Source organism: Flammeovirga sp. MY04 (assembly GCF_001682195.2).
Lineage (GTDB): Bacteria > Bacteroidota > Bacteroidia > Cytophagales > Flammeovirgaceae > Flammeovirga > Flammeovirga yaeyamensis.
The window spans coordinates 1,960,832-2,018,502 of the sequence record NZ_CP003560.2; the positions used below are offsets into that span (position 1 = coordinate 1,960,832).

A 57,671-nucleotide genomic window follows, 5' to 3' on the forward strand; every position below is an offset into this window, starting at 1 on the left:
CGACCAATAAAAAAAGTATCAGCCATTTGATAAATCACCATTACCATCATTCCTGCAGCTGCAGGTACTGACATTTTAAATAATAATTGTTTGATATTATCCTTTCCAAGATCGGTGGATGCTGCCATGGATTATAAATTAATTTTGGGATATAGTAGAACTTGAAGTTAGAAAAGTTTTTGTTGTAATCTTATTTTTATGTTTAAAATTATTTTGAAGGAATAGCCACTCTAAATGTTGATCCTTTATTTTCTTCAGATTCACAGACTATTACCCCTCCATGTATTTCAACAAATTCTTTTGCGATTACTAACCCTAATCCAGTACCAGGAATATGATTTGTATTGCTTGCTCTGAAAAACGACTCAAATAATTGTGAAAATTCATTTAATGGAATACCTAAACCTTTATCAATAACTTCGAATAAAAATGAGGACTCATCTACTTTTACATTCACTATTACCTCATCATTTGAATATTTAATAGCATTTGACATTAAGTTATCAAAAACGTGATGTATTAAATCGGTATCTAACCAGAAGGAATCACATTTAATATCAAAATTTAATTGGATTTCTCTAGTGGTATGTGTTTTATCAATGTACTCATTTAAATAATCGGTGATAAACTTTTCTATATGAATTAAATCAGGTGAATATGGGGTTCTGCCTGCTTCGATTTTACCCAATTGTAATACTTCATCCATTAAAATATTTAAACGGGTAGACTCGTTTTCCATTCTTTGAACATACTTTTGTATTCCAAACTGATCCAAAGAAACTCCTTGTTTTTCTAGTTTCAATTCGACCAATTCTAAATTTGCTAAAATTGTAGCTAATGGTGTTTTGAACTCATGCGAAGCCATTGATATAAACTTAGACCTCATTTCGTTCAATTCTTTCTCTCTTTCTAAATTTTTTCTTAATTCATCCTCAATCTTCTTTTGATTTAAAACATTCCTGACTACCACAAAATAAAAAACTGTTTCTGAAATAGGTAACGTGATAATACTAACCTCTGTGGGAATCTGATCTCCAGATTTACCTTTAAATTCCCACTCAAATCGAATCTCCCCTTGTCTTTGTACACTATTTACCATTGCCTTAAATAATTTTTTTGATTCACCTCCATAAGGTTGGGAATCGGGGGAGTTGCGGCTTATCCACTCATTGAATAGAACTTCTTTTAACTGCCCAAAAAAAGTAGTCACCTTATCGTTATACACATTAATTCTAAACTTACTATCTAGAATAAAATAGGCATCTGAGGATTTATCAAAAATGGATTTAAATTTTTCTTGCTTTAGCTGAAGAGTAAGCTGATTACTAAAAATGAAATCAGAAAATGACTTTACTATAGTTTTTACATTTCTGTTAGCGAAAACTATGTTTGAGGTGTTCTGTGACCAAAGGGTTTCTAAAAATATTAGGGTAAAAAACAGTAAGAGAATAAATAAATGAAACTCTCTATCTTCTGATTGAAAGATTAAAAAAGAAATTAAGACAATAGAAAATAAATGAGTAGGTTTTAGAGATTTAAATAGCCTTTTGATCATTACAGTGGGTATAGTTTACTGTAATTTAATCAATTACAACTATTTATTTTAATTTTGACTTATTAAAATCACCATAATTCTGTTCAAAATATTTTTTGGCTTGTGCATAATTTGTCATTTCCCTATCTGTAATTCTAATTGGTGTTGTTGCTTTAAAGTAGATCGTTAACACATTAAATGTAGATTTACCTATCAATTTCTGTGTTTCTTCCCATACTAATAATTGTTGTTTTAGGCTGACTTCATGTTTGCTCCCAATCCTAAGAGGGAATTTTTCGGTAATTTTTCCTTTATAAATAGTTACCTTCTTATACGCAAACATTACTCTAACTAACATCATTAAAGTAATTATTGAAAAAAGAATTAATGAAATAGCATTATACCAAGTAACCCCTGCAATTGATATCCACCTAACAGAACCTATTGTTAAAGTAGTAGTGATTATCACAAAAATACCTAACGCAAAAAAAGCAGGTGTTTTAGGGTAAACATTTATTGGTTTTATATCTTTTTTCTTCCCTTTCATTTTTTATCCAATCAAAATAATCAAAGCAGAAACAAATGCACCGCCTGTAACGAAAATGTTCCAATCTCTTTGTGTAAAAGAGGTGAATCCCATGATGATGGCATTAATAAACATTACAACAGTTACAATTGCTAATTGTCCTAATTCCAAGCCAACGTTAAAAGCTAATAATGGTTCCCAAATAGATTCCTCGCTTCCTAACAACGATTTAAGATAATTAGAAAAGCCCATTCCGTGGATTAATCCAAAGATAGTTGCTTCAAAAAAGTATCTTTTAAAAGGAACATTTCTTTGTAAATAATGAGGTTGATTTTTGGGATCTTTCGTATTAAAAAGGTTAGACAAACACACTATTAATATGGTAATAGGAATTAGCATTTCAATAAAATCCTCATTAATTGGAATGATATCTAAAGTAGATAAAGCCAATGTAATAGAGTGTCCTACTGTAAAACCAGTCACCAACCATACAATATACTTAAAGTCTTTTGTACTAAATGTCGCGATTAAGGCCAATATAAATAATATATGATCATGACCTTGAATATCTGTGATGTGTTCTAAACCTAATTGTAAGTAAAGCCAAAAATCTGACATTGAATATTATTAGTTTATAAAGTTTATACAAAGATATATCAGAATTTCACTACAAATTCTCAATATATTCTAACATGGTAATTTTATTGCTTGTAATTATAACAATAATCTTTCCTAATTGTATTATAATATCACAGAATTGAATATTTTTGATACTTAGAAACCTTACAAAGTTGATCACATGAAGTTCGCCTATAAACTTTTTCTAAGTTTTTGCCTTTTCTTTATTATTCAAGTTGCCTCTGCTCAAGATTCTTGGGACAAAATTAAAAGGGAGCACAAAGGAACAATCACCGTTTATTATATTCAGAATAAACCATTTATCTATTCACTTCCTAATGGAGGCATGAGTGGTATTGAGTATGAGATGTTCTCTAAAATGATAAAGGAGAAGAGAAAAGAGCTAAAGGCTGTAATTGATATCAAATGGCAAGCTGTAGAATCTTGGGATGACTTGTATGCTAAGATATCATCAAAAGGAGATGGTATTTTCGGAATGTCAGGAATTACTTTAACTGAAAGTCGTAAAGATCAAATCGATTTTCTTCCTCCTTACATGCCCGACATCGAAATTATTGTTTCTTCTGAAGATGTGAATATTTTTCAGAAAAAAGAGAATTTCAATACCGCTATGCAATCCTTACAGGCGGTGACTATCAAGAATTCTACTTTCGAAAGAAACCTTGTAAAATTAAAACACGAAAACCTTCATGCTTTAGAATATACCTATGTTAATAATGTAGAGCAATTAATTGACAAGATCGCGAATTCAAATGATCATTGGGGTTATACTAATTTGTCCAATTATGCCTATGCATTATCAAAAGGTCTACACTTACAAAGGCAATTATTTTATCAGACAGAAAATCAAGGATTGGCAGTGATTCTTCCTTTGAAATCATCTTGGAAAGAACCACTAACTTCATTTTATGAATCTCCTACCTTTAAACCTTATATCAACGACCTTATTAGAAAGTATTTAGGAGATAAAATTACAGACCTCATTTGGGACATATCGGCAAACAATAGTAGTCTGATAGATACTTTAAGAAATCAACAAAGAGAAATTGGTTTGTTAACTGTTGAATCTGAAATCCGATTACTGCGTCTAACACAAAAGGAATTAGAAATCTCCCAGCAGAACACCATCCGTAATATATTAGTCGCGTCTTTATCAGTTACTCTTTTGTTTTTAGTGATGCTTTTTCACTTTAACAACTTGGTAAAACGTTCCAATCAGAAATTAGAACATCAAAATCAAGAAATTGAAGAACAGGCAAAATCACTAAAAAATGCATATAAAGACTTGGAGGCTTTGAGTCAGATTGGGCGTGATGTTACTTCTAAATTATCAACAAAAGAGATTATTAAAACGGCATATACTCAGATTAATGAGTTAATCGGTACTCCTATTTTTGGGATCGGTTTATATGATAAGAAATCAAATAGCTTGAAATTTCCTTATGTTTTTGAGGGGGATCAAATTATAAAGAACAAAGCCTATGACCTCAAGGAAAAGATGAGGTTGGCTGTAATGTGTTTTGACCAAGGAAAAGAAATCTTCGTTCAGAAGTTCAGCACTGACCATAGAAATTATGTGAAAGAGGTATTAAAACCTATTGCAGGTAATAATGCTGAGTCGATTATCTATATCCCATTAATGGAGAAGAATAATCAACCTATTGGGGTAATCACGGTACAATCCTTCGAAGCCAATGCCTTCGATAGCTATAAGCTTAATCTAGTAAGAAACATTGCTATTTATATCCGTATTGCCCTTCAGAATGCTCGTTCTTTTAATAGTCAGGAAGAAAAGCAACATAAACTGATGGAAGCCAACATCCATATTATGGAGCAGAAGGAATTGATTGAGGAGAAAAACCATGAACTTCAAACGGCAAATGGAGAGAAAAACCACCTTTTAGGCATTGTGGCTCACGATCTCAGAAATCCACTTGCTAGTTCTATCACTCTTCTTTCTATGCTTAATGCCAATGAAGAAAAATTTGATGAGGATGAAAAAATGTGCATTGAAGGTTCACTAAAGGCAATGCACCGTATGAACAATATGATTGAAGAAATACTAGATGCTCGTGCTAACGCCAACAAAGAAGAACAAGCCAACAAAGAAGCATCAAAAGATATTATTTCTGCTACTGAAATTGTTCAATCTGTTATCAATGATTTTGAAACGATTGCCGAGAGAAAAGAAATTAGTCTATCTCTTGATATTCAATCGGATGGTTTGGTAGAAGTCAATGAGCAACACTGTATTCAAGTCGTCGAGAACTTGATATCGAACGCTATCAAATTCTCTCCAAAAGGGACCAATGTAAATACAGTCATAGAAAAAACGCCTGACTTCATACAGATTAATATTACCGATCAAGGTCCTGGTATATCAAAAGAAGATCAGAAAAAGCTCTTCAAGAAGTATCAGAAGCTTTCCGCAAAACCTACAGGTGGTGAAAAGTCGACTGGTTTAGGTCTTTCTATTGTGAAGAAATATATTGACGAAATGGGTGGCGAAGTAAAATGTACAAGTGAGGTTGGAGAAGGAACAACCTTTAGTTTGTTGTTGCCATATCTGTAATAACCACCGAAATTCTCATTTTTTTATGATAGCATTGTTCCACATATTCCTGTACCTACAATAGCATAAACTACTGCTATTGTAAAAAATATTTTTGCTTGCCAATCTTTACCCTTCATCCTTAGTATTAGTCCAATACCCATAAAAATGACGAATGGTGAAATAAATAAAATGATGAAAAATATAATAATGCCTTCGTGATTATTCATATTACTGTTGTTGAAGTTCCAATAATTTATCTTTCTTTTCATCCCTATACAATAGATTCATTGTTTCAAAAGGAATTATCTTATTGTCTTTATTGACGATATGTACACAAGACTTTTTGATGGCTCTCACATCAAAATTATGGGCATCCATAAAGTTCATGATAATTACTCTAAATAAATTATCATAACCCAATTGTGGGGCTTCTACAAAAGGCAAACAACAAAGTAATTGATGCATCTTTTGAGTAGCCTTATCAGTGGAAATTCCTGTACTAAATAGATCAATCATTTTATTCTGTAAAAACTCATCTTGTTCATAAACAATAGTGTTTTTACTATTATCAAGAAGATCGGTAGGATTTATATATCTAGTTAATGGAGTCACCTTTCCTCCTAGTTTTAAAGCATAACCCATTACTAAAGCATCTGGGTTACAAGGCACAGGAATCAAATCATCACTTTCAAAAACCGAAGATTGTTCTAAAATTTTTCGTCTCGTTTCTGTAAGAGTAATTCTATCTTTCGCATGATCGAAGTTTTCTAATCTCCCTGCCTCTTGAGTCGGCTGAAAAGTTACCCCACGAATACACTTTTGCTTCAAAGCATAATCAATAGTCTTACCCATTTCATGATCGTTCAATCCTTTTTGGAGCGTCACGACCAAAGTGGTTGATAGATTTAATTTATTGAGATGATGAATCGCTTTCTCTCTAGTTTTTGATAACTCCGCCCCTCTCATTGTTTTCAAGACTTCATTATCAAAAGAGTCAAATTGAAGATAGATTTCAAAATCTGGCATATAAGAGGCCAACCTTTTCGCATAATCAAAATCTTTTGCAATCTCTACTCCATTTGTATTCAACATCAAATGTTTGATGGGTAGCGATTTAGCATAATCTAGAATTTTAAATAACTCTGGATGAACAGTGGGTTCACCTCCACTTATCTGAACTACATCAGGTTCTTTTTCATTCCTTACCACTGCATCCAACATCTCTTTTACTTCCTCAAAAGTTCTATGTCGACCATAAGTAGGCGATGAACCCGCATAACATGTTGGACAAGTTAAGTTGCAACGGTCAGTAATTTCGACTACTGTTAAACACGAATGTTGTTCATGATCAGGACAAAGACCACAATCATAAGGACAGCCATAGTGAGTTTTTGTATTAAATGTATAAGGAAACTCTGGATTCTTATTATAATTTCTGATGTTTTTATAATACTCAATATCATCAGCTATTAGTACTTTTGAATTGCCATGTTCAGGACATCTTTTGAGCATAAAAACCTTTTCATCTTCAAAAATGATTTTTGCGTCTACTCGTTTCAGACATTCTGGACAAAGACTTAATGTGAAGTCGTAATAGTTGTATTTTCTTGTAGGCATTGTTTGCTAAGCTTAATAATAGATTTTGAGTAGTACAACCAACAGGTAATACAAAGCCATTGAATACTACTCAAGTGTAATATAAAAAATTCATTGGGCTTTATAAATTCGATCAAGAAGCGGAACCAAAAGTAAGAAAGCATGAACAGTTTAAAAAGTGTCCCATTTTCTAAAGTGATTCTCTGCTTTACCTGATAAAGTACAAATGCTAACCCAATTAAAAAAAGTATTTCATAAAGTGATGTAGGGTGTCTTAAAACTCCATCACCTAGATCCATTCCCATAAAAAAATTGGTTGGCTTCCCGTAGGTAAATTCATTTACCCCAGAAAGGAAACAACCAATTCTTCCAATCCCAATTCCTAAAATCAATGGGAATACAAATAAGTCTCCTGAAGACTTTTTCTCTTTTATAAATAGTTTTGTAATCTCCACCCCAAGAAGTCCACCAAATAACCCACCCATTATGGTTTTGTTATTATACAATTGAATTACATTCTCAATATTCAAAGTTGGATTTTCTAAAAAACCAATGATTCTTGAGCCCAAAAAAGCACCAATTGCCGCTCCTAAAATAATTGACTAACGATTGTTACTATCAATAGGATCAACTTGCCTTTTCTTGAGCATTCGATAAAACTGAAAGCCTACAAAAAAAGAAAGGTATTCGCTTATAAGGTGAACATTAATGGGAATATCAAATAATTGAGGTGTGAAAGGGATTTCCATATTAAAGCATTTCTTTCAGCTGCTTAATACGCTCATCAAAAGAAACTTCCGATATATCCACAGACTTATTTGATATCGTCTTTAAATAGTCTAATACTTCTGGTTGATGATCTGTACTTTTTCCTGATCTAGGGTCAATGTATTTCATCTTCGACCAAAGAACCGTTTTTAAAGATTTCTTAGCATCATCCAACATGTAATACTCAACAGTAATTGAGTTTTCATCTACGTGGATAATACTTGATTTAATACGCACCCACTCACCTACTGCGGCTGGTCTTAAATAAGAAATTTGATGATTATAAATTACCCATCCTGTTCCAAATTCTTTATAGATATCAGCAATATTGTATCCATACAATTGAGGAACTCTATCTTCTCTTGCATTAAAGAAATAATCGAAATATTTCGCATTGTTTAGATGACGAAATGGATCACAGTCCTGAAATCTGATAATAACTCTCGATTCAGTTTCCTGTGGATAGCTTTTTTGTTTATCGTGAAAGAATGGCATTTTTTTATTGGAATCTATCGTTTCTATCAATCCATGAGTTACGTCTCTCCCACTTCAAATCTTGCAACATAGCTGCTTTTACAGCGATTGTAATGTTATACGACTGACGTGGTCCAAATGGAATCCAGTTGGCTGTAAGTTGCCAACAGTGTAGGTCTCTGGTTAAATCCAGTGATGTATACGAGAATGAACCTAATTTGAAGTCATAACCAGATCTGAAAGCCACTTTCCATTTTGGTGTTAGAGAAACATCACCGCTAAATGTTAAGGTTTGAGTAACTGTCGGTTCAGCAAATCCTACTTGACTATAGTTCAAACTATAATTTAATGATAATGACCAAGGAATATCAAAGTCCATATAAAGATCAGGATTACGCCTCATCTCTTCGATCATCTGACGTTCCATTTCGTTCCTTGGCTCCATTTCATCCAATTTCTTTTCTTTCTTTTCTTTGGCTCCTTTGGGTTGTAATCTTGTACCTATTGCAACAGTTAAATTACTAAGGTTGGCAACTCCTCCGCCTGAGCCTGCTAATAGGTCTTTTGATTTATACTGACCTGTTACCACTTCTCTACCCGCACCTTCATCATATTCTGTTGAAGTAACTACATAACGGTAAGGATCCCATCTAGAATTAACACTTACATCTACTTTTTTAAGTAGTGTTGTTCTGAAACCTGCATTAATATCTGACCAATTCAAAGAATCTCGTTCGAAATCATAACCTGATGACATGCTCAAGTTATTTAAGATCATTGTCTTTTTCGATTTCCCATCTTCACCTTTTTGACCAGATTTATGTTCTAAGATGTTGTTGATGGAGAAACTTATGGCCTGACTTCTATTTCCACTAGGAGCTCCTACTAATCCGCCTTGAGATCTAAATACTTTTGTTCCATTTGTATTAGACTCACTTGTTTGTACATATTGATAATAATCAAAAGTAGGATCACCAAAATCTGGGTTAAAGTTATATGAAATAGAAGGCTGAATCGTATGTCTGAAGATTGAACCGCCTTTCATATTATAGAACATAAACATATTGGTGTTAAAACCTACTGAAGTTCTGTACTCACTATATCTTGTCAACGCATTGGTTGTATCTACTAAAACAGCATTTTCAGATTCAATATAAGTATAATCATAGCTTACAGGGTGCCAGTATTCTTTATAAGAAAAACTAGGTGATAACGTAAAGTGCTTTAAAACTTTCATCTGAGTGGAAACTGGAATATCATGTGTCACACCCCAACGGAACTGATCCGAATAATCGCCTAAGTTGGCTAATAAATCAGGATATTTACCATCTTCTCCAATGCCATCATCATCTGAGTTATCAGCACCAACCACATCAAAAGGAAGTTTACCTGCACCTAATTTATTGGTTACTTCACCTCTAGCACTCATATTATATGTAATACCAATCTCTGAAATTGGGTTAGACTTTTTAAATAAAGATTTAAAAGGTCTCGCTCTCGCCATGTTTAAACTGGCTTCTGGTGCTAATGTTGCCTCGCCTGTTTGAACATTTTGTTGATAACGACCTTGAGCCGTTGTGGAGAAATTGACATTACCCACTGAAAAACTATTACTGTAACTAATCGACGAGTTCATCGAAGATTGTAAGTAATCATTAGCGTTTTGTGAGTTGTTTCTGTTATAATCTGAATTGGCAATATTTACGTTTGCTGAGAAACGTGAATTCTTTTTACTTTCTTGAGAGTGTGTCCAACGTAATGAGTAATCGGTTTGGGTCGATACAGAACCATCATTTTCTTGGAATAAGTTATTGATGTAATCGAAACCAAAACTACCACTAAACGCATATCTTTTTCGGTATTGGGATTGTGTTCTTACACCCCATCCACCTAGTGTATAAGCAGAACCTAAAACTTGTAAGTTAAAGTAGTCTGTTAAAGCTAAGAATACACCACCATCTCTAAGGTAAAATCCTCTATCGGTCGACTCACCATAAGTAGGCATAATAAAACCGGAAGTATTATTCGTTGTTGCAGGGAAAATACCAAAGAAGAAGCCTAAAGGAAGAGGTGTTTCATTCAACTCTACTAAGAAAGGACCAGATACAATATTTTTTTCAGGAACTACCTTTAGTTTTTGCGTTTTAAAACCAAAGTGAGGGTGTTCTAAACGACAAGTGGTATACACGTTGTCTGCCATATACATTTCCTCTCCTGCTGTTTTTTTCACTAATTGAGATGTGATAATACCATCACTTTCTTCTGTTACAATACCTTTAATTAGACCTTTACCCGTTTCATAATTGTAAATCATTTGGTTGGCATTAAAGGTCGATTGTCCATCAACAAAAATGGGTTTTTCAACGATCTTACCGGTGGAATCAGCCATACCTTGTGCTTTTACAATGTGAGTCACAAAGTTCATTTCAATCTGACCCGCATTCAATTTCTGTTCACCAAACGTTACCTCTGCTTTTTCTTCGAGGTATAATGTTTGGGTTCTCATTACCATATTGGTTCGCTCTGCGGTATATTCTACTGGATTTTCAAATTGATCTTCTGCTTTCGCGATTGAATCAGCTCCCTCTCTTTTCAGTAAGTCTAATGTATTAAAGATCTCTTCTGGCGAAACATACTTATCTCCTCCTGAAAAATCGAGTATTATAGCATCGAGTTCATCAAATACGGTTTCATCTACATTGTCCCATTCGATATCATCATCAGAAACTAAGGCATTATTTAAATCGACTATTTGCTCTACGATGTCAGGATCAGACATATCTTTCCTGATTTGTTGTAACTCTCTATCCCCTCTAAATAACACTGAGTCTGAAAAAGCGTGTAGAGCAGCAGCATACTTCTCTAAAGTTTCATTTTTAGAAGTTGCATTTAACTGACGAATAGTTTTTGACAAAGTACGTACCGCCTGCCTACTTTTGGCAGTATCATTCTCTACTTTATAGAACGCGGTGATTTCTTCATCACTTATTTCTCCCGCTTGCGCTTGATTTCCTGATAGACAAATAAACAGAAAGATGCTCGCAAGTCCATACAATAAGTTTTGCAAAAAATTAAGTGTATTTAGATAATGACTAAAAAGCTTAAACATAAAGTCAGGGTATTGAATAACCGACTTCACACAAATTTAATGTAATATTTCGAGTCTTCAAGATCAAAATCCCAAAGAAATGTAGATAAAATAATATTCTTTGATAAATTTGAGAAGTCATATTACAGTTGCAAGCTACAATTGTAACTTATAAATACAAACCAAAATACTTAAACGTGGCCAAAATAAAAATCGAATTTTCTAACGAAGTAAAGGTAGCACTTTTCGCAACTATCTGTTTTATTGTGCTTTGGGTAGGATATAACTTCCTCAAAGGAATTGATGTTTTTTCTAACCAAAACCAATACTTCGTCGTTTACGATCAAACTCCAGATTTACAAGTCTCAAATATAGTCACAATTAACGGTGTTAAAGTTGGAAGAGTATCTTTTATGGAATTATTACAAGAAGAGAATAATAAAGTAAAAGTCACTTTAGATATAAATAAAGATTACACTATTTATAAAGGAGCTATTGCTGTTATTGCAGACAAAGGAATGTTAGGAGACAAGCAGGTAATTATTCGATTCCCAGTAAAAAAAGCCTTAGCTGAAGAAGGAAGTATTTTAGAAGGTGAAATTGAAGATGGAATGATAGCTGCGATTTCTAAGAAAGCAGATCCTATTTTAGCCTCTCTAGAATCTACTCTAGACACTGCTCGATTTGTGATGTCAACTTTCAAAACCACTAGTCAGAAAGTGGATGACCTACTAATAACAGCCAACTACAAAATGGCGAATATCGACACAAGATCTTTGAATGCGTCGATTCAAAACTTTGAAAAGATCTCCAATGATTTTGCTGACGCTTCATCGAACTTAGAACCTATGTTGGCTTCATTTAAGAACATTGCTGACTCTTTGGAGAATGCAGATTTAAAGAAAACTGTTGAAGAAGCACAACTATTGCTTGCTAACATGAACAAAACTTTAGATAATGTAAATAACCCAGAAGGATCTGTTGGTGCTTTACTTACCCAAAGAGAGCTTCATGACCAAATGGTAAAAACAATGGCTGATTTGGATTCTTTATTTATCGATTTCCAAGCACATCCTAAAAGATATGTACACTTCTCTGTTTTTGGTAAAAAAGACAAAGCACCAAAAGAAGAGAAGAAAAAATAATTTGATATTATATAATAAACACCTAATATGATCACAGGTAGCGAATTGATCACCCTAGTAAGGGACAATGATCTATACAACGCCATGACGGCATTGAAAAGAGATTTTCTAAAAGTGGACCCTGCTTTTATGGATCTAAGCGACGACGACTTCATTTCAATCACTTTAATTTCCCCATCTATTGGTATTGCATTAGCGAATGGAAGTGTGAGTCACTACGAAGAGATTACTTTGAGAAGAAAAGCTAGAAAACTTTCAAGAAGAAGTTTCTTCCAAAAGAACGACCCATTGGCTCCAGCTTTAAAATACCTTTCGTATAATTTTAAAGATTGGGAAGATCGTTTTTATGAATTGATCAAAATCACTATGCATTCATCTTTGAAAGCAAATAATGTGATTCTTGAAACGCTAAAAAACCCAAATGCCTTAACGGGTGATTTAAAAAGAGATATCTTAAATGCACCATTCATTTTTGTAAAGTTCCTTTCTTTCTTATTCATGGAAGAGGACGATGATCTTTTAAACGAAAGGTCTATTACAGAGGTTGAATTGCAAAAAATACAAGAGATTGGACAAAAATTGGAAATTGACAATGTGCCGATTTTTGAATCATTCTTAAACTCATTTGTCATTCGCCCATCAGGTGTGAATCAAGAATAATATTGATCTAATCTTTTATAGATTAGTGATTTATCAAATTTTGACGTTAAGTTTATTAAAGCGAGTAAGTAAAATTGCTCGCTTTCTTTTATTTTTGTGTTATGAGTAATGAAGCTATCGATATTTTAAATAATGCAGAACTAAGAAGAACTGCTAGTAGAGTAAGTATTCTAGATATATTTATGAATTCTAAAGTTGCACTATCAGAAAATATTCTCGAAAACCAATTGGAGGGAATATGTGATCGTGCCACGATATACCGTACGCTCAAAACTTTCATCAATAAAGGAATTTTACATCGTGTTATCGATGAAAACAACATTGTGAAATTTGCAATGTGTAATACAAATCATTGCTCAGAGCACGATCACTCACACGATCATGTTCATTTTAAATGCCAAGAATGTGGAGATACAGAATGTATGGATGACCTTCCTATACAATCGGTTACTCTTCCCAACGGATATAAAGCAAAAGAAACAAACTATTTAATTTTGGGTGTCTGTAAAGATTGTAATAAAGATTAATTACAAACTATTCATCACTCTAAAAAGTAAACTATAACTATTTTCAGAAATTTTCTAAAAATAAATTTCTCATCCTGCAACCTTTCAAACAAACCGAAGTCTTTAAGTTGAATCGAAAATAATCGAAATAATGACGGCAACGCTTGAAAGATGTAAAGAAGGTGATAGAAAAGCTCAGTATGAAATTTATCAGCAGTATTCTAAAGCAATGTATAACGTAGCAGTTAGAATTGTAAATAATCTAGAAGAGGCTGAAGATGTATTACAAGAAGCATTCTTGAACGCTTTCAGAAACATTCATCAATTTAGTGGTACTTCTACTTTCGGAGCATGGCTCAAAAGAATTGTAGTTAACCATTCTATCAATTATGTGAATAAAAGAAGAATTGATTTTGTAGATACGGAGACTCATCCGATCGACCAAATCAAAGAAGAAGACCCATTGGATAATGAGGCTATCTTCAATATAGATAAAATCAGAGAAGCTATTCAGTTACTTCCTGATGGGTATAGAGTGGTATTTTCCCTCTACCTCCTGGAAGGTTACGATCATAACGAAATTTCTGAAATACTTAATATAAGTGTTTCTGCTTCTAAGTCTCAGTATAGTAGAGCAAAGAAGAAATTGAGAGATATTTTAAACGCATCAATATAACCATGGAAAAATTAGAAAAATATATCCTAGAGCATAAATCGTCTTTGGATGTCTATTCTCCATCGGCAAAATGCAACGATCGTTTTAAGTCTTATTTATTTGATGAAGTTGAAAAGGTCATCATCAGTAACAAATCTAAATTAGATAGTGACCAACCTTCTGATAATGTTTGGGAAAATATCAAAAATGAACTCGAAGGAGACGAATCATTTGATATTAACCTAGATCAGCCTACTGGATCCATTGATAAATTTGAGGCTCCTACTGGTTTATGGGATAAGATTTCAACCGAACTTGATCAAGACGATCAGAAATTAGAAAGTAAAGATGAAACACCAAAGGTGAAAGAAGTTCACTTTTCTAAAAATTATAGATGGTGGAGTAGTATTGCTGCTGCAATTGTTATTGGTATTGGCATTGGCTTTATTTTCAAAACACAACAGCTACCATTAAAAGAAAATAATGCTACTGTAAAAGCTGATACCGAATGGAATCAAGCTGAACAATATTTTAAACAAGTAATAAACACCAAGCAAATACAGATTAAAAAATTAAACTATCAAGATGTCAGATTATTATCCGATTTCGATTCACAGTTGGGTACTCTAAAAGACAATTACAAGGATTTAAAAAGAGAATTGAAAACGTCTGAACAGCCAGAAATCATCAAGAAACAAATGATTATAGTTCTTGAACTTCAGGTAGAGCTACTTAATAAGCAAATGGAAATAATATTAGACCAAACCAAAGAAGATCACAAAGATGAAAAAGTTCAACAATATAATATTTAGTATTTTATTCTTATGTATTGCCACTGCTTTACAAGCTAAACAACATCCCAATACAGTAAGTAGAAAAGAAGTTAAAAAGTATACCTCTATTAATACCTCTTCTGTAATGAACATCAGCAATCGTTATGGAGATATTAATATTGAAACAGGTAAAGACATTAAAGATGTAGAAATAGAAATATTATTCGAAGCATGGAGTACTTCCGAGTCAAAAGCTCAAAGTATGTTAGAATCTATTTCAGTATCAGATAATTCTTCTGGAAATAATATTTCATTAAAAACAAATACGCCAAGTTCAGTATCCATTAACGATAGAAAAGGATTTAAAATCACCTATACTATTAAGGCGCCCGAAAGTATTAACCTAAGCCTTATTAATAAATATGGAGGCATCTTTTCCGATGATATTTCAGGTGAAGCATTCATTGAAGTGGGTTATGGCAACCTAACCATGAAGGAGTTGAAAAACGAGAGCAATGAGATTATCATCAAATATGGTAATGGAACAATTGATTATATCGAAAAAGGTGAATTCGAAACGAAGTATTTGGGTAAATTAAATATTGGACAAGCCAATGATATTATCTTGGATGATGCTTATGGCAACATTAATGTTGGAACAGCCATTAATGTCTCTGGTTCTTCGAAGTATTCGAACTTAAATATCAACAACCTTAAAGGACAGTTCAATTATCAAATTGGTTATGGTAATATTAATGTCGATCATGTTGATAAAAACTTCACAGGTATCAATGCTTCTAGTTCTTATGGATCAATCAAATTGAATTTAACTGAAAATGTAGATTTTGCTTATGAAGCTAATGTTCGCTACGGTTCGTTCAAATCGAATTTATCCACTTTAGAAAATTATTATCAAATAGAGAAAAATACTTCAGCTGAGTATAAAGGTTATAACTTGGATAAAAATTCTGACAAGAAATTGGTATTGAAATCCAGTTATGGCAGTATAAAAATCAATTAATTGGGTTATTTCAATAAAAAATTATTTTTAGAGACCTCCATTTCTTAAATTTGGGGGTCTTTTATTTTGGAACAAACCTGATGGTGTTTTATGCTATCCTCTTCAAAAAAGGTTATTCCATTATATTTGCATCTTTAATTTTTAAAAAAATGGACAAGCTAATTTAAGCGACAAAATTAATCCTCTAATTACTAAAGAGTTACCATCTTTTAACAGAGTTGAAATTTAAAACCTTTTTTTATACGTCGGCTTAAATCTAGATTTGCAGTTATGTTGAGTAAGAGAATTATTATTGCTTGTGCAATTTTAGGTACATTATCCTTTTCTTGTAGTAAGTTTTCGAAAATATCTAAGAGTAGAGACATCAACGAAAAATACGATGCCGCTCTAAATTATTACGATAATAAAGATTATTATAAAGCCTCTGTTCTATTCGAGGATATCATGGGTGCTTTTGTTGGTGCAGCTGAATATGAAAAAATCCAATTCTATTATGCTTATTCTCAATTTGAGCAAAAGCAGTATTTAATTGCAGCCCACCACTTCAAAAGCTTTTTTGAAACCTATAACCGTTCTCCTTTTGCTGAAGAAGCTTTATTTATGAATGGTTACTCTTTATATAAAGATACACCTGATTACAACCTTGATCAATCGGGTACTTCACAAGCAATTGAAGAACTTCAGAACTTCATTAACCGCTACCCTACTAGTCAGTACGCTCAACAGTGCGACGATTTGATTAATGAATTGAGAGCAAGATTGGAATTGAAGGCATTCGAGATTTCTAAACAATATTCTCACTTAAGATATTATAAAGCTGCCGCTATTGCTTATGAAAACTTCATGAAAGATTATCCTGACTCAGATTTTAAACCTGAGGCCATGTATAAAAAAATGGAGGCAGAATACGAATTGGCAAAAATGTCTGTATTCGATAAACAAGAAGAACGTTACGAATCTGCTATAGAAACTTATGGTAAATTTGGTCAGCGTTATTCAGACAGTAGTGCTTTTGCAGATGCAGGCAAACTTAAAAAAGATGTTGATAAGGATTTGAAGAAACACCTTAATAAGAAAGCAGCTTGGGAAAAAGAGCTAGCAAAAATTAAAGCTGCTCAAGAAGCTGGAAAGATTACAAAAGAACAAGCTGAGAAAGAAATTAATGATGGCCCTAAAGAAACGCGAAAACAAAAACGTAAGCGTTCGAAAAACTTGGAGCAAATCCAAGAAGCTGAAAGGGAATCGGAAGAACCTGTTGCAACTCCTACTGAGGAAGCAAAAGAATAAAATTTGTCAAAGAAAGGTCGGTAACGTTTAAGTTATCGACCTTTTTTTTGATTTTAATACTCGAATTAAACATATTGAAACTACATTCTAAGTACTTATCAATTTGGTACGGCACTTAGTCCATTCATTTAACTTTTTAGCTATTACTTAATAGCATCTTAATTTTTTGAACAAACATGCTCAATAAAACCAGCAAGGTATATACTTATTTGTTAATTATAGGTTGTGTAATCTCAGGTTGTACAATGCCTATGAAATCAGGTAGTACATCAATATCATCTACTTCGCCTGCACTTCTACATTTAGATCAGAAAGACGTTACTAAGGAGAACTTCGTTTACTTGTATGAAAAGAATTATCAAAAAGATTCAAGTTTTTATACTCAAGAAAGTATAGATGAATACCTAGATCTTTTTATCAATTTCAAATTAAAAGTAGCAGAAGCTGAAGCTTTAGGTTATGATACATTAGATGCTTTCAAGAACGAATACAAAATGTATATCGAACAACTTGAAGAGCCTTATTTAACCGAGTCTGTATTTAACGACAGTCTTGTAAAGCAAGCATATGAACGTCAAAAAGAAGAAGTTAGAGCATCTCATATTTTAATTAACTGTAAACCAGATGCTATTCCAGAAGATACTCTAAAAGCTTACAACAAAGCATTAGAGGTACTTGATAAATATAAAAATGGAGAGCAATTTCCTCAGTTAGCTTTTGAATTTTCTGAAGATCCATCTGCAAAGCAGAATAAAGGTGATTTAGGATATTTCACTTCTCTTCAAATGGTATATCCTTTTGAGGAAGCAGCATATAATACAAAAATTGGAGATGTCGCTGGCCCGATTAGAACTCAATTCGGTTACCATCTACTTTATATTAAAGATAAAAGAACTCGTTATGGTACTTTGCAGGCTCAACACATTATGATTAAGTCGAGTATCAGAAACTCTCCTGAAGATCAAAAAGCACACAAAACAAAGATTTTTGCTATTTATGATAGCCTACAGAATGGAGGTGATTGGGATCAGTTATGTAATACTTTTTCTGAAGATAAACGTACATCAACAAAAAAAGGAATTCTACCACCTGTTTCAGAGGTTCGCTTCCCTCCTGCATTCTTAAAAGGAATAGAATCTGTTAATAAAGTGGGCGATATAGCAAAGCCAATCCAAACAGATTTTGGATGGCATATCATTCGATTGTATAGAAAAGAACCTGTTAAGCCTTACGATGTGATGTATCCGTCTCTTGTCAAAAAAGTAAAAAGAGATAGTAGATCTTCGACAAGCAAAGAACAGTTTATTCAAAAACTGAAAAATGATAATCATTTTGTTCCTAATGATGAGAATAAGACGATTGCATTTTCTCAATTTGACTCTACTCTTTTAGAAGGGAAATGGTCGTTGAAAGAAAGTACTCCTACTAAAATCAAGAAAAAAACACTCTTTACTATAGATGGTAAAAAAGTGATGAATAATGACTTCTTCGTGTATGTAAGCGATGAACAAAAAAGAACATCAATTGATAGTTTGGAGGAAGTTTTAGAACAATATTATGAGCGTTTCGTGAATCAGACATTAATTGAGGTTGAAAGAGAAAAGTTACCGACAAAATATCCAGAGTTTGCTCACTTATCTCAAGAGTACAAAGACGGATTGTTATTGTTTAGAGTAATGGAAGATAGTGTTTGGAATAAAGCGACTTCAGATCCTGAATTATTAAAAGAATTCTACACTAAGAATATCGATCATTATCAATATGAGGATCGCGTGGAAGTGGATTTTTATAACACAGGCAATAAGGAATTAGAAAATGAGACTATCGTAATGCTTGATTCCGGATACTACAAAGTATTCCCTAGCGATATTTCTTCTCTATATTTCAAAAAAGGTAGCTCATACTTATACAAAACAACTGTTGGTGACTTAAACAACATCACTAATGTTTTAAATAAGGACGCTAATTTATTTGTGGAGTTTGATATTCAAATGCCAAAAAACAGTGGTACAGTATTGAAGAAGAACCGCATTAAAAAGATCTCTGCTTTTCTTGAAAAAGAAAAAATTGACCTATCTAAAATTAAATTTGTGGAAAGTGAAGGTTCTGAAGCTGTAAATGTACAATTTTACAGTACCTTAACTTCTAACTATATTCCTGTAAAGAATAGAATGAGTAACCTATCTGTGAATTTTGAAACAGGTGTTTACACAAAAGAAGATTTACCTCATGCAGATCAAATAAACTTTAAAGTGGGTAGATATATTTTCCAAGAAGGTAATCGATATATTATTGCCGATGTAAAAACATTTTTACCAAAAGGACCAAAACCATTTGATGTATCAAAAGGTGCTGTAATTGCAGACTACCAACAAGAAATTGAAAAACAATGGTTGTCTGATTTACATAAAAAGCATGAAGTAATTATTGATAGCACGATATTGCAATCTTTATATAATCACAAGAAAACAATGTAAATTGGTAACATTGGAAGTTTTATGTTAACTAAACATGAACATTTTAATAGTATTAAATTACAGTTACTAAAATTTCTTTGAAGAGTAATATCATATCAATAAATTAGAGGATAAACTTAGAAAAATTAAAAGATATCATTAAGGATGCCTACAGAAGTAGAACGTAAAATACTCGTTGTAGACGACGAGCCAGATATTGTAGAAATATTAAGTTATAATCTTCAAAAAGAAGGTTATAATGTAAAAACTGCAAACGACGGAAAACAGGCTGTTGAGACTGCTAAAATGTTTCATCCAGAGTTAATCATTTTAGATATCATGATGCCTGTGATGGATGGTGTTGAAGCTTGTCGTCAAATAAAGGAAAATCCAGATCTTTCTGATGCCCATATTATCTTCTTAACTGCAAGAGCTGAGGAATATTCCGAGGTTGCTGCTTTTGATGTGGGTGCTGATGACTATATCGTAAAACCAGTAAAGCCAAGAGCTTTAATGAAACGTATTGAGTCTATCTTTAAAAGAAAGCATAAGAGTAAAAAATCGAAAAAGGATATTATTAATATTGGGAAATTCTCTATTGATAAATCAAGTTATACCTTATATATCGATGGAGAGGCAAAGACGCTTCCTAAAAAGGAATTTGAGTTATTGTATTTCCTAGCAGAATCTCCAAATAAAGTATTCAATAGAGATGATCTCTTGAGAAACATTTGGGGTGCCGATGTTTATGTTTTAGCTAGAACTGTAGATGTACACATTAGACGTGTAAGAGAGAAAATTGGTGAAGGCTATATTAAAACTGTAAAAGGAGTGGGTTATAAGTTTGAAGCTTAAAACACATTTTACGATATTTGTGAACCTCATAGCGTTTAGTTATGAGGTTTTTTATTTAAAATAAAGAATTTATGTATTTCAACGCGAAATCAGTTTCCTTATTACTAGCACTTTGTGTTGGAGGTATAACTGCAGCTTTCCTATCTATCATACCAGATGTTTCTATAATGGGAGTTGTAGTGGGTTTAATTATTTCTTTCTCATCCTCCTTCCTGCTTACCTATTTTGTTTTAGAATTTATCTTTTTTAAAGAGATAAGTAATATTCATAGACAAATACACGAACTACGACAAAAACAATCCAATGGATTCTCGCCAGAACTTGGACAAAAACAAAAAAATCCAATTGTAGATATTAAATCTCAGATTAATCATTACGCAAAAATGAAAGAAGATGAGATTGCCCAATTAAAACAAATGGAACAATACAGAAAAGAATTTCTGGCCAACATTTCACACGAACTTAAAACTCCTATTTTTGCCACTCAAGGTTTTATTCTCACCCTTTTGGATGGTGCAGTAAATGATAAAAATGTAAGAGATCGTTTCTTGAAAAAAGCAGCAAAATCGCTTAATGCTTTAAATATTCTAGTAGAAGATTTACTGACTGTATCAAAAATTGAGGCAGGAGAAATTAACATGGAGTTTGAAGAATTTGATGTTCAGGTGATGTTGGTGGATGTTTTAGAACAAGTAGAACAAAAAGCTGAAAAGAAAAATATTACTGTTACATTAGAAGCACCTTCTGATGACCCTATTTACATTAATGCTGATTACAATCGTCTAAAGCAAGTTGTTTTAAATTTAGTTGTTAATGGTATTAAGTATAATAACAAAAATGGATGGGTTAAAGTAATTTTGGAAGTTAAAGAAGATACTGTTACCATTAATGTAAAAGATAATGGCTTCGGAATACCTGAAGAGGATCAAAATCGTATCTTTGAACGTTTTTACAGAGTAGAAAAAAGTAGAACTAAAAAACAAGGTGGATCAGGATTAGGTCTTGCTATATGTAAACACATTTTAGAGAGACACGATACTGGTATTTCTGTAACAAGTACTCCTGAAGAAGGTTCTAATTTTTCTTTTGATTTGAAATTAGTGAATGACACTGAAAATGAAGATACCGAACTTTAAAAAGTGGATCATTTTTGAAAATGATAATTATATATTAGTCAATAAACCTCCATATATCTCAAGTTTAGAAGATAGAGATAAAACGCTTCCAACTGTTTATCAGGAAGCAAAAAAATATGGTGGAGACACACAACTTTGTCACCGTCTCGACAAAGAAACTTCTGGTGTAATGGCCATTGCTAAAACACCCGAAGCCTACCGTCATTTGGCAATTCAGTTTGAAAAAAGAGAAGTGGAGAAAATTTACCATGCAGTTGTTGAGGGCGTAGAAAACTTTGACGGTGTGATGGTAGATAGAAACATCTTAGTTTCTGGCCGAGGTAATGTTCGTATCGATATCGAAGGGAAACCATCACAAACGTTGGTGAAAACACAAGATATTTATAAATTCCACTCTTTAGTTGCATGTAAACCTCTTACAGGTAGAATGCATCAAATTAGAATTCATATGGCTTACTTGGGTTCTCCTATTATTTCAGATGAAGTATACGGTGGTAAATCACCTTACCTTTCAGAAATCAAAGGACGTAAATTCAATCTAAAAGGAGGAACAGAAGAACAAGCATTGATGTCAAGAGTAGCTTTACATGCAAGATCACTTCGATTTAAAGATGTCGATGGTTCTGAAATCTTCATTGAAGCTGAATATCCTAAAGATATGAGAGCAGTAATTACTCAAATGAAAAAATATAAATAATGTCACCATACTTTCAAGATCATATGCCTGGCAATGTTTGTTTTGGTTGTGGAATGGACAATCAGGATGGATTGCATATAAAAAGTTATTGGGAGGGCGATTTGGCTATATGTGAATGGCTTCCTGAAGAAAAATACCATGGTTGGGCTAACCTACTTAGTGGTGGAATATTAGGGACAATTATTGACTGTCATTGTATGGGTACAGCAATGGCTGACGCCTATAAATCGGAAGGAAGAGCACTAGATTCTGCTCCATATTACAGGTATGCCACAGGTACGATGAACATTAAGTACCTTAAACCAACACCGATTAATCAGACCATACGTTTGGTGGCCGAAGTTACTGAAAGAAAAGGTAAAAAGATTGTCATGAAATGCACCTCTTGGTCGGGTGATGTTCAAACTGCTGAAGCTGAAGTAATCGCTATTCAAGTATTTAATAGTGATGCATCTAAAGATAAAAATCCATTTGTAAAATAAGTATATGCCGCATATTACACATCCACTAATTGATGAATACATTGAGAAAGTAGCCACTCCAGAAAATGAAACATTAAAAGCATTGGATAGAGCTACGCATCTCGAGGAGAATATGCCTCATATGGTTTCTGGACATCCTCAAGGACTTTTTCTAACCATGTTAGCCAAAGGAATGTCTGCAAAAAAAGTATTGGAAATTGGTACTTTTACAGGATATGCTGCTATCGCAATTGGGCAAGGTATGCAAAAGAACGGCGAATTACATACCATTGAAATTGACGATGAAAAGGAGAAAATAATTTCCGAATACATAAAAAAAGCTAAACTTTCTAATATCATTAAACTTCATATTGGAAAAGCCGTTGATATAATACCTGACTTAGGGGATCAATTTGATATTATTTTTATCGATGCTGATAAAATGAACAACGACACGTATTACGAAATGTGTCTTCCTCTTCTTCGAGAAGGAGGTTATCTATTGATAGACAATGTTTTGTGGAAAGGTAAAGTTGTTGATGAAAAAGCGAATGATAAAATGACTCAAGCTATTATGTCATTCAATAATAAAGTTACATCTGATAAAAGAGTACAAAGTTGCATATTACCCTTACGTGATGGTATTTTAATGGCTCAAAAATTGTAATTTAGCCACACAATAAGTAATTTAATATAGGTCGGTCGGTACTGGCTTAACCATGACTTCTCAAAAATAAGGTACACATAACCTATTATGAAAAAAATAAATACTTTAAGTTTACTAATTGGAGCAACTATCTTACTAAGCTCATTTAATAAACATACTGATATAATATCCCTAAAACGAGCAGAGTTAATAGTAAATTATCAACCTTATCAAGATGATAACCCCTATCCTATTATCACTAATGTTCAAACTAAGACTGTAAATGGGGAAGAAATTACATTGGTGGATGCCAATGCCATCCCTGCCTTTATTGCAGGTCCAAATCAAAACCTTATGCTAATAGCCAATGCTTTAGGTGTAGATGTAAAGAAAATTTACAAATACAACGATATGGATTCTTTTGATGATTTACAGGAAGGACATGTCTATTACCTTAAAGCAAAAAAAGGGAAAGCCATGGTACCTAATCATACGGTAAATACAGAAAAAAACCTATGGGAGGTATCTCAAAAATATGGTATCAAATTAAAAACATTGGCTAAGAAAAATAGAATGAAAGCCGATGAACCACTTGCACGTGGTCGTGTTTTATTCCTTCAAAAGAAAAGACCTAAATCAGTTCCTCCAAAAGTGGTAGACCTACCACCATTAGAAGAACCTGTTGTTGATGAAGAAATTCAAGAAAGCGAAACTCCTTTAGTAGAAACTGCTGCGGTAGTAACACTAGGTGTGGACAGCACAGCTTTAAACATAGATCCTAACAGTAAAACACACGTTGTTCAAGAAGGTGAATCCTTATTTACAATTTCTTCTATGTATGACGTAACCATGTTAGAACTAAAAGAATGGAATGACATTGGAGATAATCTTGCACTCGAAGAAGGTCAAGTTCTAGTAGTAGGCAAAGATGAAACAGTTGCAGAAGAAACCATAGTAATTCCAACAGATCAACCTGCTGTAGAAGAACAAGCAGTAGAGACTATTGCCACTGATGATTCTTTTGAAATTATGCCAGCAAATGAGCGAACAGGTAATGGTACAATTACTGTTGGAGAAACTGCAGTTGTGGCAGGTGCTGCTACTGTTGTTGCTGCTGACGCATTAGAAGAAGAGGCTGTTGAAACAGAAATGGCTGCTGTACAAAAGCATACTGTACAACCTGGCGAGTTCTATTATGGAATTGCAAGAAAATACGGTGTTTCTGCAAGACAGTTACAAGAGTGGAATAACAATAAAGAATTACACCCTGGTGATGAAGTTTTTGTAAGTAACCCAAGTGGAAATCAGTTTAATTCAGTAGCATCAAATAGTGCAATCGACGCAACAGGAGCCTATTCGGGAACGGTTTTAACCCATACTGTGGAAGATGGAGAAACTCTAGCATCTATTTCGGCTAAATATGGTATTTCAGAACAAGATATCATCAACCAAAATAAAGTGCTTCAAGATCAAGGCAACTATGCTCGACTTCCTATGTTTTTGCAGATCCCTCAAAAAACAGCTGAAGAACCAACATATGCTTCAAGAGGTCCAGCTACAACAACAGTAGATGAATCTATTTATCATCAAGCTGCTGCTGAACAACCTGCTGTAGTTGAAGAGACTAAAGTTGTTGAAAGCACTCCATTAGTTGCTGCAACCACAAGCACACCTGATGTATCTTCTGCAAAAACTCACAAAGTTGCTAAGGGAGAAACATTATTTGCCATATCAAGAAAGTATGGAATTTACCATAAAGACCTTATCTCTTGGAATAATTTAGGAAGCAATGGTTCAATTAACGAGGGACAAGTATTACGCTTAACGGATCCTTCTTCGGAAAATGGAAATACTGCTCCTGAATATCATATGGTAAGTGGTGGTGAAACTCTTTATTCTATCTCTAAAAAGTATGGGGTTTCTATCAATGATATCAAAAAGATGAATAATATGGATTCCAATACTGTCAAAAAAGGACAACGATTGAGAATCAAATAATTCTTAGACACATTAATATAAGGCCTTGACAACATGAAGCTGTCAAGGCTTTTTTTATGTTCGTTTTTTAAAAGTAGTGAAATGACGAAAACGTGTAAATCATTAATTATTTCATATAACTAACTCCTTTTTCTGTCTATGATATTTGTAATGTAATCAAAAGATACCTTTTCATATTAATTCAATCTTTAAATAAATCAACATGATTACTATTACAAAAAAACTGAAGAACCTTCTATTTCTTCCATTGCTAAATATCCTTGTTTTTGCTTGTGAACAACCAATGGACCCGGTTATTGAAACTGTTCAGAATACGAAATCTATTCTGAATGAACACCAATGGTATTTAAATAATTTTGAGGTAATTACAAAAAGTGATGATATCGCCCCTCCTATTCTTTGGTCAGCAGCCTCATCAGATATTTTGTCTGGAGGAACATATGATTTAAGTGATATGGTATTTGAGGATTTAGATAATCAGTCATTTTTTCATCAGTTTACAACAAGTGGTGATATCACAACCTCTCATCATGACTATAATTTCTTAACTGATAGTATTGGTCGATACTTTATCATTAATGACCAAAAAATTAGAATTACCAATTCTTCTATCAATCTGAATTATGAATATCAATATGATGAGGATTTGAAACAATTCAGACTACACGTCAACGAGGAATCAGCAGCTTCTTTAATTAAAGATGCTAATGAGAAATTAGTAAAATATGTTGCCAATGGAACACCTGATAAAATTGGTGGTCTTGTTACAAAGCTTCTTTATCATAATGAGACTGTTCAAAGATTAATCAATAATGCACTTGTAGGTTGGCTCGCTGGTAAAGGAGAATTTATTGAGCATTTACCCCCTGAAGAAACTGCAGATGCTATTTCTGAGGAGTTATTTAAATTCCTAGAGTCTTTAGAAATTGAAGCTAAATTATCAGAAGTTTTAAAAACAGAATTGGACAAGATCATTGATTTTGATTCTGATGAACTTTCTAGACAATTGAGCCAAGAAATTGCACAACTTGTACAATCATCACTTAGTAAGGAAAAGATATATGATTTCATTTACCCTAAATTAGATGAGATCGTTTCATCTCCTGAAGAAGGTGCGGATACCATTACATCATTTATTATGAATGTAATTTCTGAGATTCTTACAGAAGATAGAATTATGCCGATCTCAGAAAAAATCTGGGATGAATATACACAACTTGATGCTGAAACAATTTCTTCAGTATCATCAAGTATTACTTCTCTATTGGAAGACAACTTCTTAAATGTTGAAACTTTTTATAATATCATATATCCAACTGTTTCAAAAATTGAAGATACATCAATTTTAAAAATGGGTGAATTAGCAGAAGAGACTACGAATAAAATCGAAGTCATTATTAATACTATAAATAATACTTTCGATGGAATTGATTTGAACCCTGATTATGAAAGTATGACATCAACTTTAAAAACAGCGTTTATTGCTGCTAAACCTGTGATTTCACTTAATGGAGGAGCTGAAAAAACGACTCAAGAAATAAGCGAGTTGATAAAAAATCAATTTTTAAGTACGGAGTTTATACATCAAACCATTAATAGTGGGCTGACTCAATTACAATCTGTTGATTCTGAAACTGCTGCTCCTATCATCACTTCATTGATAAGTGCTTTGGCTGATATTGCTTCACCAACAATTCACGAATATATATCCTCGAAATTATTATTGATAATAGATGGTACAGACGCTGAATATTTATCATTCAAGATATCAAAAACAGTGAGTGATGCTATCACATCAATAGTAAATGAAGAAAATGTCTACGGAATATTATTCCCAGTAATAGATGGCATAGCCAATCTAGACACACAATTAATAGCTGATAAAATAGCCAATATGATTATGGAACTTGATATTATTAAGGATAATATCAACCAAGAAAATGTAAGTAAAGTAATTCAAGAAGTATTGATCAATATACAAGATACTGGTGTAGAAAATATTGTTCAATCTTTGGTGACAGCACTAGCCAAAAGTAGTCTTTTTACAGAAGTAATTACAGAGGAACGTTTGTCATTAGTAATCTCATTATTACTATACAATTCTGCATATCAAGATGTCAAAGTGGCCAATAACTTCACTTCTGCTACCATTATTTTAGAGCACAGATAAAGATCATTCATAGTTAGAATCTATAATATTAGAAGATTGAATAATATTAGTATGCTTAAAGCCTTGATGAATTTCATCAGGGCTTTTTCTATTGATAAAATATACAAATAGTACAACTTAAAATAGAGCTAATAGCATCTATAGATACATGTAATCAATTCATTATTTGATCAAAATATGCAAGTTCATAAAGTTTTCATGTAACTGTTTGATATATAAATCAAAGACCTTTGTAAGGTTAAGAATAAAGGAATAATCCTTTTTTAAATCAAACCAAAACAATTTCAATTTGCTATCAATCATGAAAACAAATTTCTTCAAATTTAATTTTACAAAAAACACAAAAGCGACCATTTGCTTACTGTTTCTAATGTTTTTTGGGTCTAGTTTTATCATGGCTCAAGAAAAACACTCTGACGAAGATTTGGCTAAAAAATTAGCCAATCCGGTTGCCAATCTAATTAGTGCTCCTTTTCAAAGTAATATGGACTTTGGTATTGGTGAGCACAATGGAGCAAGACACACCATCAATGTTCAGCCTGTTATTCCATTTAAACTTACTGAAGACATCAACCTGATTACTCGTATGGTTTTACCTGTAGTACACCAAGACAACATCTCCGGTTATGGTAATTCTGAATCTGGCTTAGGTGATATGGTACTGAGTGGATTCTTTAGTCCATCGAAAACTAAAAATGGTTTGATCTGGGGTATTGGACCAGCTTTCTTGGTTCCTTCAGCAACCAATCATTTTTTAGGTACAGGAAAATTTGGTTTAGGTCCAACATTTGTTGCCTTAAAACAACAAAATGCATTCACTTATGGATTCTTAGTAAATCAAATCTGGAGTGTTGCAGGGGATCAAGCTAGAGGTGATGTAAACCAGTTTTATTTCCAACCATTTGCTACTTACAACTGGAAATCTGGTGCAGGAGCATCCGCAATGATGGAGTTAACACAAAATTGGATGGATAACTCTACTACGATTTGGTTTACGCCAAGTATTAGTGGTGTAGCTTCTTTAGGTAAGCAAAAAGTACAACTATCTGCGGGTCCAAGATTTAATGTTGCTGCTCCTGCCGCTCAAAAAGCGAAATATGGTTTTAGAGCATCAGTGACATTTATCTTCCCTAAATAGCCATTATACTATTGATAAGTTTTAGAGCACAAGCATCCATTTGAATGGGTGCTTTTTTATTTTCAATACCTAAGAAATAATTATCTGATACTCACTTTGACGATAATGTATAAATGATCAATCGTTTTATGTAACTCACTGATAGCCAAAACTAAGATCTTTGTAAGGTAATCAATCTAGAAATAATCTATAATTAATTCAATCCAAAATATTTCAATCTTGCTATCAATTATGAAAAAGAAAATTTTACAATTCGGTCTTATTCTTATTGCTTTAATTGCCTTTCAAAATACATCTTTTGGTCAGGGATCTGTATCCAACCTTGCAATAGAAGATGATTATCAACATTATACAGATAGTTTAAAGAATACAGAATACCCTTGGCACTTTCCAATTATGGGATCAAAATTGAGAAAAATGGGTTTTGATTTACCCTTCCCAAATGGTCTTATGATTAACTATGCTTATTCAAAACAAGACCTAATGGTTAGTAACCTTAATGTAGGTTTATCCCCAACAAAATTAATGAATGTGGATGGTTTTGCTCGTTTTAATAATATCACTCCACACGTTCAAGCTGTTTCAGCAAGATATGACTTCTGGTTGCTACCTTTTTTAAATGTTTATGGTATTGGTGGTTATATTAAATCAGAAACAGAAGTATCACTTGGTTTACCATTTAAAGCTGATTTCACTGCTAGAAGTGAAGGACCTTCCGTTGGTTGGGGTACGGTAGTCGCTGGTGGTGTTGGCCCATTGGTGGTATCGCTGGACTACACTCAAGTATATACTTTCACGGGTAGTACTGACAAAGCTACAAGAACAAATGTTATTGGTGCCAGAATTGGACATATGTTTCGTTTTAGAAAGAAACCTTACAGAAATGTCGTTGCACTTGTTGGTGTTCAATATTTAGGTTTGAATAAATCTAGTGGTGGTAAAGTAGACATTGAGAAACTAGTTGGTATTACACCAGAAGGTAAAATTAGAGCTAGTCAAAATTTAGATACTTGGTACGGTCAATTAAACCCTACAGAACAACAAATTCTTGAACCTGTATATCAAGGGGCAAGTAATTATTTAAATAGTACCGACCCATTAAACCTTCATTATACATTTGACAAGGCTTTATATTATCCATGGAGTATGTCTTTAGGGATTAATTATCAACATAATAAAAGATATCAGTTTACTGCTTTATACTCTTTCTTAGGGAGTAGAAATCAAATTGTTTTTGGTCTTAATTATCGTTTCGGTTTTAAGGGTAAAAACTTCTTAAAAGGAGTGACATTATAGAAATATCAAATCAAAAAGGCATCTTAAAAATGGATGCCTTTTATGTTTTGAATAATTTAAATATTTAATATTCAATACATCAAACATTTATTAACATCATTTTTTGGCAACATCATCTATTGAAGTGTTATAATACCGGGCTAGTCCAAAAATTTAATGATTGATCAACCTATCGATCCATAAATTTTTGTACCTTTGCCGAGTCAAAATTGACGACAAATTATTCAATTTTAATTATATAGATTATGCCAGGAACGGAATATTTTGGTGACGAAGAAAGAAAAGAAGTAATGGACGTTTTAGAGTCCGGAATGCTTTTTAGATATAACCATGATGATCAAAGAAATGGTCATTGGAAAGCTAGAGAATTCGAAGAATTATTCCAAAATTATACTGGTGCAAAACATGCTCACGCTGTTTCATCTGGTTCTGCTGCTGTAGCTTGTATGATGGCTGCTGCTGGAATTGGACATGGTGATGAGGTTATTTGTACTCCTTTTACATTTATCGCTCCTATCGAGGCTGTATTATTTGCTGGTGGTATTCCAGTATTTGCTGAAGTAGACGAAACATTAAACTTGAGCGCTGCCTCTATTGAAGCAGCAATTACTCCAAGAACAAAGGCTGTATTATTGGTACACATGTGTGGTGCTGCAGCTGATTTGGACGGAATTAAAGCAGTTTGTGATAAACATAATATCAAATTATTAGAAGATGCAGGTCAAGCTTTAGGTGCTTTCTACAAAGGAAAACACGTAGGTTTATTCGGTGAAGCTGGTGCTGTTTCTTTTGACTTCTTCAAAATTACTACTGCTGGAGAAGGTGGTGTGTGTTTCACAAACGACACAGATAAATACGAGATCATGGGTCAGTTCTCTGATCACGGTCACTCTCACGTTGGTGATAACCGTGGAATGGAACCTCACCCAATTATGGGCTTCAACTACCGTTTAGGAGAGTTAAACGCAGCAGTTGCTGTAGCTCAAATGCGTAAGTTGGAAATGATCCGTGAGCAAAACAGAAAAAACAAAGCAATCTTAAAAGAACGTTTACGTAAAGAAGTTCCTTTCATTACTTTCCGTTGTCTACCAGACGAAGAAGGTGATTCAGCAACTTTCTTAAACTTCTTCATGGAAACTCCTGAACTTGCCCTTAAAGCATCTAAAGAAGTTCAAGGAGTAGCTTACTGGTATACAAACATGTACCACTTTATCAATCAGTGGGATCACTTAAAGCAATTAAAATCTCCATACAAATTGGCTATTCATGATTATGAGCACCGCCAAGATTGGAATACAATTGAATTGCCTAAATCACAAAACATTATTGGTAGACTTCTTTCTATCGGTATCCGTGCTACATGGACTGAAGAAGAAATCAATGCATTTGCTGATCAGTTAATCTCACAATTGAAACAAGTTGTTGTAGAACATGCATAAGAATTTTAAAAATATCGACAAAATCGTTTATGGAAAAGGTGCCTTCAATCAAATTGATGACATCCTAGCTCCTAAACGTGTGGAAAACGATAAATTCATGGTATTTATCGTTGACAAGTATTTCGAAGGAAAAGAACTTGCTGATCGTATCCCTGCTCACGATGGTGATATGGTATTCTTTGAGGATATCGACCAATACGAGCCGACTACGGATCAAGTGGATAGACTTCGTGATCAAATCTTAGCAGAGAAAGGTCTTCCTTCTGGTATCATTGGTATCGGTGGAGGATCTATCATGGATATTGCTAAGGCTTTATCTTTGATGGTTACTAACGAAGGTTCATCTCAACTTTATCAAGGATTAAACTTGGTGAAGAAAGCAGGTATCTACCACATGGGTGTTCCTACAGTGGCAGGTACAGGTGCTGAATGTTCTATGACAGCCGTTCTAACTGGACCTGTTAAGAAATTAGGCTTGAAGTGTGATTGGACAGTATTTAACCAAGCTGTTCTTGATCCTGAGTTATTAGCTACTGTTGATACCAACCAATGGTTCTATACAGGTATGGATTGCTATATCCACTGTATTGAAGCTGAAAGTGGTTTATACTTCAATGCCTACTCAAAGGCTTACGGTGACCAAGCATTAGCCCTTTGCCGTGAGGTGTATTTAGGTGATAACGCTGGCCAAAACCTAGAAAATGATGAGAAATTGATGATTGCCTCTCTATTTGGTGGTTTATCATTGACTTATTCTGAAGTAGGTGCGTGCCACGCTATTTCATATGGTTTATCAAAAATCTTAGGTACTCGCCACGGTTTTGCGAACTGTTTAGCATTCTATCACTTAGAAGAATTCTATGGTGATGCTGTTGGAGAGTTTAAAGAAATGATCAAAAAACATAACGTTGATCTTCCACAAGGTCTTTCTAAAGAATGGTCTGAGGAGACAATCGATGCTATGGTAGAAGTTTCTTACAACCTACCACATATGTGGAACCATGCAATTGGTCTTGATTGGGAAGAAAAATGGACAAGAGAAGATATCAAAAAGATCTTCAAACGTCTGTAATCTATCTGAAGAATATAGAGAAGAAGTCCTCCTTTTTGGAGGACTTTTTTTATATTCGTTTTTTACTAAACATTACTAGCAATCTGAAAGCTATAATTCAGATAATAAACAGAACTAATTATGACAATGAAGGGCTCTATTCATCAGCAGTGTAAAAATTGTGGAAATGACTTAAGCAATAATGATAACTATTGTTCTAACTGTGGACAAAAAAATATTGACTACAACCTAAAACTTAGAGACTTAATCCAAGAGTTTGCAGATGAATTAATGAGTTGGGATTCAAGATTATTCCACACATTTATTCCATTTATCACCAATCCAGCAAAATTATCAAAAGCTTATTTGGAAGGAAAAAGAGTAAAGTATGTTCAACCCTTTAGAATATACCTTGTTTGTTCTATTGTCTTTTTCTTCCTTTTTAATCATCTAGTTGTTACTGATGATTCAATAGTTATTGGAAATGGTCATGATGAAGAAGAAGTAGAGAAAAAGACAACTAAAAAAGATAAAGCTGATAATATTCCATTTTCTGCCATTGAATTTGGTAAAGATTCTGAAATAAAAAAGTTAAAAGTTAATGGAGAACGTTTTGATAAAAGAATTTTAAAAGCATATGAAAATGAAACGGTGCTTACCAATGATTTTATACGTGATTCATTAGGTATAAAAGAATGGTTTAACGTCATTCTTATTAAGCAAGGTCAAAAGATATATAATGACAATGGAAAGACTTTAAAGCAGACGATTTTTGCCAATATGTCAATGGCTGTGATGCTGCTTGTACCATTATTTGCTTTATACCTCAAGTTATTTTATATCAGGAAAAGAGGCGAAATAAAGAATCTATACATACAACATTTGGTCTTTTCTACGCATCTACATGCATTTTCCCTATTTTGTTTCACCTTAATGATTCTCATTTCCCACTTTGGTCCTGAGAACTTCGGTGCATTAATTAACACATTTATATTTCTCTATAGCTTTGTGATGATTTATGTGATGATGAAGAAATTCTATGGTCAGTCTTGGTTTAAAACAATCATCAAAGGGAGTTTAGCAATGTATATACATTTTTTTAGTATGCTGTTTTTTGCCGTTCTAGAAGTGATACTAACAGCTTTGATCTTTTAATTATCAAATAGTCAATCTGGAAAAAATATAAAAAGAAACCCACTGAGAGACGCTTTTCTCAGTGGGTCATAATATCAACCTAAATCAGTTTAAATTAAACAGAAGCAGGTTCTTCATCGAAAATCGATTCTAAAATTGACATGGCAGCTTCTCTACCATCTAATGCTGCAGTTACTACTAAATCAGCACCTCTAACGCTATCTCCTCCAGCAAAAACATTTTCTAAAGACGTTTGTCCTTTTTCATCTGTTTTTAATGCTCCCCACTTATCAGTTTCTACACCAGCATCTGTAATCCACTTAAGTTTTTCGTTATTGAAACCTAAAGCAAGGATAAATACATCTGCTTCAACGATAGATTCAGATCCAGCAATTTCACTTACTGCTTGACGACCTGATGCATCAGGCTCAGATAATTTCATGTCTACGAATTTTGATCCATACACATTGCCTTTATCATCAGCTACAAACGACTTTGGTGATTTCAAGAAGTTGAATTCAACACCTTCGTCTTTTGCTGCTCTCACTTCTTTTCTAGAACCCGGCATGTTTTCTTCATCACGACGGTAGAAACAAGTTACTTTAGCTGCTTTTTCACGAATAGAAGTTCTTACACAGTCCATAGCAGTGTCACCACCACCAATTACAACTACTCTTTTACCTTCTACATCGTATTTCTTATCGAATTGCTTATCCTCAATTTTCTTTTGGATGTTCGTTAAGAAAGGAACGGCCATATAGATGTTATCCGTATTGTATACTTCATCATCTAAAGTTCTACCTGCCATAGCACCGATTCCTAAGAATACAGCATCATAGTTCTTTCTTAATTCGTCTAGAGTGATGTCGTTTCCGATATCAACACCTAGATTTAACTCCATACCTGCTTCTTTAAGCAATTCCACTCTACGTTCCACAGCTTCTTTTTCTAATTTGAAACCAGGGATACCGTAAGTTAAAAGTCCACCTGCTTTATCTGCCTTATCAAATACTACAGGTTTAACACCTGCTCTTAATAAGAAAGTTGCACAGCTAAGACCCGCAGGACCTGAACCTACAATAGCAACAGTTTTACCTGTCATCTTATCTGCAAATTCTGGTTTGAATCCTTTCTTAAAACCTTTCTCTGAGATAGCAACTTCGATAGAACCAATAGTAATTGCTCCAATTGTTTCTTCATCGTTACCATCATTAAGAGTACATGCCCCTTCACAAAGACGGTCTTGAGGACAAATACGTCCTAAGATTTCTGGGAAAGGAGAACTCTCGTTAGAGATTTTAAATGCTTGCTCAAGATCTTTCTCAGCGATAAATCTTAACCACTGAGGAATATAGTTACTCAATGGACAACCAACTGAAGAACAGTAAGGGTTACCACACTGTACACATCTAGAAGCTTGAGAAGCTGTTTCTGAGGTAGTGTACACCTCATTTATTTCATCGAAGTTTCCTACACGCTCATCTGCTGGGCGAAGTGTAGGTGTAATTCGTTCTATTTTAGTGAACTCGTACATAATAATTTCTTTTTGGTAAGGTATTGATTATGATCCGAGAAGGAGTTAAACCCCTTCTCAATAATCTATTAATTACCCTCCATTGGGTTCAATGGAGATTTCATGTCTTTAGATGTTACCATATAGAAGTAACGAACCTCTTCACGGAAATGGTCAAGAATATGCTTCGCTTTCGTTGAACCTGTTCTGAACAAGTAACTACGAAGAATTCTTTGTAGGTAGAATCTACCTTCATCCCCTTCATCCGTATCGATACGAGTTGCTTTAATCAACTCTTGGTTCATTTTATCGATAAATGTGCTGTCTTTATCATAAACAAAGGCTACACCACCTGTCATACCTGCACCGAAGTTGTTACCTGTTTTACCAAGAATAACTACAGTACCACCTGTCATATACTCACAAGGATGATCACCTGTTCCTTCTACTACTGCTAAAGCACCTGAGTTACGGACTGCAAAACGTTCCCCAACTTGACCTCTAACGAAAAGTTTACCACCTGTAGCACCATATAAACAAGTGTTACCTGCTAAACTTCTACCTTCCGTTTGTCCGTCCTTTGGAGTAATAATGATGTGTCCACCACTCATACCTTTACCAACATAGTCATTACCTGTACCTTTTAAAGAAAGCAACATACCATGGCTCAATAAACAGCCAAATGATTGTCCCGCTGTACCTTTAAGATTGATAGTGATCAATTCTTTTGGTAAACCTTTCTTACCATGGAATTCGGCAATCTGACCTGAAATTCTAGCACCGAAACTACGGTTGGTATTCACGATTTCTTTTTCAAGAACTGTTCTGTAGTGAGGGCCTTTAATTACAGGCATCAACTCATCTAAGATTTCTCTTTCGAAATCGTTTGGATCGAATGGATCGTTAGAATCTTTCTCTCTGATATTCTTACCTTCTGCATAGTAAAGAACATCTTTGAAATCGAACTTCTTAGCGAAATCATTATCTATCACTTTCAATAAGTGCGTCTGACCAATGATTTCATCCATTGATTCATAACCAAGTTCTGCTAAGATTTCTCTTACTTCTTGGGCCATTGCTTGTAAGTAGTTAACTACTCCTTTCACAGTACCCATGTAGTATGCTCTCAATTGCTCCGATTGAGTGGCAATACCAACAGAACATTTATTTAAGTGACAAACTCTTAAGATTTTACAACCAATTGTTGTTAGTAGAGATGTACCAAATGCAAAACTTTCTGCACCGATGATTGAAGCTTTCACCAAGTCAAGACCTGTTTTCAAACCACCATCTGTTTGTACTTCTACAAAATCTCTTAAGCCGTTTACTTTTAATGCATTGTGTGCTTCAGCTAAACCAAGTTCCCAAGGGTTACCAGCGAACTTAATTGAACCTAATTGTGCAGCACCAGTACCACCATCAGCACCTGAGATAATGATCTTATCCGCATATGCCTTAGCAACACCTACTGCAATTGTACCTACACCTGCAGTCGATACTAACTTAACACAAATTCTAGCTTTAGGATTCACTTGCTTCAAGTCATAAATTAACTGCGCTAAATCCTCAATAGAATAAATGTCGTGGTGTGGAGGAGGTGAGATAAGCGTTACACCAGGAATTGTACATCTTAATTCTGCAATTAGAGATGTTACTTTTGAACCTGGAAGCTGACCACCTTCACCTGGCTTCGCTCCTTGTGCTACTTTAATTTGAATTTCTTCAGCATTTCTCAAGTAGTGAGGTGTTACACCAAATCTACCTGAAGCCACTTGCTTAATCTTAGAGTTCTTGATAGTTCCGAATCGCTTAGGATCTTCACCACCCTCACCCGAGTTAGATTGACCACCAATGGTGTTCATCGCTTCCGCCAAAGCTTCGTGAGCTTCTGGTGAAATCGAACCTAATGACATGGCTGCTGAAGTAAATCGTTTTGTAATTGACTCGATAGGCTCTACTTTAGAGATATCGATAGGTTTACGTTCCGATTTGAATTCGAAGAAGTCACGAATCATACGTAGACCTCTATTGTTGATCTGATCTCTAAGATCAGCATAATCTTCTGCTCTACCCGTAACAGCAAACTTTCTCAAGCTTTTCGCCACAGTAGGTGCAAAATCATGATACTCACCACCTTCAGCATACTTGTAGAATGAACCTACTTCTAAAGGATACATTTTCTTAATGAACCTTGTTTTGTATGCTGATTTATGATAAGCTTTAAGTCTTTCCTCAATATCTGAGAAATCAAGACCTGGGATAAGTGCTTCACTTCTTTGGAAACACTGTTCTACGATAGAGTTGCTCAAACCGATCACATCAAATAATGATGAATTTTGATATGATTCGATAGTTGCAATACCCATCTTCGACATAATCTTCAATAATCCAGCATTTAAAGCTTTCTGAACTTTAATTAACGCTTTCTTACGAGTCATATACGAATCTGCACCTAAGTTTTCTGCTACTTGAAGTGCTGTACCTAGTAACAGGTATGGATAGATACCTGTTGCTCCGGTAGCTAATAGAACGGCTGCTGAGTGGGAGTCATACACCTCACCTGTAATTGCAACGATAGATACTTTAGATCTCAACCCTTTGGCTGCTAAATAATTACTTACGTAACCTACTGCCATTGGCATTGGGATTAACAATTTAGATTTCGATAACTCTCTGTCATCTAACATCACAATTGCTGTATCCTCGTCTCTTACAGACTTTTCTATTTCTTCACCTAAACGATGTAAAGATTTCTCTAAATCAACGTTGAAGGCTGTACTAAATGTTTTAGAATTGTATTGATAATCGTACAATGAATCACCTTTTGTACCAAATCTTCTTAGTACATCAAAGTGTTCGTACGATAAAATTGGCGACATTGATTTTAATCGATGTGCGTTCATAGCACCATCAATTAAAACATTGTTGTTTCTACCGAAAGTTACCGCTGTCGACATCACCATTTTCTCTCTTAGAGGGTCAATTGGTGGGTTAGTTACTTGGGCGAACTTCTGACGGAAGAAATCAGTAAAGTTTCTTTGTACGTTTGAGAAACAAGCTAATGGAGTATCATCACCCATAGAACCTGTATCTTCCTTACCTGTTTCGATCATTGGACGAACAACGCCTTCCAATACTTCGTTGGTAAAGTTATGATAACGTTGTTTATCTACGATATCGTCATATCTGTAGTCACTCATAGACAAGAAGTTTTTGTCTACATGTTCCATCAAATAAGCACTATTCTCATGGATCCACTTACCCCAAGGTCTAGCCTCCTTAAGGTAGTTATCAATTTCATTATGTTTTAAGATTGTACCATAACGCAAGTCGATACCAATCATTTGACCTGATTGTAATTTACCTTGCTCTTTGATATTATCTTCTTCTAAATCAATTACACCATACTCAGAACTGATGATAATTCTGTTATCGTTAGTGACAATAAATTTAGCTGGTCTTAAACCATTTCTATCTAAGATACATCCTAAGTGACGGCCATCGCATAAATTTAATGCTGCTGGACCATCCCATGCCTCAAAGTTACTTGCTGCATACTCATAAAATGATCTTAATTTTGCATCCAAGTTCGGAACGTTTTGCCAAGGTGCAGGCACTAACGACCTTGCTGCTTGGAAAAAGTCCATACCTGCTGTTACCAAGAATTCAAATGCATTATCTAATGATGCTGAATCTGATCCGCCAGGAACTAGGATTGGGAAAATTCTATCTAATTCTTCCTTAGTGAAAACGTCTGATTTCAGAACTTCTTCTTTTATAGAGAAGTTAAATCTGTTCGCTTGAATAGAGTTGATCTCGCCATTATGAGCTAATGTTCTAAATGGTTGAGCCAATCTCCATTGAGGAAGTGTGTTTGTTGAGAATCTTTGGTGGAATACCGCAAATGACACTTCAAACTCTTCTTGTTGTAAGTCAACAAAAAGCTCTTTGATGTGGGTTGGCATTACCAAACCTTTATAAGAAACTACTTTTTCAGAGAAAGATGGAATATAGAACCCTTCATCATCTCTTAAAGCATGTTCTACTTCTTTTCTTGTTAAATATAATAACGCTGAGAAACGTTTTGTAGACATTAAAGCATTTGGAACTACAAAAGCCTGTACAATTTCAGGTAGTAATTCGAATGCTTGTTTACCCAACACTTCAGTATTCAAAGGTACTTTTCTTGTAAATAGAACTTTTAAATCGTTCCTTTCACAATACTCTGAGAATACTTCTTTTTGTTTCGTTGGGTCTGTCAAGAACATCATAGCTACTGCATAACGTTGCGGTAGGTCAATTCCATTCATCTCCGCCTCTTTTCGCATGAAGCGATCTGGCATTGAAAATAAGAAGCCGGAACCATCTCCACTGACACCATCTGCGGCAATTGCACCACGGTGGATCATTCGAGAAAGGGCTTCAATAGCGTCTAAAGTCATTTGCCTTGAGGGCTGGTTTTTGTAGTTGGCGATCATACCAAAACCACAATTGTCCTTAAAGGCCGTTAATCTGTGTTCCATAAATAAAGCGTCTTCCGATTTTCGATATTAGTTTGGACTTTGGAGGTCTGTTGTTAGCTATAGCAACTCTTGTTATTAATATACTAAGAATAATAATTACTATCTATTTGTCATTATTTGCTCCTTCCAAAGTTTCGTTCACAACACTCTCAAATATAAGAGTATTTTTTAATAAATCATTAATAAATGATACATTTTAATGAATATTTCGCATTCAAATCAGCGATTATGACAAAATATATCAACATTGTTGTAAATATAACAACATAAATAAGGGTAAGAAAATTGTATATTTTACGTTTTATTTGATGAAAATCGAAGCAGATTTAATCAGTGAAAGCTTATAATATTTCTGAAAATGCGGCTTTATTTCTTAGTGTTATAGAAGTCCTTGTATAATCGATCCAACCTTGTTTTTTATACTTGCTCATTTGTTTAGAAACGGTCTCTCTCGATGTACCGATAAGTTTGGCTATATCGTTCTGTGAATAGGGATGTTTTATGGTCTCATCATCCTCAAATTTATCATCAAAAAGATCTTTTATAAACTCGAGTAATCTTTCTTCTGCATCTTTACACACTAAAATCTCCAATCTTCTCTCTATCTTTTTTACTCTTAACCCAATCAACTTATAAATGAATAAACCAAAACGTTCATTATCTCTCATTAGATTTCGCATCTTATCAATAGATAATAAACATAGATAGGTTGTATCACCTTCAGCAATTGCGTATTCATCGCGAGTGTTTTGTCCTAATAGGATTTTCTCTCCAAAAATCTCTCCTTTAGTTAAGATAAGTTTCACTACTTCATCACCTTCTTGATTATAAGTACAAAGTTTCACCTTCCCCTTACTAACTAGGTAAATCTTTTGTTCATCATCTTCTGGAAAATAGATCACCTCCCCTTTTTTAAAGGTAAGACCATTGGTTTTAAAGTAATTTTTAAGTTTTGTAGGACATAAAATTGAATAAAGATCAAAATTATGCATGGTCCATATTTCACTCATTCGGTTAATATTTAAGATAGAGCATTAAAACGGTGATTTAATTAAAATACTTTTTTACGGGGTATTATCAAAAAATCTTCTCGTTCTATAACAGTCAAATATAAAAAAAGGTGTCCGAAGACACCTATCTAATCTATATTTTCCTAGCTTTTTATTGCTGGTTCTATCATCTTAAATAAACTATAGTCATATAAATCTTTATCCATAAGATGGGAAGGAGAAACATTTTTAATGGAGTTAAAAATTACCTCAGAGCGGTCTGGATAATCTTTTTCCCATTCTTTCAACATCTGTTTAACCATCTGTCTTTGTAATTTCGGTTGTGAACCACATAAATTACACGGAATTATAGGAAAGCTTTTTATTTGAGCGTATTCTTCAATATCGCGTTCTTTACAATAAGCTAATGGACGAATAACAATATGTTTCTGGTCGTCCGTTTTATAGATTGGGGGCATTGCCTCTAACTTTCCACTAAAAAACATATTCAATAAAAATGTCTCTATAATATCATCTCTATGATGACCTAAGGCAATTTTAGTTACTCCCAATTCTTCTGCTGCTGTGTATAATGTCCCTCTTCTTAAACGAGAACATAAAGAACACATTGTTTTCCCTGCCTCTAACTTCTCTGTAACTATTGAATAGGTGTCCTTATTTAAAATTTTAAAATTGACACCCTTCGATTCTAAATACTCAGGAAGGATATGTTCTGGGAAACCAGGTTGTTTTTGATCTAAATTGACTGCTATTATTTCAAAATCAAACTTTTTGGTGGATTGAATATGTAATAGTATTTCCAACATGGCATAACTATCTTTTCCACCAGATAAACATACCATTACTTTATCGCCATTTTCAATTAATTGATAATCATCTATGGCTTTCCAAACATTTCTGTGTAAGCGTTTTTGAAGCTTAACTTGTTCTATTGTTAACGTCATTCTAAAATCAAATTTCCACAAAGATACATCAAAAGATTGAAGTACCCTTGTGGAAATTTTTAATGATTATTTATATCTAATTCTGTTTAAATCATTTTGGGTGAATCATTTACCTACCAACAACAAATTTGATTGGATTCCCAACTGCATTGTCACCTTGAGTATGTCTTAATATATATATACCTGATGGTAAATCATCTACATCAATTTTATAGGTATTGCCGGTAAAGACACCCTCTGTTACTTTTCTACCTTCAGCATTCGTTAATATCCACTCGCAGTTTGATAAATTTTGAGGAGCTTTAATAGTAACAACATCAGAAGCAGGGTTTGGATATAAACTCCATTCTAGATCATTGTAATCTATTGATGTCACATCCTGCGGATCTGTAGAAACTAAATGACTAACTGGAACTCGAATAGCTTGGAATATTTCCATATTTACATTGTTCTGAACCAGTGCAATTATTTCTGCTTGAGATGTATCATATACCTGAGGATTGTCCCATTGCACAGTAAATGTTTCGCTACTACCATTGGTCCATGATCTTCCCAAGAAACTTGTTCCTTCTGCTCCTGGAGCTGGAGACATCGATTTCATTACATTTTTATGAGTATATAAACCTTCAGAAACTTCGATTCCATTAATTTCTCTCTCTACCGTTATCAGATGGACAATAATTTCAGTATCCTCTGAAGAAAAATCTTTATTTGCGGTTATGGTCACTTCAATTTCATCAGGATCTCCAACATCTGGTAATGAAAGTGAGATATCAAATTCTGGGTCCAATAGAATTCTTGACATAATCGGACGACTGTAATTTTTATTATTTATGAAATCGAATGTATAACCTAAGAATGCATTACCATCTACAATTGTCGTTGGAGCATCAGAAACTCCGTATTGGAAAGTACGTCCACTTGGTGGTTCTGGATTATCAATATTTAATGAGTCTGATCTTCCATCTTGGCGAACATGATAATTAATAGCGATAACGTCTGTACTAAATTCATTTACAAGAACACTATCTAATCGATACGTATTATTATTCACTGATGCTTCTCCTGCGTTTGTCATTGTTTCTATCACTACCGCTTTTCTTCTATTACCAACCCAGAAATTATCTATCAGAACACCTTCATCTTCTAAATCCGAATTTGATTTAAATGCAAATCTAAACCTTAAGTGTTCCTTGTCTACTCCCCTGAATTGATCTAAACTGTGTCGGATAGAAATGGTTTCTCTAAATATACCACCTTCTTCCTCTGTAGAACCTGTCCAACCCACTGGGTCAGGCTGAGCAATAGTAGAAGGTTGATTACCTGGATTTGATCTAATATTCGAACTATTGTACCAATTGATTGGGTCATTGGTATCTCCTAAAACCTGCCATGTTTGACCAGAATCTATAGAATATTGGAAAGCTACACCATCAATTCCTGTCTCACAATCCAATTGCATATCAAAAGTGACCATTGGACGGTCTAATCCTGAAATGTCGAATGACGGTGAATTTAGATAAGAATCTTCTAAAGGATGATAATTCGAGGTTAAGTCAGTTACCCAAGCATTAGAAGTAGAAATGAGATTTTCTCCTGCTGCTTGACCATATTCCCACGAACTCAAATCACCCATAGGAACCCACTGACCATCATCCAAGTCAAAGTTTTCAAAATACTCATCGTCAGTATCAACTAATGATATTCTTGGAACGACAAATACTTCTTTTGTAAAGATTTTAGAACAACCTTTTAATGTATTTACTGTTAAAACAACATTATAAGTACCCGGATTTTGATATTGATGAAGGGTTGACCCATTCACTGATAAATCACTTAAATCGGCCAAAATTGTTTGTGAATTACCATCACCAAAATCCCAATCCCAACTTGCAATTGTATCTCTATCTGCAGGCATTGATATATCATCAAAAATCATATTTGATTGATGTTCGGAAACTGACCAGTTAAAATCTGCAGTTGGAGGTGATCCAATAAATATTCTCTTAGTGACAGATACATCAGAACATCCTTGATCTGTAAATATGGTCAATGTAATGTTCTTTTCTCCTGCAGTTGCAAATTGATGTGTATATGTTTGTGCTAAAGCAGGATCTGTAATGGTATGAGAACCCTCATCACCAAAATTGTAGACCCAACGTGTGATCTGTGAAGCATCTCTAATAATCGTACTATCAGTTAACACAACTTCTCTAGTATCACACAATACTTGTGTTCCAAAATCTACATCAGGAACATCTACAATTGTAAATGCATAATCTGTTGAATCCAAACAGTTATTAGCATTGGTATAAATATATTTTACAACATGATTTCCTAAAGGAGAATCAGCCATATTTATTGAGAAATTTGAACCTGTTTGACTAATAATCGCTCCTGTTGGAGAGGTAAACGAACCTCCTGTTGGTGATCCTCCCACACCCACTAATCCTTCACTCTGACAATAAACACTATCCTCTACTAATGATCCGACCATTGTTAATTCTGGAAGTGGATGTATAGTTATTGTCACTGGTGTAGCCGGACCTTCACAACCTAAATGCGTATCTGTTACATAATATGTATAAGTTGTTTCCGTAGTTACTGTTGTACCAACTGTTGGAGTATATGCGAGGTTATTACTGATTACAGAAGTTAAACCCGCATCTGAGTACCAAGTAACATCATTATCGACAGAATTTGTAACCGCAAACTGAGTAAAGGTATCACCTGAACATATTTCAAAATCTCCATTCACAATAGGAGCATCAGGTGTTTTATTAATAATAACTGTTACTTGAGTAGTATCACTCTCACAACCATTGACCGTTTGAGTAACGTAATATACCTGTGAGTAATCAGTTGCAGAATTTGGATCTATAGGCGTGAAAGTTGTACTTGTGGAAATTACAGTTGACAATGTAGGTTCATTATACCATTTTACGTTACTTCCTGTAGTAACATTTACAGAACTGATGGTTTCACCTGAACAATATACAAAATAGTTAGTATCTACCGTTGGTTTTGCTGCATTTGGATAAACAGGGATATCTACCTTAGTTGGTAAGGAAACACATCCATCAACTACTTGAACAACCCAATAATTAAGAGTATCTAAGGTAGGATAACTAGGTGCACTAATCATTGGATCATATGTTTGACTTGTAGATACTGAAGATGTCAATGTTTCATCAGAGAACCATTCATAAGAGGCTCCTACTTCTCCAGTTGCTGTAATCGATGCGATTGTTTCTCCTTCACAATAAATAGGAATAGCACTCAATGAAGGCGAAGCTGGTAAAGCTCTAATAATAATATCCACTTGTGCAGTTACACTTTCACATCCACTTGCTGTAGATGTTGCATAGAAACTAACTATTGAATCATTTTGAACATTTGTATTGAAAGAAGGTGTATACCCTAATGTATAAGCTGGATTTAATGGTGGGTTTGTTTTAGCAGCATCATCGTACCAATTCACATTTTGGCCAGTGGCAACACTAATTGTAGGTAGTGCCCCTCCTGAACATATCTCAGCAACAGGGTTAAATGTTGGAGCATCAGGAGATTTAAATACACTAATATTTAAAGTTGTGCCAGGCCCTTCACATCCATTAGTAGTTTCAGTAACATAATAAACAAAAGTAGTATCTCTAGGTACATTAGTATTAATAACTGGAGTAAAATCATCTCCCAAACCAACAGGTGTTATCGTATTAGTAGAGGTATACCATTTAATATTCACTCCAGGATTTTGAACTGACATTTGTCCAACGGTTTCACCAGAACAATATGATGTTACATTAGAAGTTGAAAGTACAGGTGCTAATGGTTTAGGATTAATAGTAATATGTACTTGAAGTGTATCACTTGTACACCCATCTATACTAGTTTGTGTAACATAATAAGTAACAACTTGAGTACTACTTACAGTTGGTGCATCGTTTGGAGTTAGGATATTCGTTGTACTCTCAACTAAAGTTAAAGCATCATCAGAATACCATACAAAAGAAGCTCCTGTTTCTCCAGAAACTTGGATATTTCCTAAACCAGTATCATCAGAACAATATTCTGGAACTGTTGACACCAAAGCTGGTTTTACAGGTAGTGGTTTCACATAGATTGTGTCATTAAAACTATAAGTACAACCTAATGAATTATTGTATGTAAATGTTACTATATGTTGAGAATAATCTCCTGTACTAATCTCTCCTGCAGCAGTTGCTGCCGCTTCAGGATCAAAAGAGGCCGTACCATCTCCATTATCAGTTAATCCCCCGGTATTTATTGAATAACTTCCACCGGGTGCGTATTGAGCTAAACCCTCCATAGCTGTAAATGTAACTATTGGAGCAGAATAACAAACAGAGTCATCTGCATCTGTAGCTAAAAACACTTCATCAAATCCATAAACAGTCACCATAGAATCTGAATCATTTGTACAACCAGTTACTGGATCAGTATATTCAAAATTGATAATAAAATCTTCATCTTCATCATATAATTCTCCTCCTGCTAAAGTTGGATTAAATGTAGCCGTACCATCTCCATTATCTACTAAACCAGGATTACCACTAAAGGTACCTGATGATACATTCATTCCTCCTACTTTACCTTGAATAGTTATTGGTGTTTGATTAAAACAAAAATCTCCATTATCAGAAAGGTTAACATAATCATAACTTACTTGAGGCAAAGGATTAATGGTAATTGTGGTATCAGTAGTAACATCACAACCATTTGCATCAGAATAAGTGTATATAATATAATATGATCCATCTCCTAAAGACGACGGACTGATTGTAATAGGGTTTGGCCTTAAAGATCCGCCATTTACTCTAAATGAACCATCTGTAGCATTTTGAACATTATCCAATATTACATCAATCTGAAAATCAGCATCAGTTAAACAGTAACTTGTTGATGCAATATTGATTCGTGCTGTGTGACTTTCTGTGACTGTAACTGATTGATCAAAACTATAATTTACTAAGGAAGCAGTATAACTACCAGTTACTACAACATCGGCACTTTGCCCAGGATTTAAACCTAATGCTGCACAAGCCACATCAGGATCAAAAGTAGTTCCACCAACAACACCAGTACCTGAGTAGGAAATATCTGATTGAGCTGGACTACCTGTAAGTGATGCAGGGTTAATAGCTTGAATAGTAACTGTAGGATCATCTCTACAATATTGTGGATCTAAATTAAATGTACTAGAACCATCGTAAACCGTAAAGGATACTGTTTCCACCTTTTCACAAGAACCATAAACAATATGATAATTGATATTATGATTACCTTGTCCAGCAATACTTGGGATAAATCTATTTGAAGAGTTACCATTTCCGTTACTTACAACACCTGGACCAGAACAGTAAAAGGTTGCACTTCCAAGACCTGTCATTGTTAAATTCACAGGAGTAGACTGTAAATCAGAATAGTTGGTAGTACTAGGTAATGTAACATAAGATGATGGTTCCACTGGAACAGTTACAGAAGCTACATTTGATTCTACAATACAATTTCCTGAAGTTGTGATTCTCTTAAAATCATAATTCCCAGAACTAGCTATATTACTAATAAAATAACTTTGAGAGGTTGCTCCCATTATATTTGAGTAGCCTCCATTATTCACTTGTTGTTGCCATTGGTAAGAATAAGAACCTGTACCTCCCGAAGGGGCACCACCAATAAGAACAACAGCATCATTAATACAAACTGTTCCTCCAGAAACATTGGTTATGTTTATTCCTGTTACAGAAGGTGATAATTCTATAGCTATCTGATTTGAAGTATTACTACATTGACCACTATTTACCACTCTTCGATACAATGTTGTACCACTTAAGGTAATGTTAGAAGACTCTGTATAGTTAATTGTAGAACCACCAATAGTTGACCATGTCCCGCCATTATCCGTGCTTTTTTCCCATTGATAAGAATAAGTACTATTACCTCCACTTGGAGTTGACCCTGAAAAAGTTAGTGTACCTCCAGTAATTGATCCACAATATTGTGTTTGTGCAGGTCCAGTAAGTACATTATTAGAAATATCAGTATTTATAGTTATGGTTACATCTGTAGATGAATTAACAGTCACTCCCCCACTACTTACAACTCTTCTATAAATGTAAGTACCAGCTGCTAGAGTAGCATTTTCTGTATAATCTTCACCTGTATAATTTAAAGAAGCAAAAGATCCTCCATTGAAGTTTCTTTGCCAATCGAATGTGTAAGTACTTCCATCTCCCCCAGTAGGTGTATCACCATTGATAGAAAAGGTATTACTTCCTGTACAAAATTCTGTTGTTGCAGGATTATTTATTGTATTAACGATTGGTGGAAAAATCTTTACAAAACTAGCATCTGTTGTCGCAGCTACTAAAGTTCCACTGTTTCCAGCAGCATCAAGTACACTAATATTAAATACTACATCTGCATAAGTCGACATTCCATTCACCGATAATGTTTTAGTTGCAGTATAATCTAAACCAACATTTGTTGGAGTAATAGCAGATCCATCTAACGTAACAATATTGGTAGTGATCAAATCTTCGTTTGAAGTAAAATCAAGAGTGACAATATCATTGTTCTCCCCAACTGTTGGGTCAGTGTTATCAGAAGCAATAGTTACTGAAGTTAAAGTTGGAGCGGTAATATCAATTTCTAAATTATACGTTGCACTTGCTCCTTGATTACCATATTCGTCTTCTAAATAAAATGTCAATACATGATTACCTTCTGAAAGAGTAGATAATGCTACTGTTTGTGTTGCACCTGTAACATCTACCCTTGCCACTTGACCGTCTATATCACTTTCAACAATAATGTCAGGATTATTGGTCGTTGAAATACTTATGAAATCTATACTTGGTGTTTGATTATTGGTCTTATGATCCCCGGTTACTCCAGAATCAGTTCCGCTATTTAATACACCCACAATGCCAGAAATAGAATTATCTACAAGAAGTTCCAAATCTATAGTAGGACTTGAATTTGCCGACTCGTTACCAGCTACATCTGTTGCAGTTGCTGAATAATTATAAGTAGACCCTGAGGCTATTACTGAAGAGGTCACCTGATCTGATCCCGTAGATGTTATTGAACCCTTAGCCGTTGACCCTTCATATAAAGTAATTGTTGTTCCGAAATCAGAAGTAACATCAAATGTAGGTGTGGTATCTGTAGTTTTAAGATCTGAATTACTATCTCCGGTATCTGATGATGGTGATAATGATAATGATGGCACATTTGGAGCTACATTATCAAATTCTAAATCAACATAGGCATCAGTAGTTCTATTACCATAAATATCCTCTACATAATAAGTTAAGCGATGAACACCCTGAGTGCTCAAAGCTGGAGAAATAGTTACGTCTTCATTTCCAGAATTAACTGGATCCACAAAGTGGTTCACGTTTAGAGCATCTAAATTACTTGTAACAGTAATATATTTTGAATCATCAGTATTTAACCCTGTAAAATTTAAGATAGGCGAACTGAAATTTGTAATCCAATCACCAGTACTTCCCGAATTAGTAGAAGCATCTAAAGTTGGTGCTGTTATACCTGAAAGTGTCACATTTTTGATCACAACAACTTCAGGAGTGATTGATTCTAATGATGTATTACCAGCTAAATCAGTTGCTCTAGCTGTAAAAGTATAGGTACCATTTATAGAATATGCAGACCCAACAGTAACATCGGTTGTGCCAACACTTGTTGCTGTTCCATTTGTAGCACTATTTTCTCTAATTTCAATTGATGAACCTACTTCAGCAAAAACAGAAAAAGTAGGAGTTGTGTCGTTTGTATTTTTATCGCTATCTGATCTACCAGTATCCGAACTACTCTTTAATGTAATAGTTGGAGCATCAGGAGCTATTGTATCTATTGTAATTTCTAATGAAGTTGATGCTCCACTTTCATTACCAGCATCATCTATCACTTTAGCTACAAGAGTGTGAACTCCATTTGATAAACCACTTAAATTTACTGTTTCTGTTGTTCCTGAAATAACTGTCGACCCCACCTGACCATCAATATTACTTTCTACAATCACGTTATAGACATCAGTTGTTGGAAGGTTGTTCACGGTCACTTCAGGAGAAGTGTTACTAGTTATTTGGTCAGAAGAAGAAGTACCAGTATCATTAGTAGGATTGGCTAACCAAGCAATGGCAGTTGAGCCAATACTAGGGTCTGTTTTATCAATAGTAATAGTAACCGGTGTAGAGGTAAAAGAAATATCACCATCTGAATCAATAGAATAAGCATAAATTGTATGTGTCCCATCTCCCAAAGAGGATGTTACAATTAAATCAGTACCAGTAGAAATTGCGGTACCAATAGTAGTTAAATTATTTTTGATGTAAACCGTCTCTCCTGTTGTTGCTGTCACAGAAAATAGTAAAGGATCTACATTTGTTATTAAATCGGAATTAGAATGACCTAAATCTACGGTTGGAGATAAAGTAGGTATTGTAACAGGAGTAGAATTTGAAGCTGCGTCATCAATGGTTACTGTTGTGGCTGCATCTTCATTAGCAGGAGCCTCTTTATAATTGATATCATAAGTTGCTCCATCCAAATAGGCATCCCCTAAAATTACATAAACATAAAAATCTCCAGATCCATCTGGATTTACAACTATATCTACAGATGAAGTAATATCAGATCCATTTCTTTCCACAGTAAAAGTACCTGCACTTGTGTCTAAACCGGTTCCTTGTAAATGATAAGGTATAACAGCACTATTTGTGGTTGCAGAAGCTCCTGATTTAATATCAAAAGAGGAAACTGTCTGAGCATTGATTAATGCACTTGAAATTAGAAAAAAGCAAGTAATAAATAGTTTGACTATCGTTTGGGAGTAGATGTTATTCATAAAAATTAGTAGCAACTAAGAAAAATTAAGTTTAGTTTGGTGAAATCGTAAATTATATTCCTCCAAACTTATTAAACTTTATTAACTTTTAATAATTTACGTAAGAATAGGCAATATGTTTGTTTATTTAGTGACTTTTTTGGTAAATAAGTCAATTTCGACGTAGGTTCTTTACTAAAATATTACATTTCTTTTTCTTCTGAAATGATGGATAAGTTTCCGCTTTTATCTGTTTTTATCAAACAAAATTTTGATAGACTACCAAAATTTGCGGTCCCAATAACTAAAATACTTCCGTCACTCTGAACAAAAATCTTACTGCCAAAATCTTCCCCTTCAAATCCAAAACTCTTAGACCAAAGTTTATCTCCTTCATGAGATACTTTCCAAATAACAATATTATAATTATTATTTTCATAAGCAGCACCTGTTATAAAACATCCATCCGGAGTAATGACCATATCACCTGCCCTATTTATATCTGCGTGACCAAAGTCTCGAACAAAAAGTGGGTCTCCATTTTCATTTAATTCTGAAAAAATCAAATTAGTATTTTGTTCTGACACTTTTTGTTCGCCTAATACATATCTAACATTTGTATAATTAACGATTTTAGAACCATACTCATTTAGGCTAGAGGATGATTTTTTATCCCATACAATGTCCAATAAACTGTTTACCCTAACAGTTCTAACATCTGAAATGAATTCTGTACCTGTATCCGGGTTCTCTTTTTCGACAGTAACTGAACCAAACAAATAGTAGTTTTGGTTTGGTCCTTCTACAACGGAATTACCAAAGTCATCTGAATTATTCCCGAATCCTCTTATTCTTTCTAAAGTTTTATTAAGCGATTGATCGTATTTAATATAAATCATATCCCAATCAGAATCGTTAATATTTGAATCAGGGTTTTCGAAATTCCTCACTTCACCTATAATAATAAAACCATTATCAGAAGTTGATTGTATATCATTAAAATTAACTTTGTTGACCACTTCAACAGTAGGAATTATTTCTACATAATTACTCGCACTTGGTGCATTCAGATCAACATTGATTAATATTCCTTTCTCAATACCATCCTCAGTTCTATTAATTAAAACGACAACCTCTCCATTGTTCAATTTTGTAATCCCAACTGCTTTATCAGTTATTTCTTTACCATCTTCATTACCAAGTTTAAGGACTTCTGACCATATCTCATTACCATCTAAATCTGTGTATATTAAGACAGCAGAAGGGTTTAAATCTGAATTGCCAGAATTATCAGTATTTCCCAGTAAGTAAATTCCTTCATTATCAACAAAAAAATCTACACCTTCTTCCATTCCGTCTGTTCCAAAGAATTTAATGAAGGTATCACCTTTTTCATAGGCAGTTTCTGTTTCACAGGCGGTCAAACAAAAAAACAATATTAAATAGAAATATCTTTTCATATTAATCAATGCTTCTATACTTTCTATATATCTTAGGTCTGTAAAAATCGATGGAAATTCCAACTGTCAGCGTAAGTATATCCATCCTTACATCATTATCTACATAACCATAATTAAATATCAATTCGTTATTATCATATCGATTATTTGGATTATTGAAATTCTGCAAGGCATAATAATAAGAAGCCATTACAGTCCAATGGGAGTACCTAGTTTTTAAATAAAAACCAGCCTGTAACATGGCTCCATACATCAAATTTTTTCTTTGTTTAGTAATATCAATTGGAGTTGCTTCAATATCTACAACATCAGGGCTTTCATAAACCATTTCTCCTTCAATAGAAGCATTAAGTAATAATTTTGCAGAACCACCTACACCTATAAAGGGTCTCAATTTTTTATTTGGTAGCAATACAAAGCGGATTGCTAAAGGCATATCAATAAAACTCTGAGTTTCTTTTAGAAGAGATTCTGATATATCTAATGGGTTTTCTTCCGTTTGAAAGGCGACACTTTCATAACTTGGGGAGATGTTAATTTGAACATTATTACTTAAAAAATAATTATAGGACACACCTACTTTAAAACTTAAATTAGGTTTGTATTCTACTTCCGAATGGTTTTCTTCTGGGCCTACTCCGTAAGTTTGAGATACATTAGCAGAATTATAAGTCGCCCCTCCAAAAACACCGAAAGACATAATTGGACGTGTTCTAAATTTACCCCATAGGTTTCTTAGTTCTGCAGGGTCAGAGGAAGTTGGTTTGTATTCAGAATTTTCTTTTAGCAACGCAAGCATTGCTATTTCTGCTTCTTCTATATTATCAGAATAAAGGTAAGAAAGTATTACAAGTCTTCTTGCATTTAATTGCTTAGATGAAGACTCAAAACCTTGATCAATACAATCCTGTAATGTCATTGGTACTTGCAATAATTTACCTTCCGTATAAAAAGTATTAGCTTTATTATAAGCTTCTTCACATTCTTGAGCTTGTAAATTTTGAAGCATTAAAAATGCGATAACAAGCAAAAAATAGTATTTCATCAATATTCGAAATCGCATAAATAATTGATATTTGATGGTTTTATCAAAAAATGTTTATTGGTTTAGAGCTTCGCCACTACAGACATTTCTGTTTTCAATTCCTTCACCTACATATCTAACCCATTCTTTATCCGTCATTTCTTTTCTTTGCATTAAGCCACAAACATTATCAGACATTGTAGGAATATCTAATTCATATCTTCTTAAGTCGTGTCCTGAGGTTCCCACATAAAGTAAGTCCCCATGGTGTGCAAATGTGGCTTCGGACGCCCAAGCACCAAGATCATTTAGGATTATTGGAGATTCATTGGTTCTACCTTTCTCCACATTCCAAATTCTGGCAGATCCATCCAAACTTGTACTTACTAAACGGTGCTTCTCTTCATCAAATTTTAAACTTGTTACTTTAGTATCATGACCTTGTAAGTTATCTATTTCAGTACCAGTTAGTCGATCCCATAAAATTAACTTACCATCTTCAAAACCTAATGCAACCGTTTTTCCATCAGAAGAAAATGCCAATGCCGTTCCGGCTATATTTTTTCCACCATAAACTGCAAGTTCATCACAAGCATTGTCTAAACAATATTTTGATACTTCTCCAGAAGTTTTTGTAGCCCAAAGGCTACCATCTAAATTCGAAATATGTAAAGAAGTAATTTTTGAGTTTGATGTCTTGAATTCAGATACCGCAAATGATTCATTATCTACAGAATAGATTTTCTTATTCTGTCCTGTTACATACAATCGATCTCCGAACTGATCAAATGAACCTGCCCATAATTGACCTTTGGATACTTTTATTTTCTTTATTGACTTAAATTCAGGATAGCTAAAAATTCTCACGCTTCCACTTTCAGTGTAAATAGCGGCTCTTCCTTTATCTCTTGATATGATTAATCCTCTCACAACACCATTATCATCGGAAAGAATTTCGGATTCTAAACTTCCATCTTTCCATGATCTTATTGCTCCATCAGAGCCAGCAGAGAATAGTGTTTTCTCGTCTTGATCATAATATAAAGTTCTTACATAGTCCTCATGACCTTTCATAAGGTTAAAGTTCTCCCCTTTAAAGCTTTTAATTGATTGATATAAACCTTGGAATACATCCGGGTGAGGATTTAATCCTTTATACTGTTCATTAAATGCATAAGCTTGGGATGCCAATAATGCTTTTTGTGCTGGATCTTTTATTTGAAGTGATTTTACTGCTAGGGCTTGAGCAATAGAAAGGAAACGTAAAGTATCGGCTGATGCTTTTGCAGCATCTGCGTTCAATCTTTGTATCTCAGCTTCTCTCGTTCTCACCTTTGCTAATTGAGCACTCGCCAAAGCTTCCTCTTTCGCTTTTTCAGCATTTAATCTTTGATTCTCTGCTTCTGTTTGTGCTAAGAGTGCTAGTCTTGTTTGCTCTAGAGCCAAATTCTTTTGATATTCAGCAGAATCTTTTGCCGCTTGAGCAATTAAAGTTTGTCGTTGTGCTTCATCTGCTGCTTCCTCCGCTTTTCTTTGTTCAGTTTCGGCCCTTTTTAAAGCCTCTTCTGCCGCTTTAGCATTTTTGTTTGCTTGTTCACCAAATTCTTGAGCTTCTTCACGGGCAATATCCGCCGCACGTGCTTTCATTTGTGCAAAAATCACAAGCATAATTGCTCCAATAGTTGCTGCTGCAAGAATTAAGGCAATAATCTTTGTTCTTTTGACAATACGTTTCTGAAGGCGTTCTTTTACTCTTTGTTCCTCCTCATATTCTTCCTGAGAGTTCTTTAAAAAAGTAATGGCCCTTTCATATGACGGTTCATATTGAACTGCCCAAGCTAAATTTGGTTTAAATCTTTCCCTCCACTGAATAGCAATATACAAATCAGGTGGCCTCCACAAACTTGCTTTTCCTTGTTGATATAAATCAGCAGCTTCCGATAAACGTTTGTATATTTTTACAGCTTCAAATTCTTCATCTACCCAATCTCTACAACGTATCCATACACGCATCAAAGATTCATGAGAAATATCAACAACAGATTCTGTAGTTAATTCTACTGATTGATCAGGAGTTAGTAAAGTACGACCGTTTGTTCTAAAACAATCAACAATATTTTCGATCACATCAACATCAGAACCTGCAATTTGAGCAAGTATCTTCACTTTTGTTGGGCGACGAATACCTCTACCATCTTCTCCTTTCTCTGTCAAGGCTTTGAATATTTTCTCACAGACGATTTTTTCTTCTTCAGATAAATCTCTGAAAGCCTCATCGGCGTGTTGGGATAACGCCTCGGCCATACCACCTATGGCCTCGTAGTGATGAATATCTAATTCATCAGAAATATTTGAGTGACCCGTCCAATACTCCCATGTCCTCATTAGGGCATGTTGCATAATTGGCAATTGGTCTTGTGTATCTCCTAAATCATTAAGTAGTCTTTGTAAAAGTCTAGAACTAATTTTTGCTCCTCCTACAGCAGCAGGCCCCATAATGGCTTCTTGCTTCTGCACACGAGTCATTTGAGGAATTAAGTAATGACTTTCATTGATAAGGTAAGTTAATTCTGGGAATCTTGCACAGTCACCAATATAGTCAGAACGCATAGTCATTACTACATAGATTGGGACTTTAGCTTGCTTAGTAGCTTCAACTAATAATTTGACAAAAGCCGAAGCCATTCCCATTGATAAATCTTCTGACTCTAATCTTGAAAATCTAAATAACTCTTCAAATTGATCAATTAATATCAGAAAATTCTCCCCTTCCTCTTCTTGTAACTTTTCTACAAGAGTCACCAAACCTTTTGATGATGATAACAACATTGTTACCGCAACATTCAGCAATAACTCTTTATCCTCATCTGATTTTTTGTGATAAGATTTAGTAGACTCTAATACTGCTTTCGCTAAATTTTGAATTGGGTCTGTTCCTGGCCTAGAGGTAGACACGTTCCATTGTGACCCTTGCTTTTCCATAAAGCCTCCTTGAAGAGCTGGAATAAGACCACAATAAATAAGTGATGATTTACCTGAACCGGATGCACCTAAAGCAGCTACGAATCTATTTTTCTCTAGTCGCCATAAGACTTCTTCCGTTTGTCCATCTCTACCAAAAAACAAAAAAGTTTCGTCCGTACGGAACGGTCTCAATCCTGGGAATGGATTGAACTGCCCGGCAACGATTAACTTTTGCGTTTCAGTATTTGAAGATGAAAAAGAATTCATTTAAAAACAGCTAGAGAAATATTTTAATTAAAATACAAAAAATCTTTTTAAAGAGTTGACAAAAAACTGATTAAATCATCAGAAATCATTACATCATCATCTGCGAAAACCCCTACTGACTGATATAAGGGATTATGCTCTAATAGATCTGTTATTTCTGTAACCATTGAAAAGCTAGAACAAACTATAGCTTTCACTTTTAATGGCTCTTTTCTGCCTAAACCTGAAGCTCTTAAATTATCTTGAAGCTTTGCTTTTATCCACTCGATAGGTGCATTATCAACATAAACAATTGTACTGTTGCACAATTGCAAATGTCTCTGATGTTGCCTTCTCATCAGTTTTGCCCCTTGTCCAGTGTCCAATTTCAATACGCCAAACCCCATCGTGTTTAACTTTGAGGCTAGGCCATTGGCTTTGGTTTTATCAACGATATCGTTCATAATATAAACTTTACGCTTATACATATCATCAACGTCGTCGTATGAATTTTCTTGCCTTAAATCTCTTAATTCGCTATGAATAATTGATTTAAATTTTTCGAGATCTGTTCTAAACGTAAGAGAAAGTTCATGTTCATCTATATTTTTCAATAGTTTTTCAACATAAAACTTACGTTTATCCGACTCAAATCGAATCGCTGGAGGCACCCAAATTAACTTTTTAAATGTCTCTTGATGGTCACAAACATACTCTTCCGTAACTTTTTCCTCCCATTCCTGAACAGAAAAAACTTCGTTATCAGAAGCAGTTCCATCTCTTCCTCCAGCAAGATGAATTGCTACTGTTGATTTACTTAAATCTTGATATTGCTGAGTAGATATATCGTTCGTATTTTGACCATAATCAACAGTAGGATATACTTGATATCCATATGCTTTTAAGTCTCTTTTAAGGAGTAAACGTTCCATTCTCAAATCATCTGAAGTTTCTCCTAAAAAAACACTCCTTTGATAATCTACTTTATCTATTTGATATTCATATATATCTAACGCTAAATCTGAAATCAGTAACCAAAAATAAATTCTATAACCTTCTTGAATAGGAAGTTCTAGAGTTACTTTTTTATTAATTCTTGTTTCAAATTTTGAAAGATAATACGATTGCAACCCTTTTAGTGCATCAGGTTGTTGGTTATTTGGTATATCATGCAATAAGAGTTTATAGTTCTTCTTTGATGAATCTAGGATAACATCATTCAGATATGCTTCATTATCCACTAAAAAATAGACAACAATATCAGCCTCCACTAAAACTGTTTGTGTGTATCCTACTCTAGTCTCTACAGAAACACCTTTCATTTCTTTAAAGGATACTTGTAACGCATCTGAAAGTAAGTACCCTAACTCTTGGTGTTGTTCACTAAGATCATTTTGAGTAGTTACACATTC

39 protein-coding genes (2 of these 39 running past the window's edge) are annotated in these 57,671 nt (G+C 34.2%); 21 read left to right on the top strand and 18 right to left on the bottom strand.

What is annotated here, in order from left to right; translation table 11 throughout:
- From MY04_RS07905 to MY04_RS07920, 4 genes are all read right to left on the bottom strand, one after another.
- Positions 1–128 carry the 5' end (the start) of an MATE family efflux transporter gene (locus MY04_RS07905; protein ID WP_066208389.1) on the bottom strand. It extends 1,228 nt beyond the left edge of the window, so the window shows 128 of its 1,356 coding nt (coding positions 1–128); its start codon is at positions 126–128; the stop codon falls past the left edge of the window.
- A gap of 80 nt (positions 129–208) precedes the next feature.
- Positions 209–1,555: a PAS domain-containing sensor histidine kinase gene (locus MY04_RS07910; RefSeq protein ID WP_066208391.1), complete on the bottom strand. Its 1,347-nt coding sequence runs from the start codon at positions 1,553–1,555 to the stop codon at positions 209–211.
- A 43-nt stretch (positions 1,556–1,598) separates the two neighbouring features.
- A complete protein-coding gene (locus MY04_RS07915) occupies positions 1,599–2,081 on the bottom strand; it encodes a hypothetical protein (protein WP_066208393.1) in 483 nt (160 codons plus the stop codon).
- A gap of 3 nt (positions 2,082–2,084) precedes the next feature.
- Positions 2,085–2,678, bottom strand: a complete 594-nt coding sequence (locus MY04_RS07920) for a HupE/UreJ family protein (protein ID WP_066208395.1) — start codon at positions 2,676–2,678, stop codon at positions 2,085–2,087.
- A gap of 181 nt (positions 2,679–2,859) precedes the next feature.
- Here MY04_RS07920 and MY04_RS07925 point away from each other — a divergent pair, with 181 nt between their 5' ends.
- Complete coding sequence (locus MY04_RS07925; RefSeq protein ID WP_066208397.1) at positions 2,860–5,271, top strand: ATP-binding protein; 2,412 nt, start codon at positions 2,860–2,862, stop codon at positions 5,269–5,271.
- 23 nt (positions 5,272–5,294) lie between these two features.
- On the opposite strand, the gene MY04_RS07930 is transcribed toward MY04_RS07925, so the two are convergent.
- The 5 genes from MY04_RS07930 to MY04_RS07950 all read right to left on the bottom strand — a co-directional run bounded on the left by MY04_RS07930 (position 5,295) and on the right by MY04_RS07950 (position 11,158).
- Positions 5,295–5,480 carry a hypothetical protein gene (locus tag MY04_RS07930; RefSeq protein ID WP_066208399.1) on the bottom strand — a complete coding sequence of 62 codons (186 nt, stop codon included), beginning with the start codon at positions 5,478–5,480 and terminating at the stop codon, positions 5,295–5,297.
- Position 5,481: 1 nt separating this feature from the next.
- Positions 5,482–6,870, bottom strand: coding sequence for a radical SAM protein (locus MY04_RS07935; protein ID WP_066208400.1), 1,389 nt, complete (start codon positions 6,868–6,870; stop codon positions 5,482–5,484).
- A complete protein-coding gene (locus MY04_RS07940; RefSeq protein WP_336234609.1) occupies positions 6,831–7,448 on the bottom strand; it encodes a prolipoprotein diacylglyceryl transferase family protein in 618 nt (205 codons plus the stop codon). The genes MY04_RS07935 and MY04_RS07940 overlap by 40 nt, the downstream gene beginning before the upstream one ends.
- A 151-nt stretch (positions 7,449–7,599) precedes the next feature.
- Positions 7,600–8,112 carry an acyl-CoA thioesterase gene (locus tag MY04_RS07945; protein WP_066208402.1) on the bottom strand — a complete coding sequence of 171 codons (513 nt, stop codon included), beginning with the start codon at positions 8,110–8,112 and terminating at the stop codon, positions 7,600–7,602.
- A gap of 4 nt (positions 8,113–8,116) precedes the next feature.
- Complete coding sequence (locus MY04_RS07950) at positions 8,117–11,158, bottom strand: putative LPS assembly protein LptD (RefSeq protein ID WP_158297615.1); 3,042 nt, start codon at positions 11,156–11,158, stop codon at positions 8,117–8,119.
- 218 nt (positions 11,159–11,376) lie between these two features.
- Between MY04_RS07950 and MY04_RS07955 the strand changes: the two genes are divergently transcribed.
- From MY04_RS07955 to MY04_RS08050, 20 genes are all read left to right on the top strand, one after another.
- The gene (locus tag MY04_RS07955; RefSeq protein ID WP_066208407.1) at positions 11,377–12,324 is read left to right on the top strand and encodes an MlaD family protein; all 948 of its coding nucleotides are present in this window, start codon (positions 11,377–11,379) and stop codon (positions 12,322–12,324) included.
- Between the two features lie 27 nt (positions 12,325–12,351).
- On the top strand, positions 12,352–12,984 hold the full coding sequence (locus MY04_RS07960; RefSeq protein ID WP_066208408.1) for a hypothetical protein: 633 nt from the start codon (positions 12,352–12,354) through the stop codon (positions 12,982–12,984).
- Between the two features lie 101 nt (positions 12,985–13,085).
- Positions 13,086–13,511, top strand: coding sequence for a Fur family transcriptional regulator (locus MY04_RS07965; protein WP_066208409.1), 426 nt, complete (start codon positions 13,086–13,088; stop codon positions 13,509–13,511).
- Between the two features lie 130 nt (positions 13,512–13,641).
- Complete coding sequence (locus tag MY04_RS07970) at positions 13,642–14,166, top strand: RNA polymerase sigma factor (protein WP_066208411.1); 525 nt, start codon at positions 13,642–13,644, stop codon at positions 14,164–14,166.
- 2 nt (positions 14,167–14,168) lie between these two features.
- Complete coding sequence (locus tag MY04_RS07975; RefSeq protein ID WP_066208413.1) at positions 14,169–14,957, top strand: hypothetical protein; 789 nt, start codon at positions 14,169–14,171, stop codon at positions 14,955–14,957.
- Positions 14,929–15,939, top strand: a complete 1,011-nt coding sequence (locus MY04_RS07980; protein WP_066208415.1) for a DUF4097 family beta strand repeat protein — start codon at positions 14,929–14,931, stop codon at positions 15,937–15,939. The genes MY04_RS07975 and MY04_RS07980 overlap by 29 nt, the downstream gene beginning before the upstream one ends.
- A gap of 270 nt (positions 15,940–16,209) precedes the next feature.
- Positions 16,210–17,226, top strand: a complete 1,017-nt coding sequence (locus tag MY04_RS07985) for an outer membrane protein assembly factor BamD (RefSeq protein WP_066208417.1) — start codon at positions 16,210–16,212, stop codon at positions 17,224–17,226.
- Between the two features lie 251 nt (positions 17,227–17,477).
- Positions 17,478–19,703 carry a peptidylprolyl isomerase gene (locus MY04_RS07990; RefSeq protein ID WP_205960504.1) on the top strand — a complete coding sequence of 742 codons (2,226 nt, stop codon included), beginning with the start codon at positions 17,478–17,480 and terminating at the stop codon, positions 19,701–19,703.
- A 144-nt stretch (positions 19,704–19,847) separates the two neighbouring features.
- A complete protein-coding gene (locus MY04_RS07995) occupies positions 19,848–20,537 on the top strand; it encodes a response regulator transcription factor (RefSeq protein WP_066208421.1) in 690 nt (229 codons plus the stop codon).
- Between the two features lie 71 nt (positions 20,538–20,608).
- Entirely contained in the window at positions 20,609–21,673 is a 1,065-nt protein-coding gene (locus MY04_RS08000) for a sensor histidine kinase (RefSeq protein WP_066208423.1), read from the top strand.
- Positions 21,654–22,370 carry an RluA family pseudouridine synthase gene (locus MY04_RS08005; RefSeq protein WP_066208425.1) on the top strand — a complete coding sequence of 239 codons (717 nt, stop codon included), beginning with the start codon at positions 21,654–21,656 and terminating at the stop codon, positions 22,368–22,370. The genes MY04_RS08000 and MY04_RS08005 overlap by 20 nt, the downstream gene beginning before the upstream one ends.
- Entirely contained in the window at positions 22,370–22,852 is a 483-nt protein-coding gene (locus MY04_RS08010) for a PaaI family thioesterase (RefSeq protein ID WP_066208427.1), read from the top strand. Before MY04_RS08005 ends, MY04_RS08010 begins: the two co-directional genes overlap by 1 nt.
- A gap of 4 nt (positions 22,853–22,856) precedes the next feature.
- Complete coding sequence (locus MY04_RS08015) at positions 22,857–23,498, top strand: O-methyltransferase (RefSeq protein WP_066208429.1); 642 nt, start codon at positions 22,857–22,859, stop codon at positions 23,496–23,498.
- 87 nt (positions 23,499–23,585) lie between these two features.
- The gene (locus MY04_RS08020) at positions 23,586–25,475 is read left to right on the top strand and encodes a LysM peptidoglycan-binding domain-containing protein (protein ID WP_066208431.1); all 1,890 of its coding nucleotides are present in this window, start codon (positions 23,586–23,588) and stop codon (positions 25,473–25,475) included.
- A 202-nt stretch (positions 25,476–25,677) separates the two neighbouring features.
- A complete protein-coding gene (locus tag MY04_RS08025; protein ID WP_066208432.1) occupies positions 25,678–27,645 on the top strand; it encodes a hypothetical protein in 1,968 nt (655 codons plus the stop codon).
- A gap of 394 nt (positions 27,646–28,039) precedes the next feature.
- Positions 28,040–28,783: a hypothetical protein gene (locus MY04_RS08030; RefSeq protein ID WP_158297616.1), complete on the top strand. Its 744-nt coding sequence runs from the start codon at positions 28,040–28,042 to the stop codon at positions 28,781–28,783.
- A gap of 231 nt (positions 28,784–29,014) precedes the next feature.
- Positions 29,015–30,079 carry a hypothetical protein gene (locus tag MY04_RS08035; RefSeq protein ID WP_066208438.1) on the top strand — a complete coding sequence of 355 codons (1,065 nt, stop codon included), beginning with the start codon at positions 29,015–29,017 and terminating at the stop codon, positions 30,077–30,079.
- Between the two features lie 245 nt (positions 30,080–30,324).
- On the top strand, positions 30,325–31,518 hold the full coding sequence (locus MY04_RS08040) for a DegT/DnrJ/EryC1/StrS family aminotransferase (RefSeq protein WP_066208440.1): 1,194 nt from the start codon (positions 30,325–30,327) through the stop codon (positions 31,516–31,518).
- A complete protein-coding gene (locus MY04_RS08045) occupies positions 31,511–32,590 on the top strand; it encodes an iron-containing alcohol dehydrogenase family protein (RefSeq protein ID WP_066208442.1) in 1,080 nt (359 codons plus the stop codon). Before MY04_RS08040 ends, MY04_RS08045 begins: the two co-directional genes overlap by 8 nt.
- A gap of 126 nt (positions 32,591–32,716) precedes the next feature.
- Complete coding sequence (locus MY04_RS08050; RefSeq protein WP_158297617.1) at positions 32,717–33,724, top strand: DUF3667 domain-containing protein; 1,008 nt, start codon at positions 32,717–32,719, stop codon at positions 33,722–33,724.
- A 94-nt stretch (positions 33,725–33,818) separates the two neighbouring features.
- Here MY04_RS08050 and MY04_RS08055 read toward each other — a convergent pair whose 3' ends face one another.
- The 9 genes from MY04_RS08055 to MY04_RS08095 all read right to left on the bottom strand — a co-directional run.
- On the bottom strand, positions 33,819–35,237 hold the full coding sequence (locus MY04_RS08055) for a glutamate synthase subunit beta (RefSeq protein WP_066208446.1): 1,419 nt from the start codon (positions 35,235–35,237) through the stop codon (positions 33,819–33,821).
- A gap of 68 nt (positions 35,238–35,305) precedes the next feature.
- Complete coding sequence (gltB, locus tag MY04_RS08060) at positions 35,306–39,739, bottom strand: glutamate synthase large subunit (RefSeq protein WP_066208448.1); 4,434 nt, start codon at positions 39,737–39,739, stop codon at positions 35,306–35,308.
- Positions 39,740–40,080: 341 nt separating this feature from the next.
- Positions 40,081–40,749, bottom strand: coding sequence for a Crp/Fnr family transcriptional regulator (locus MY04_RS08065; protein ID WP_066208452.1), 669 nt, complete (start codon positions 40,747–40,749; stop codon positions 40,081–40,083).
- Between the two features lie 143 nt (positions 40,750–40,892).
- Positions 40,893–41,693: a tRNA 2-thiocytidine(32) synthetase TtcA gene (ttcA, locus tag MY04_RS08070; RefSeq protein ID WP_066208455.1), complete on the bottom strand. Its 801-nt coding sequence runs from the start codon at positions 41,691–41,693 to the stop codon at positions 40,893–40,895.
- A 109-nt stretch (positions 41,694–41,802) separates the two neighbouring features.
- Complete coding sequence (locus MY04_RS08075; RefSeq protein ID WP_066208459.1) at positions 41,803–50,586, bottom strand: Ig-like domain-containing protein; 8,784 nt, start codon at positions 50,584–50,586, stop codon at positions 41,803–41,805.
- A gap of 182 nt (positions 50,587–50,768) precedes the next feature.
- A complete protein-coding gene (locus MY04_RS08080) occupies positions 50,769–52,025 on the bottom strand; it encodes a hypothetical protein (RefSeq protein WP_066208461.1) in 1,257 nt (418 codons plus the stop codon).
- A gap of 1 nt (position 52,026) precedes the next feature.
- Positions 52,027–53,070 carry a porin family protein gene (locus MY04_RS08085; RefSeq protein WP_066208463.1) on the bottom strand — a complete coding sequence of 348 codons (1,044 nt, stop codon included), beginning with the start codon at positions 53,068–53,070 and terminating at the stop codon, positions 52,027–52,029.
- A 54-nt stretch (positions 53,071–53,124) separates the two neighbouring features.
- Positions 53,125–56,280 (bottom strand): nSTAND1 domain-containing NTPase, encoded by a 3,156-nt coding sequence (locus MY04_RS08090; protein WP_066208465.1) that lies wholly within the window; start codon positions 56,278–56,280, stop codon positions 53,125–53,127.
- 47 nt (positions 56,281–56,327) lie between these two features.
- Positions 56,328–57,671, bottom strand: the 3' portion of a protein-coding gene (locus MY04_RS08095; RefSeq protein ID WP_066208467.1) for a hypothetical protein. It continues 15 nt past the right edge of the window; only the last 1,344 of its 1,359 coding nucleotides appear in the window; its start codon lies off the right edge, out of view; it ends in the stop codon at positions 56,328–56,330.

Bases quoted from the DNA above. Each gene is read 5' to 3' on its own strand.
- MY04_RS07945 (WP_066208402.1), bottom strand. From the start codon at position 8,112: ATGCCATTCTTTCACGATAAACAAAAAAGCTATCCACAGGAAACTGAA.
- MY04_RS07915 (WP_066208393.1), bottom strand. From the start codon at position 2,081: ATGAAAGGGAAGAAAAAAGATATAAAACCAATAAATGTTTACCCTAAA.
- MY04_RS08000 (WP_066208423.1), top strand. From the start codon at position 20,609: ATGTATTTCAACGCGAAATCAGTTTCCTTATTACTAGCACTTTGTGTT.
- MY04_RS08090 (WP_066208465.1), bottom strand. From the start codon at position 56,280: ATGAATTCTTTTTCATCTTCAAATACTGAAACGCAAAAGTTAATCGTT.
- MY04_RS08005 (WP_066208425.1), top strand. From the start codon at position 21,654: ATGAAGATACCGAACTTTAAAAAGTGGATCATTTTTGAAAATGATAAT.
- MY04_RS08075 (WP_066208459.1), bottom strand. From the start codon at position 50,586: ATGAATAACATCTACTCCCAAACGATAGTCAAACTATTTATTACTTGC.
- MY04_RS08085 (WP_066208463.1), bottom strand. From the start codon at position 53,070: ATGAAATACTATTTTTTGCTTGTTATCGCATTTTTAATGCTTCAAAAT.
- MY04_RS08035 (WP_066208438.1), top strand. From the start codon at position 29,015: ATGAAAAAGAAAATTTTACAATTCGGTCTTATTCTTATTGCTTTAATT.
- MY04_RS07910 (WP_066208391.1), bottom strand. From the start codon at position 1,555: ATGATCAAAAGGCTATTTAAATCTCTAAAACCTACTCATTTATTTTCT.
- MY04_RS08020 (WP_066208431.1), top strand. From the start codon at position 23,586: ATGAAAAAAATAAATACTTTAAGTTTACTAATTGGAGCAACTATCTTA.
- MY04_RS08010 (WP_066208427.1), top strand. From the start codon at position 22,370: ATGTCACCATACTTTCAAGATCATATGCCTGGCAATGTTTGTTTTGGT.
- MY04_RS07935 (WP_066208400.1), bottom strand. From the start codon at position 6,870: ATGCCTACAAGAAAATACAACTATTACGACTTCACATTAAGTCTTTGT.
- MY04_RS07990 (WP_205960504.1), top strand. From the start codon at position 17,478: ATGAAATCAGGTAGTACATCAATATCATCTACTTCGCCTGCACTTCTA.
- MY04_RS08030 (WP_158297616.1), top strand. From the start codon at position 28,040: ATGGCTCAAGAAAAACACTCTGACGAAGATTTGGCTAAAAAATTAGCC.
- MY04_RS08065 (WP_066208452.1), bottom strand. From the start codon at position 40,749: ATGAGTGAAATATGGACCATGCATAATTTTGATCTTTATTCAATTTTA.
- MY04_RS07930 (WP_066208399.1), bottom strand. From the start codon at position 5,480: ATGAATAATCACGAAGGCATTATTATATTTTTCATCATTTTATTTATT.
- MY04_RS08040 (WP_066208440.1), top strand. From the start codon at position 30,325: ATGCCAGGAACGGAATATTTTGGTGACGAAGAAAGAAAAGAAGTAATG.
- MY04_RS08080 (WP_066208461.1), bottom strand. From the start codon at position 52,025: ATGAAAAGATATTTCTATTTAATATTGTTTTTTTGTTTGACCGCCTGT.
- MY04_RS08045 (WP_066208442.1), top strand. From the start codon at position 31,511: ATGCATAAGAATTTTAAAAATATCGACAAAATCGTTTATGGAAAAGGT.
- MY04_RS07995 (WP_066208421.1), top strand. From the start codon at position 19,848: ATGCCTACAGAAGTAGAACGTAAAATACTCGTTGTAGACGACGAGCCA.
- MY04_RS08025 (WP_066208432.1), top strand. From the start codon at position 25,678: ATGATTACTATTACAAAAAAACTGAAGAACCTTCTATTTCTTCCATTG.
- MY04_RS07925 (WP_066208397.1), top strand. From the start codon at position 2,860: ATGAAGTTCGCCTATAAACTTTTTCTAAGTTTTTGCCTTTTCTTTATT.
- MY04_RS08055 (WP_066208446.1), bottom strand. From the start codon at position 35,237: ATGTACGAGTTCACTAAAATAGAACGAATTACACCTACACTTCGCCCA.
- MY04_RS07975 (WP_066208413.1), top strand. From the start codon at position 14,169: ATGGAAAAATTAGAAAAATATATCCTAGAGCATAAATCGTCTTTGGAT.
- MY04_RS07920 (WP_066208395.1), bottom strand. From the start codon at position 2,678: ATGTCAGATTTTTGGCTTTACTTACAATTAGGTTTAGAACACATCACA.
- MY04_RS07980 (WP_066208415.1), top strand. From the start codon at position 14,929: ATGAAAAAGTTCAACAATATAATATTTAGTATTTTATTCTTATGTATT.
- MY04_RS08050 (WP_158297617.1), top strand. From the start codon at position 32,717: ATGAAGGGCTCTATTCATCAGCAGTGTAAAAATTGTGGAAATGACTTA.
- MY04_RS08015 (WP_066208429.1), top strand. From the start codon at position 22,857: ATGCCGCATATTACACATCCACTAATTGATGAATACATTGAGAAAGTA.
- gltB (WP_066208448.1), bottom strand. From the start codon at position 39,739: ATGGAACACAGATTAACGGCCTTTAAGGACAATTGTGGTTTTGGTATG.
- MY04_RS07970 (WP_066208411.1), top strand. From the start codon at position 13,642: ATGACGGCAACGCTTGAAAGATGTAAAGAAGGTGATAGAAAAGCTCAG.
- MY04_RS07985 (WP_066208417.1), top strand. From the start codon at position 16,210: ATGTTGAGTAAGAGAATTATTATTGCTTGTGCAATTTTAGGTACATTA.
- MY04_RS07960 (WP_066208408.1), top strand. From the start codon at position 12,352: ATGATCACAGGTAGCGAATTGATCACCCTAGTAAGGGACAATGATCTA.
- MY04_RS07965 (WP_066208409.1), top strand. From the start codon at position 13,086: ATGAGTAATGAAGCTATCGATATTTTAAATAATGCAGAACTAAGAAGA.
- ttcA (WP_066208455.1), bottom strand. From the start codon at position 41,693: ATGACGTTAACAATAGAACAAGTTAAGCTTCAAAAACGCTTACACAGA.